General features: G+C 35.7%; 46 protein-coding genes, 7 pseudogenes and 1 CRISPR repeat array (2 of these 54 only partly in view). Of the genes and pseudogenes, 22 read left to right on the top strand and 31 right to left on the bottom strand.

Features of this window, described 5'->3' with window-relative positions; all coding sequences use genetic code 11:
* Positions 1-1,236, top strand: the end of a protein-coding gene (locus OTJ99_RS01090) for a transglycosylase domain-containing protein (RefSeq protein WP_045164483.1). The gene continues 1,281 nt to the left of window position 1, outside the view; 1,236 of the gene's 2,517 nt are visible here — the last part of the coding sequence; its start codon lies off the left edge, out of view; its stop codon occupies positions 1,234-1,236.
* A gap of 48 nt (positions 1,237-1,284) precedes the next feature.
* Here the strand turns inward: OTJ99_RS01090 and OTJ99_RS01085 are convergent, their stop codons facing one another.
* Positions 1,285-1,470, bottom strand: a complete 186-nt coding sequence (locus tag OTJ99_RS01085) for a TM1812 family CRISPR-associated protein (protein WP_045164484.1) — start codon at positions 1,468-1,470, stop codon at positions 1,285-1,287.
* Between the two features lie 217 nt (positions 1,471-1,687).
* Here OTJ99_RS01085 and OTJ99_RS01080 point away from each other — a divergent pair, with 217 nt between their 5' ends.
* Positions 1,688-3,391, top strand: a complete 1,704-nt coding sequence (locus OTJ99_RS01080; RefSeq protein WP_045164485.1) for an IS1634 family transposase — start codon at positions 1,688-1,690, stop codon at positions 3,389-3,391.
* Positions 3,392-3,452: 61 nt separating this feature from the next.
* Here OTJ99_RS01080 and csx1 read toward each other — a convergent pair whose 3' ends face one another.
* The gene (csx1, locus tag OTJ99_RS01075; protein WP_052671453.1) at positions 3,453-4,757 is read right to left on the bottom strand and encodes a CRISPR-associated CARF protein Csx1; all 1,305 of its coding nucleotides are present in this window, start codon (positions 4,755-4,757) and stop codon (positions 3,453-3,455) included.
* Positions 4,758-5,055: 298 nt separating this feature from the next.
* Here csx1 and OTJ99_RS01070 point away from each other — a divergent pair, with 298 nt between their 5' ends.
* Entirely contained in the window at positions 5,056-5,646 is a 591-nt protein-coding gene (locus OTJ99_RS01070; protein ID WP_045164486.1) for a type III-B CRISPR-associated protein Cas10/Cmr2, read from the top strand.
* A gap of 225 nt (positions 5,647-5,871) precedes the next feature.
* Here the strand turns inward: OTJ99_RS01070 and OTJ99_RS01065 are convergent.
* Positions 5,872-7,136: pseudogene (locus tag OTJ99_RS01065) on the bottom strand (hypothetical protein).
* A gap of 299 nt (positions 7,137-7,435) precedes the next feature.
* On the opposite strand from OTJ99_RS01065, the pseudogene OTJ99_RS01055 reads away from it, so the two are divergent.
* The 3 genes and pseudogenes from OTJ99_RS01055 (at position 7,436) to OTJ99_RS01045 (ending at position 11,433) form a co-directional block, all read left to right on the top strand.
* A pseudogene (locus tag OTJ99_RS01055) lies at positions 7,436-9,323 on the top strand (sialate O-acetylesterase).
* Positions 9,324-9,351: 28 nt separating this feature from the next.
* Complete coding sequence (locus tag OTJ99_RS01050; protein ID WP_045164487.1) at positions 9,352-10,149, top strand: polysaccharide deacetylase family protein; 798 nt, start codon at positions 9,352-9,354, stop codon at positions 10,147-10,149.
* A gap of 58 nt (positions 10,150-10,207) precedes the next feature.
* Positions 10,208-11,433, top strand: a pseudogene (locus tag OTJ99_RS01045) (endo-1,4-beta-xylanase).
* A gap of 85 nt (positions 11,434-11,518) precedes the next feature.
* On the opposite strand, the gene OTJ99_RS01040 reads toward OTJ99_RS01045, so the two are convergent.
* Positions 11,519-13,597: an alpha-amylase family glycosyl hydrolase gene (locus OTJ99_RS01040; RefSeq protein ID WP_045164488.1), complete on the bottom strand. Its 2,079-nt coding sequence runs from the start codon at positions 13,595-13,597 to the stop codon at positions 11,519-11,521.
* Between the two features lie 312 nt (positions 13,598-13,909).
* On the opposite strand from OTJ99_RS01040, the gene OTJ99_RS01035 reads away from it, so the two are divergent.
* On the top strand, positions 13,910-14,464 hold the full coding sequence (locus OTJ99_RS01035; protein WP_045164489.1) for a biotin transporter BioY: 555 nt from the start codon (positions 13,910-13,912) through the stop codon (positions 14,462-14,464).
* Here OTJ99_RS01035 and recD2 (OTJ99_RS01030) read toward each other — a convergent pair.
* On the bottom strand, positions 14,394-16,619 hold the full coding sequence (gene recD2 / locus OTJ99_RS01030; RefSeq protein WP_045164490.1) for an SF1B family DNA helicase RecD2: 2,226 nt from the start codon (positions 16,617-16,619) through the stop codon (positions 14,394-14,396). The two genes, OTJ99_RS01035 and recD2 (OTJ99_RS01030), sit on opposite strands and share 71 nt — an antisense overlap.
* A 375-nt stretch (positions 16,620-16,994) precedes the next feature.
* A CRISPR array of direct repeats spans positions 16,995-18,227; the repeat unit is 30 nt; unit sequence GTTTGTAGCCTGCCCTTTGGGGATTGAAAC.
* 153 nt (positions 18,228-18,380) lie between these two features.
* Between recD2 (OTJ99_RS01030) and queE the strand changes: the two genes are divergently transcribed.
* On the top strand, positions 18,381-19,037 hold the full coding sequence (queE, locus tag OTJ99_RS01025) for a putative 7-carboxy-7-deazaguanine synthase QueE (RefSeq protein WP_045164491.1): 657 nt from the start codon (positions 18,381-18,383) through the stop codon (positions 19,035-19,037).
* Between the two features lie 83 nt (positions 19,038-19,120).
* Here queE and OTJ99_RS01020 read toward each other — a convergent pair whose 3' ends face one another.
* Both OTJ99_RS01020 and OTJ99_RS01015 read right to left on the bottom strand, forming a co-directional pair.
* A complete protein-coding gene (locus OTJ99_RS01020; RefSeq protein ID WP_045164492.1) occupies positions 19,121-20,041 on the bottom strand; it encodes a TIGR00269 family protein in 921 nt (306 codons plus the stop codon).
* A 20-nt stretch (positions 20,042-20,061) separates the two neighbouring features.
* Positions 20,062-20,256 (bottom strand): MoaD/ThiS family protein, encoded by a 195-nt coding sequence (locus OTJ99_RS01015; RefSeq protein ID WP_045164493.1) that lies wholly within the window; start codon positions 20,254-20,256, stop codon positions 20,062-20,064.
* A gap of 156 nt (positions 20,257-20,412) precedes the next feature.
* Between OTJ99_RS01015 and OTJ99_RS01010 the strand changes: the two genes are divergently transcribed.
* From OTJ99_RS01010 to queC, 3 genes are read left to right on the top strand one after another with little or no spacing between them, the layout of a single operon-like run.
* Positions 20,413-20,811, top strand: a complete 399-nt coding sequence (locus OTJ99_RS01010) for a zinc ribbon domain-containing protein (RefSeq protein WP_045164535.1) — start codon at positions 20,413-20,415, stop codon at positions 20,809-20,811.
* A 31-nt stretch (positions 20,812-20,842) separates the two neighbouring features.
* Positions 20,843-21,217: a RidA family protein gene (locus OTJ99_RS01005; RefSeq protein WP_045164494.1), complete on the top strand. Its 375-nt coding sequence runs from the start codon at positions 20,843-20,845 to the stop codon at positions 21,215-21,217.
* Positions 21,218-21,252: 35 nt separating this feature from the next.
* Positions 21,253-21,921 (top strand): 7-cyano-7-deazaguanine synthase QueC, encoded by a 669-nt coding sequence (queC, locus tag OTJ99_RS01000; protein ID WP_045164495.1) that lies wholly within the window; start codon positions 21,253-21,255, stop codon positions 21,919-21,921.
* An 83-nt stretch (positions 21,922-22,004) separates the two neighbouring features.
* Here queC and OTJ99_RS00995 read toward each other — a convergent pair whose 3' ends face one another.
* The gene (locus OTJ99_RS00995; protein WP_045164496.1) at positions 22,005-23,750 is read right to left on the bottom strand and encodes a peptidoglycan DD-metalloendopeptidase family protein; all 1,746 of its coding nucleotides are present in this window, start codon (positions 23,748-23,750) and stop codon (positions 22,005-22,007) included.
* A gap of 526 nt (positions 23,751-24,276) precedes the next feature.
* Between OTJ99_RS00995 and OTJ99_RS00990 the strand changes: the two genes are divergently transcribed.
* Positions 24,277-24,519, top strand: coding sequence for an AbrB/MazE/SpoVT family DNA-binding domain-containing protein (locus OTJ99_RS00990; RefSeq protein WP_045164497.1), 243 nt, complete (start codon positions 24,277-24,279; stop codon positions 24,517-24,519).
* Positions 24,520-24,585: 66 nt separating this feature from the next.
* Here OTJ99_RS00990 and rsmI read toward each other — a convergent pair whose 3' ends face one another.
* A complete protein-coding gene (rsmI, locus tag OTJ99_RS00985; protein WP_045164536.1) occupies positions 24,586-25,446 on the bottom strand; it encodes a 16S rRNA (cytidine(1402)-2'-O)-methyltransferase in 861 nt (286 codons plus the stop codon).
* 7 nt (positions 25,447-25,453) lie between these two features.
* On the bottom strand, positions 25,454-26,167 hold the full coding sequence (locus tag OTJ99_RS00980) for a tRNA1(Val) (adenine(37)-N6)-methyltransferase (protein WP_045164498.1): 714 nt from the start codon (positions 26,165-26,167) through the stop codon (positions 25,454-25,456).
* A 157-nt stretch (positions 26,168-26,324) separates the two neighbouring features.
* Between OTJ99_RS00980 and OTJ99_RS00975 the strand changes: the two genes are divergently transcribed.
* Positions 26,325-26,711, top strand: coding sequence for a response regulator (locus tag OTJ99_RS00975; protein WP_045164499.1), 387 nt, complete (start codon positions 26,325-26,327; stop codon positions 26,709-26,711).
* Between the two features lie 45 nt (positions 26,712-26,756).
* Here the strand turns inward: OTJ99_RS00975 and hydG are convergent, their stop codons facing one another.
* Both hydG and OTJ99_RS00965 read right to left on the bottom strand, forming a co-directional pair.
* On the bottom strand, positions 26,757-28,190 hold the full coding sequence (gene hydG / locus OTJ99_RS00970) for a [FeFe] hydrogenase H-cluster radical SAM maturase HydG (RefSeq protein WP_045164500.1): 1,434 nt from the start codon (positions 28,188-28,190) through the stop codon (positions 26,757-26,759).
* Between the two features lie 21 nt (positions 28,191-28,211).
* Positions 28,212-28,457: a TM1266 family iron-only hydrogenase system putative regulator gene (locus tag OTJ99_RS00965; protein ID WP_045164537.1), complete on the bottom strand. Its 246-nt coding sequence runs from the start codon at positions 28,455-28,457 to the stop codon at positions 28,212-28,214.
* Positions 28,458-28,821: 364 nt separating this feature from the next.
* On the opposite strand from OTJ99_RS00965, the gene OTJ99_RS00960 reads away from it, so the two are divergent.
* The 5 genes from OTJ99_RS00960 to rbr all read left to right on the top strand — a co-directional run bounded on the left by OTJ99_RS00960 (position 28,822) and on the right by rbr (position 33,551).
* Entirely contained in the window at positions 28,822-29,919 is a 1,098-nt protein-coding gene (locus OTJ99_RS00960) for a glycosyltransferase (RefSeq protein ID WP_045164501.1), read from the top strand.
* A gap of 2 nt (positions 29,920-29,921) precedes the next feature.
* Positions 29,922-30,548, top strand: coding sequence for a glycerol-3-phosphate acyltransferase (locus OTJ99_RS00955; protein WP_045164502.1), 627 nt, complete (start codon positions 29,922-29,924; stop codon positions 30,546-30,548).
* Positions 30,549-30,736: 188 nt separating this feature from the next.
* Positions 30,737-32,404 (top strand): glycoside hydrolase family 13 protein, encoded by a 1,668-nt coding sequence (locus OTJ99_RS00950; protein WP_045164503.1) that lies wholly within the window; start codon positions 30,737-30,739, stop codon positions 32,402-32,404.
* A gap of 175 nt (positions 32,405-32,579) precedes the next feature.
* Positions 32,580-32,990, top strand: a complete 411-nt coding sequence (locus tag OTJ99_RS00945; RefSeq protein WP_045164504.1) for a Fur family transcriptional regulator — start codon at positions 32,580-32,582, stop codon at positions 32,988-32,990.
* 24 nt (positions 32,991-33,014) lie between these two features.
* The gene (gene rbr, locus OTJ99_RS00940; RefSeq protein WP_045164505.1) at positions 33,015-33,551 is read left to right on the top strand and encodes a rubrerythrin; all 537 of its coding nucleotides are present in this window, start codon (positions 33,015-33,017) and stop codon (positions 33,549-33,551) included.
* An 88-nt stretch (positions 33,552-33,639) separates the two neighbouring features.
* Here rbr and OTJ99_RS00935 read toward each other — a convergent pair whose 3' ends face one another.
* On the bottom strand, positions 33,640-33,915 hold the full coding sequence (locus tag OTJ99_RS00935; RefSeq protein ID WP_045164506.1) for an SHOCT domain-containing protein: 276 nt from the start codon (positions 33,913-33,915) through the stop codon (positions 33,640-33,642).
* A gap of 255 nt (positions 33,916-34,170) precedes the next feature.
* Here OTJ99_RS00935 and OTJ99_RS00930 point away from each other — a divergent pair, with 255 nt between their 5' ends.
* Positions 34,171-35,319: a hypothetical protein gene (locus OTJ99_RS00930; protein WP_045164507.1), complete on the top strand. Its 1,149-nt coding sequence runs from the start codon at positions 34,171-34,173 to the stop codon at positions 35,317-35,319.
* A 71-nt stretch (positions 35,320-35,390) separates the two neighbouring features.
* Here the strand turns inward: OTJ99_RS00930 and OTJ99_RS00925 are convergent, their stop codons facing one another.
* Positions 35,391-36,188, bottom strand: a complete 798-nt coding sequence (locus OTJ99_RS00925; RefSeq protein ID WP_045164508.1) for a CPBP family intramembrane glutamic endopeptidase — start codon at positions 36,186-36,188, stop codon at positions 35,391-35,393.
* A 67-nt stretch (positions 36,189-36,255) separates the two neighbouring features.
* Entirely contained in the window at positions 36,256-37,143 is an 888-nt protein-coding gene (locus OTJ99_RS00920) for a hypothetical protein (RefSeq protein ID WP_235374537.1), read from the bottom strand.
* Between the two features lie 273 nt (positions 37,144-37,416).
* On the opposite strand from OTJ99_RS00920, the gene OTJ99_RS00915 reads away from it, so the two are divergent.
* On the top strand, positions 37,417-37,764 hold the full coding sequence (locus tag OTJ99_RS00915; protein WP_269015405.1) for a hypothetical protein: 348 nt from the start codon (positions 37,417-37,419) through the stop codon (positions 37,762-37,764).
* A 174-nt stretch (positions 37,765-37,938) separates the two neighbouring features.
* Here OTJ99_RS00915 and OTJ99_RS00910 read toward each other — a convergent pair whose 3' ends face one another.
* From OTJ99_RS00910 to OTJ99_RS00875, 8 genes are all read right to left on the bottom strand, one after another.
* On the bottom strand, positions 37,939-38,730 hold the full coding sequence (locus OTJ99_RS00910; RefSeq protein WP_408612525.1) for an ABC transporter ATP-binding protein: 792 nt from the start codon (positions 38,728-38,730) through the stop codon (positions 37,939-37,941).
* 26 nt (positions 38,731-38,756) lie between these two features.
* Positions 38,757-39,686 carry a hypothetical protein gene (locus OTJ99_RS00905; RefSeq protein WP_045164510.1) on the bottom strand — a complete coding sequence of 310 codons (930 nt, stop codon included), beginning with the start codon at positions 39,684-39,686 and terminating at the stop codon, positions 38,757-38,759.
* 324 nt (positions 39,687-40,010) lie between these two features.
* The gene (ptsP, locus tag OTJ99_RS00900) at positions 40,011-41,675 is read right to left on the bottom strand and encodes a phosphoenolpyruvate--protein phosphotransferase (protein WP_045164511.1); all 1,665 of its coding nucleotides are present in this window, start codon (positions 41,673-41,675) and stop codon (positions 40,011-40,013) included.
* 24 nt (positions 41,676-41,699) lie between these two features.
* On the bottom strand, positions 41,700-41,960 hold the full coding sequence (locus OTJ99_RS00895; protein WP_045164512.1) for an HPr family phosphocarrier protein: 261 nt from the start codon (positions 41,958-41,960) through the stop codon (positions 41,700-41,702).
* Between the two features lie 61 nt (positions 41,961-42,021).
* Positions 42,022-43,386 (bottom strand): PTS fructose transporter subunit IIC, encoded by a 1,365-nt coding sequence (locus OTJ99_RS00890; protein WP_045164513.1) that lies wholly within the window; start codon positions 43,384-43,386, stop codon positions 42,022-42,024.
* 21 nt (positions 43,387-43,407) lie between these two features.
* Positions 43,408-43,857, bottom strand: coding sequence for a PTS sugar transporter subunit IIA (locus OTJ99_RS00885; RefSeq protein ID WP_045164514.1), 450 nt, complete (start codon positions 43,855-43,857; stop codon positions 43,408-43,410).
* Entirely contained in the window at positions 43,848-44,795 is a 948-nt protein-coding gene (gene pfkB / locus OTJ99_RS00880; protein WP_045164515.1) for a 1-phosphofructokinase, read from the bottom strand. Before pfkB ends, OTJ99_RS00885 begins: the two co-directional genes overlap by 10 nt.
* Before the next feature lie 27 nt (positions 44,796-44,822).
* Positions 44,823-45,575 carry a DeoR/GlpR family DNA-binding transcription regulator gene (locus tag OTJ99_RS00875; protein WP_045164516.1) on the bottom strand — a complete coding sequence of 251 codons (753 nt, stop codon included), beginning with the start codon at positions 45,573-45,575 and terminating at the stop codon, positions 44,823-44,825.
* A gap of 191 nt (positions 45,576-45,766) precedes the next feature.
* On the opposite strand from OTJ99_RS00875, the pseudogene OTJ99_RS00870 reads away from it, so the two are divergent.
* Positions 45,767-45,913 (top strand): annotated as a pseudogene (locus tag OTJ99_RS00870) (flavodoxin family protein); the annotation flags it as partial.
* 64 nt (positions 45,914-45,977) lie between these two features.
* Here the strand turns inward: OTJ99_RS00870 and OTJ99_RS00865 are convergent.
* The 5 genes from OTJ99_RS00865 to OTJ99_RS00845 form a co-directional block, all read right to left on the bottom strand.
* Entirely contained in the window at positions 45,978-46,778 is an 801-nt protein-coding gene (locus OTJ99_RS00865; RefSeq protein ID WP_045164538.1) for a polysaccharide deacetylase family protein, read from the bottom strand.
* Between the two features lie 82 nt (positions 46,779-46,860).
* Positions 46,861-48,939 carry an alpha-amylase family glycosyl hydrolase gene (locus OTJ99_RS00860; RefSeq protein WP_045164517.1) on the bottom strand — a complete coding sequence of 693 codons (2,079 nt, stop codon included), beginning with the start codon at positions 48,937-48,939 and terminating at the stop codon, positions 46,861-46,863.
* A 217-nt stretch (positions 48,940-49,156) separates the two neighbouring features.
* On the bottom strand, positions 49,157-51,088 hold the full coding sequence (locus tag OTJ99_RS00855) for an SPFH domain-containing protein (RefSeq protein ID WP_408612524.1): 1,932 nt from the start codon (positions 51,086-51,088) through the stop codon (positions 49,157-49,159).
* 421 nt (positions 51,089-51,509) lie between these two features.
* Positions 51,510-51,668 carry a toxin-antitoxin system HicB family antitoxin gene (locus tag OTJ99_RS00850; RefSeq protein WP_235374545.1) on the bottom strand — a complete coding sequence of 53 codons (159 nt, stop codon included), beginning with the start codon at positions 51,666-51,668 and terminating at the stop codon, positions 51,510-51,512.
* Positions 51,669-51,919: 251 nt separating this feature from the next.
* A complete protein-coding gene (locus tag OTJ99_RS00845) occupies positions 51,920-53,377 on the bottom strand; it encodes a WG repeat-containing protein (protein WP_052671454.1) in 1,458 nt (485 codons plus the stop codon).
* A 301-nt stretch (positions 53,378-53,678) separates the two neighbouring features.
* On the opposite strand from OTJ99_RS00845, the pseudogene OTJ99_RS00840 reads away from it, so the two are divergent.
* Positions 53,679-54,234 (top strand): annotated as a pseudogene (locus tag OTJ99_RS00840) (biotin transporter BioY).
* Here OTJ99_RS00840 and recD2 (OTJ99_RS12420) read toward each other — a convergent pair.
* From recD2 (OTJ99_RS12420) to OTJ99_RS00820, 3 genes and pseudogenes are all read right to left on the bottom strand, one after another.
* Positions 54,164-56,387 (bottom strand): annotated as a pseudogene (gene recD2, locus OTJ99_RS12420) (SF1B family DNA helicase RecD2). The pseudogenes OTJ99_RS00840 and recD2 (OTJ99_RS12420) sit on opposite strands and share 71 nt — an antisense overlap.
* Positions 56,388-56,518: 131 nt before the next feature.
* Positions 56,519-56,905, bottom strand: a pseudogene (locus OTJ99_RS00825) (UPF0236 family transposase-like protein); the annotation flags it as partial.
* Between the two features lie 285 nt (positions 56,906-57,190).
* Positions 57,191-57,671: the 3' portion of a class I SAM-dependent methyltransferase gene (locus tag OTJ99_RS00820; protein ID WP_045164518.1), read on the bottom strand. Its footprint extends 113 nt past the window's final position; the window shows 481 of its 594 coding nt (coding positions 114-594); its start codon lies beyond the right edge, outside the window — the gene reads right to left on this strand; the stop codon is at positions 57,191-57,193.

Below are 57,671 nucleotides of genomic sequence, written 5' to 3'. Positions count from 1 at the left end.
ATTGACGATGTCCCATTTTCAGTAGGAGGCTACACACCAAGAAACTGGTACAAGAGCAATGTAGTTGCTGGGAAGCGCGGCTATAAAGGGTTGATGACGCTAAGAGAAGCCCTGCAGTGGTCTGCAAACGTACCAGCTGTAAAAGTTGCCTACAACCTTGGTATTCAAAATGTGTACAGAAACCTAAAAAGATTCGGGTTTACCACTTTGGCTCCACAGGACATGAATAACCTTTCTATTGCAATTGGTGGGTTTACTTACGGTGTAAAGCCAATTGAACTGACAGCTGCATTTGCTGCAGTTGCAAATGGTGGGATATATATAAAACCTTATTTTATTACTAAGATTGAAGATAAAAATGGAGTTACTTTGTTTGAAAGAATACCCTACAAAAGAAAGGTAATGGATGAGAAAAATGCATACATTTTGACAAATATTTTACAAAGCGTTGTATCTGCAAGAATTACAGTAGGTGTGAAATTCTCTTACCCTGTTGCAGGAAAAACAGGTACAACTGATGATAGTAAAGACAGGTGGTTTGTAGGGTACACTCCAAACTATGCACTTGGTGTTTGGGTTGGTGAAGACAAGCCTGTTGCATTAAATTATCTTACAGGTACAAACCCGGCTTTAAAGATTTTCAAGGGCATAATGGACAAGGTTGTGAGCAAAAAAGGTGTAAGCTCTGGATTTTTAAGGCCACCTGGAATTGTTGAAAAGTACATTTGCAAAGAGTCTGGAAAACTTGCAACAGACCTATGTAGGCAAGATCCAAGAGGAAGTCAGGTAATAAAGGAGATATTTGTCGCTGGCACAGAGCCAACAGAGTACTGTGACAGGCATGTTAAGCTAAAAGTGTGCACAGAATCAAAAGCGTTGGCCACCCAGTATTGTCTTAATTTCATTGAGAAGGTATTTATTCGCAGAGACAACCCCATCTGGCCTGATACCTCAAAGTCAGTTGTACCACCGGATGATTATATGTACCAAGCACCAACAAAGTACTGTAACATTCACAAAGCACTAGAAAATCTGCCACAGGATCAGACAAATCTTCAGCCACAAGGAGAAAATCAGACTTTGCAAGGTGGTAATTTGGAAGGACAAGGAAGTAAGATGCAAAGCGGTTCTGGTAGCAGCACTCAGCAAGGCTTTTTTCAAACAAATCAAGCCGAAACCGGAAGTGGTCCCCAAGAGCAACAAACTACATCAGGTGAAGCTTATGGGCAGAGGTAAAGCGGGGAAAAATTTAATAAAAACGCGGAGCACAAGAGGCTCCGCTTTTTATATTCGTTGAAGAAGCATCTCTTTTATTGTATCTCTTAATTCAGGCAATTCCTCAATATACCTTACAAAAGTGCCTTCCTTTTCTTCCGCTACAAAAACAAAATGCTCTTCAAGTCCACAGTGAGCAAAAAAATTGCGTTGCATTCTGTCTTTTGAATCTTTTTCGTTTTTTATTTTTTCCAAATAATTATTACATCTTTCTCTTGACTTTGTCAGTTAAGAGGTGTTTTTGAGCTAACAAAAAATAACAAAGTCTTAATTTATGCGGGTTTCAAGAAGAGAAAAATAAAAAATTTTAAAAAATGTAGGGACAAATTTTAGCTTAATATATACTGAATTTGCTTGACTTTTTAAATATTTTGTGGTACAATATAACAAACTATCTTCAAGGAGTTGCCATATGTTTGTCAAAATTACTAATGCTGGCGGTTATCAGTATGTTAGGTTAGTCGAAAATTACCGTGAAAATGGTAAAGTAAAGCAAAGAGTACTATTTAACTTTGGTAGACTTGATATTCTCAAAGATGACCCCGCTTTTAAAAACATTGTAAAAAAACTATCTGATATTGTCGCTGAAACAACTACTGAGAATGCAAAAGCTGTTACTATTGAATCTGAAGAAGATATTTCGGATGCAGTTGTAAAAAACTGGGGATACATTGTATACAGAAAGTTATGGCAGGAGCTTGAAATTGATAAGTTTTTAAAAGGGAAAGCAGCAAAAGAGAGAAAGATAAAATTTGATGTAGACAAAGTAAGTTTTTTAATGACCATACAGAGATTGATAGAGCCAATGAGCAAACTAAGAACTTATCATCAGAGAAGCAAATATTTTGGATTTGAAGAGGATATAGATTTGAATCAATTGTACAGGTGTTTAGATTTTCTTGACAGTGTAAAAGAAGATTTAGAGACATACCTGTATCAGAGAAATAAAGACTTATTTAAGATGGTAGTTGATGTAGTGTTTTATGATGTGACGACAATATACTTTGAGAGTTGTAGAGCGGATGAACTTAAAAATTTTGGGTTTAGCAAAGACAACAAGGTAAATGAAGTGCAAGTTGTATTAGGGCTTTTGGTGGACAAAGAAGGCAGACCGATAGGGTATGAACTTTTTCCTGGTAATACGATAGATAGCAAGACGATGGTAAAGATACTGAGGAAGCTGAAGGAAAAATTTAGTATAGATAAGATAATAATAGTAGCAGACAAAGGGCTTAACAGCAGAATAAATTTAAAGATGATAAAAGAAGCTGGGTACGACTATATAGTAGCAAGCAGATTAAAGAATGCAAGTAAAGAAATTTTAGATGAAGTTTTTAATGAAGAAGGATATAAAAGACTTGATGGCAAAAGATGTTTGAATGCTGAAGAAATTTATGGTGATGAATTCAAATATAAGGTATTGGAAAGAACAAATATTGTCAAGGATGAAGAGGGTAAAGAGTTCAAAATAGAAGAGAATTTGATAATAACGTATTCAAGCAAGAGAGCCAAGAAAGACAAAGAAGACAGAGAGAGATTGGTAAGAAAAGCCAAAGAGCTTTTAGAGAACAAAGGAAGCATAACAGCCTTAGAAAAGAAAGGTGCAAGGAAATATTTGAAGAAGAAATCAAAATCAGAAGAATATGTATTGGATGAGGAAGCGATAAAACGAGATGAGAAATTTGACGGTTATTATGCAATTCAAACGAGCAAAAAGGATATGGATGTAGAAGAGGTTTTAGGAGCATATCACGATTTATGGAAGATAGAACAGTCATTCAGAGTAATGAAAAGCTGTTTAGAAGTGCGACCGATATATCACTTTACAGAAAGCAGAATAAAAGGACATTTTGTGATATGTTTTTTGGCATTTTTACTGCAAAGGACATTGGAATATATTTTGAGGAGAAAAGGTAAAGGAATAAGTAGTGAAAGGATAATGGAAGCAATATATTCAATGAACTTTTTTGAAATAGAGATAAAAGGGAAGAAATATTTGATAAAGCAAAAAATTGAGGGAGAAGCTGGAGATATACTGAATGTAATGAAGATAAAGGGTCCAAAAAACTTCATGACATATGAGGAAGGCTTAGAATTTATTGGTATTAGCAAATGATGTAGTGACAAAATTGAGGTCCATATTTTGTCAATCCCAGTCCTCCCAAGCTTTTTGAGCTTCAAACTGACAAAGTCAAGAAAAAATTGCGTTGCATTCTGTCTTTTGAATCTTTTTCGTTTTTTATTTTTTCCAAATAATTATTACATCTTTCTCTAATCCATTTTGGATCAATCTTTTTATATAGTCCCCTTAGTTTGTGCAGCTCAACTTCCAAAATATCAATATTATTGGTGAGACCAAATTTGTTGTACATTTCAATTACTTTATCTTTTACATCTTTTATTAAAATACCCTTTTTAGGCTCATACGGTGAAATTTTTGAATAATTCATTACATCAATTATTCCCAAATAAAACCCAAGTGCATTTATTATTCTAATACAAATACTTTTATCCAACTTAGGAGAATATCTGTAACTTTCTGTTATTTTATTATGTAAGTATTCAACTACGTTGCTGAGCATCTTACTAACTTCGTCTGATTTGTCAATGAAACTATAGGCATCAAACAGATAAAGAGGTACATTGTTTTTTATAGCGCTAAAAGTCAACAAAAACCTTTCTAAAACATCCTTTACATCTTTCTTAAATTCATCATTGTTAAAGAATATTTTTTCAATTTTCTTCAAATCATTTAACCTCAAAGGAGACTCAAAGAAAACAACAAATCGCTGCTCTTCCCTGTATACTTGATGAATATTTTGACTACCAGGCAAAATAGGATCACAAATTGTTATAAATAATTTGGGTCTTTTTCTTTTATCTACCCAGTGTCTTAAATTTGTAAATGTAGCAAAATGCCTGAGTGCTTCAAGCATAGCCGAAATATAAATATTGTGTCCGCTTGAAATATCAATATAAACTTCTGATATTAAATTATTTTCCTTGAGATATCTTTTTAGCATGTCAAGGAAAATTTCTAATACAATGTCTCCATAAACAGTATCAAACCTTATTTCTTTTGTACCTTCTTCACCTTTACCGTATGGATATTTACCTATTGAGTGAATAACTATGAAATCATCTTTTTCTTTACCATAAGGGAAATTATTTCCAAAAAATTCATATGGATTTTTAAAGTATTCATCCTCATTTCTCCAAATATTTACAATTTCTTCTTTGAGTTTTTCATCAAGTTTTGTACTTCTAAGCAAAGTAGTATTAAAAGGTAAACTTACAGGATAAAGTAGTATCACCTTTGTTTCACTTTCCATTTCATTTCCTTTTCTGTTTTCGAAATATTTCTTTAAAAAAAGAGAACTTAGTTCAGATTCAATGTAATTTTCATCAGCATCACCTGCAATCTTAAATTTTTGAGATTCCATATTAGCATCCAAACGTCCTAATTGATATATTAATCTCACTCTAAAAACCTCCTGTGGTAAAGTCGATTTAACTTTTATTATTGATTTTTTGTTCATATGTGATATAATTATACAAACTTTTTCATTGAATGTTCAAACATGTCGAAACTTATCTAAAGTTTGAAAGGTGAGTAAAATGAGCATATGGAAGCTAAAACTAAAAGCCTTCTTACATGACCCTCTTGACAAACAGTGAGTACTGAGTCTTGATAAGGGTGAGTCAGACCCCAGGCCAAAACTTAATATACAAAATTTTATGTGTCCAAAAAATAAAAACCACGAAGCAATCCATGAAATAGTGGCAGAAAGATTTCTAAACTATATTATTCCTAATGAATGTATAGAAGAATTCTCAGAGCTGACAAAAATTGCTGATAAAATTTCTTATCCACTGAACGAAATATTAGGCGAAGTACTTAAACGAAAAACCTCAACAGTTAGAAAACCAGAAGAAATCCATTTTCATGATATCTACTCAAGAAAAATCAGAAAAAAAGTCATTCACAAATACTTTGAAAAAAATCACCTTGCATTAGAACACTTTTTTCAACTGTTAGCAAAGGTATGTTCCTATTTGAAATGTGATGATGAAAAAGCAAAATTAGCTTTCTTACTTCTTTGGCAATATGTCCCTGAGTTTTTCAAATGGGTAAACATACATCCGGCAGATAGTAGAATACCTTCTCATTCAATTTACAACCATTTAGTTCAGACAAGTGCAATTGCAACTGCTATTACAGATGTTGACAAACTTTTCTGTGGCGAATTAAAAGGTGATATACCAGCATTTTTACTTTTCACTATCGGACCTGTTCAGAGTTTTATTGCAACAGCGCGTAAAGCCCAAGATTTATGGGCAGGAAGTTATATTCTTTCTTACCTTTTTTAACAAGTTCCTGGGTCAAACTGTATTAATTATTATATTTCGACATTAATTGTAAAAATCCTTCTTTTTTTAATAAAATTTTTAGGAAACTTGCAATTTATTTATGAGTTTATTAAAAAGTTTTATTAGTAGAAGTAAGAAATTTTTTGAGCAGTAAAGTTAAAGAGTCTGCAAGAAAATAAGGGCAGCAACCACTGTGAACTGCCCCTATTAAGTGTTCTTTTTAAATTATATTGTCGTTTTCCTTTGCTTTGTCCTTCCTACAAGATAATTGTCTTCCTTTCTATTTTGAAGTGCCTCAACAGGATTTGGTCGCATCTCAGCTCGGTAATCTTCTCCTTTTGTCTTTATATGCATGTCAATCACTACATGGCTTGCAACTGAATTGACATCGCCATTTATTTTGTTCTGGAAAGCGAAAAAGGTATGGTCCTGCGGCAAAAGATTTACATCTCTCAAATCTTCCTTGTCAGCTGTAAGTTCAACTTGCTCAGCTAAAATCTTTCGTACATACTCTTTTGTGTCATGGAATTTCAAAAGCTGCGGAAAACTTCCTTCACCAATTATCTGAGTGTAATCTTTGTTCTCATGCTGTGAAAGAAGTTCTGCTGCCTTGTGAAGATGGGCAATTTCCTGAGCAAGATGCATCTCCCAAACTGGCTTTACATTTGGATCTGCTCCGTCCTCATAGAATGAATAGTACAAGTAGCACTCTGTATATTCATGCAAAATCCAGCTCTCAAGCCATGTCAGTGTTGGGTCTATCAACGAGCCATATTGAGTTACATGTTCTTCTTCAACAAGAGCAATTTCAAGGTAAAGCTTTCTGCCAAGGTTATTGGAGTAGGTGTTTCCAATGTTGTTGTAAAAATTCATTGTCTGCTGCTCGCCTGCGGTTATCGTCAAGATGTTCATAATAGTGCGAATATCTGCTTTTTTGAAATCAACATATTTTCTCACTGTATCATAAGGATGCCTGTGATGCGCAATTGTTGGACGTCCGGGTGTGATTTCTACATAGCTTCGAACAAGATTTGCAGCTGGTGTATTCGCGTCCATGTCAAGCAAATTTGCATATCTGTATAAATGGTCAAAGTCTTCAAGGAGTATAAAATCAAGTGTTTGTTTGACATAAGGGTCGGGCTCATTTTGAGCAAGCCATGCAGTTAGGTCTACCGCAACATGTTCATAGCCTATTTTGTTGTCTCAAGAGGTGTTTCGTCAATAGGTTTTAACCAGTTAATGTGCTTTTGCTGCATCTGTTCAATTCTGCGGACTGCAGCAAGTTCGCGTCTTATGTTATTATCTTGGCAGTGTCTGTGAAATTGATGAAGAAAGATTGCTGCCTCTGTCTCTATTCCATTCATCAGGATTATTCTTGTTTTGGTATAAGGATCAACATCAGCTTTAGAGTATGATTTTGGATACATAGTATTCCAATCCATAAAACCATCTTCTAATTTGATTGTTTTTTCCTTGAAAGGATTTAGCAAATTAAATCACCTACCTTTGTTTGTGAGATTTCAATTAATATTTTGCCTCTTAATATTCAAAAATATTAATGTAACCATATCTTTGTTTTATTACTTTCTTTTTATGCGGTCTTAACAAACACATGATGGCTAATCAAGATGGTTTGAAAAAAAGCTTTTTAACTTTTCAGTTTTCTTTGCCTGTTCGGAGTGATATAATATTTTTTGCAAGCAGATTCAACCTTCTTAGGTTTATTGTTATACTTCATTTTGAAATCGCTTTCTCATTTTAAAATATTTAAAGGTCAAGGTGATTGAATATGTCATTGAGACTGCCCTACTTATTAAGTGACAAAATGGTACTTCAAAGGAACAAAAGTGTAAAAATTTGGGGCTGGGCTGATCCAGGTGAAACGGTAACAGTAAACTTCTTAGGCAAATCATACTCTACAAAAGCCACTGATGAAGGAAAATGGGAAGTTACTTTGCCGCCCTTGCAGGCAGGCGGCCCTTACTTGATGGAGATTAAATGCACACATCTTACTATTACCATAAAAGATATTCTTATTGGAGATGTGTGGATCTGCTCTGGTCAGTCCAACATGGTTTTGCCAATGGAAAGGGTTATTGATTCATATCCTGAAGAGCTTGAAGACTGCAACATTCCATCTATCAGGCAGTTTACAGTCCCCGACAGATACTATTTTAAAGGTCCGCTGGAAGAATTAGAAGGTGGCTGCTGGGAAGTTCTTAGCAAAGAGACTTTACTTAAATTTTCAGCTGTGGGGTATTTTTGCAAAAGCACTTTACAAAAAATACAATGTACCAATTGGACTGATTAAGGCATGTGTTGGTGGAACTCCAATAGAAGCATGGATGAGCAAAGACATAGTATACAAGTTTCTTGAAAATCCTGAAGAACTTGAAAAACTCAAGGACGACAGTTATATAGAATCTGTCAAAAAAGAACAAGAGGCAAAAATAAAGACATGGTTTGACTATTTAGATACTTTCGACATTGGACTTAAAAATCAACCTCTACCATTCTTTGAAGAAAACTATAGCCCATCTGATTGGAAAACAGTAACCATCCCGGGCTCATGGAAGGAAATGGGGCTTGACTCAACAATAGGTGTTGTGTGGTTCAGAAAAGAAATAGACATACCTTCGTGCATGGCAGGAAAACCAGCAAAACTTTATCTTGGAACAATAGTAGACAGCGACTTTACATATGTCAACGGAAAGCTGATTGGTTCAACTTCATATCGATATCCACCAAGAAAGTATAATATACCTGCAGGTCTTCTAAAAGAAGGAAAAAATACAATTGTTGTAAGAGTAATAAGCAACGATGGGAATGGAGAGTTTGTAAAAGGAAAAGAATACAAGATATTTACAGAAGACTGCAAGCTTGACCTCAAAGGCAAATGGCTGTGCAAGGTCGGAGTTCAAGCCAAAGAACTCTTGCCACCACAAACTTTTTGGCAGTACAAACCTACAGGTCTTTACAACGGAATGATTGCGCCGCTTCTAAACTACAGTATAAAAGGTATAATATGGTACCAGGGTGAGTCCAATACAGACAGGCCTGAGGGCTACTGCAAAAAGCTGTGTGCTCTTGTTGAAGACTGGAGAAAGAAATGGGGTGATAGTAATCTACCATTTTTATATGTGCAGCTTGCAAACTTTATGGAAGCAAAACCGCAGCCTTGTGAGAGCAACTGGGCAAGGCTGAGAGAAGAACAAAGAAGAGCTCTTCTTTTCCTTGACAATGTGGGAATGGCAGTTGCAATTGACCTTGGTGAGTGGAACGACCTTCACCCATCGAACAAAAAAGATGTAGCTCAAAGGCTTGCTCTTCTTGCTCAAAAAGTGGCGTACGGCGAAAAAGACTTGGTAGCATCAGGCCCTCTTTATAAATCTATGAAAATTGAGGGAAGTAAGATTGTCTTAGAGTTTTCAGAAGTGGGCAGTGGCCTTGTTGCAAAAGGAAGTGGCATGCTAAAACACTTTGCAATAGCTGGAAAAGACAAAAAATTTGTATGGGCAAATGCTGTCATAGAAGATGACAAAGTGGTTGTGTGGCACGAGAGTATTCAAAACCCTGTTTATGTAAGATATGCTTGGGCTGACAATCCAGAAGGTGCAAATCTTTACAACAAAGAGGGGTTGCCAGCATCTCCTTTTACAACTGAAGATGAGATTTAAAATATTTCGTTTAATGGAGGGATTATAAATGAATATATGCTATTTATTCCCAGGTGGCAGATCGAAGGCGCTTACAATGAGCTATGACGATGGACAGGTATATGACAGAAAACTTGTCAGCATATTTAACGAATACGGAATTAGAGGAACTTTCTTTTTAAACTCAGCAAATCTTGGCAAGGATATCTTTGTCCTTCTTGATGAAGTTTCTCAGCTTTATAAAGGGCATGAACTTGGAATACATGCAAAAACTCATCCTTTTTTAGACTCAATACCTCTTGAAAGCATAATTGAAGAGATTATTGAAGACAGGAGATACTTAGAGACCCTGGTTGGATATCCTGTCAAAGGAATGTCATATCCATATGGAGTTTACAATGAAGAAGTTGTGAAGATTTTGCCATCGCTTGGTATTGAATATTCAAGGACGGTAAGTTCCACTTATAGTTTTAACATACCAACAAATTTTCTTGTGTGGAATCCAACCTGCCATCATAAACAAGATCTGCTTGAAATTACAAAGAGGTTTTTGGAAACAGAAAATCAAAATCATCTGCAACTTATGTATGTATGGGGACACAGCTTCGAGTTTGAACGAGAAAACAACTGGAAGTTGATTGAAGATTTTTGCAAGATGGTTTCAAAAACAACTTCTGTTTGGTTTGCGACAAATATTGAAATTGTAAGATACATCAAAGCGTTGAGAATGCTTGAGTTTTCTGTAAAAAGAGATATTGTTTACAATCCCTCGGCCATTTCTGTATGGCTTTCTGTAAATGGCCATACTGTAGAGGTAAAAGGAGGTGAAATTGTTGAAATTAAGTAGCCGGTAATACAATTAAACTTGAGTTTTGTGAATATTTTGTTTTTAGGAGGTTTTAAAAATGGATAGATACGAACACCGAAAAAGCCAAGTTCTATTGAAAATTACTGCAGCTGATGGCAAACCTTTGAAAAATGTTGAAATCACAGTCCGGCAAACTAAACACAAGTTTTTATTTGGATGTGCAGAATTTTCAATTGTTCCTTTTGTAAACGGCGAGTTTTCAGGTGACCTGAGAGAAAAAGCTGAAATGGCCTTTGAAAAATTTGTTGACCTTTTCAACTTTGCCACGCTTCCTTTTTACTGTGGCAGGTTTGAACCTGTCAGGGGCAAACCAGATACGCAGCGGCTTAAAAAAGCAGCTGAGTGGTTAAAAATCGCGGTTTTGTTCTCAAAGGTCATCCACTTTGCTGGCACACAGTCACTGCTGATTGGCTTTTAGAACTTACCAATGACCAAATTTTAGAAGCTCAGCTTATAAGGATAAAGCGTGAGGTAAGCGATTTTGCCGGTCTTATCGATATGTGGGATGTAATAAATGAGGTTGTTATAATGCCAAACTTCAACAAATACGACAATGGAATCACCAGAATTTGCAGGCAATACGGCAGAATAGGTCTTGTCAAAATGGTCTTTGACGCAGCAAGAGAGGCAAATCCGAAAGCTATTTTGCTTATCAATGACTATGTTGTTTCAGATGCCTATGAAATACTGATTGAGGCGTTGCTTGACAAAGGTGTGAAGATTGATGCAATAGGAATACAGTCACATATGCACCAGGGTTTCTGGGGAGTGGAAAAGACTCAGGAAGTGCTTGAAAGGTTTTCACGTTTTGGCTTGCCTCTTCACTTTACAGAAGTTACATTAATCTCTGGAAAGCTTATGCCACCGCACATAAAAGACCTCAACGACTACAAGCCTGAAAGCTGGCCATCAACTCCTGAGGGCGAAGAAAGGCAGGCAATGGAAGCAAAACTTTTCTACAAAATGTTGTTTGCACACCCACTTGTTGAAGCAATTACATGGTGGAATTTCATTGACACTTTTGCGTGGCTTGGCGCACCAGCCGGATTTATTACAAAAGATGGCAGAATAAAACCCATTTACTCCACCCTTTACCAATTGATAAAGAAAGAATGGTGGACAGATACACAAAGTTTGATTACGGACGAAAATGGCACTGTAAAAGTATCAGGTTTCATGGGCGAATATGAAGTTGTTTGCAAAGACAAAAAAGCTAATTTTGTCCTTGACAGGGCAAATGAAGTTGTAGAAATAACTCTCTAAAAGAAGTTTTTCTATGTAAAATAGCTTCATATAAAAATAAAAGGGGCTTTTCACCCACCTTTTTTGGAAACAAAGCCCCCTCTTTTTATTTTGCTAAAACAATTTTTATATCCAAAGGCTCTAAAAAGATGCTGAGTTTTAGATCTTGAAACTTCACAGGGCTGGTACTTTTAAGAGCAAATAGCGTGTCAACTTCTTTTATTTCTCTTGCCAAGCCAAGCTGTGCCTTTTCTAAATTAATTTCTACTCTCTTTGCTCTTAGCAAATCAGCATTTGCAATGACAATCAAATACTTCTCTTCCTTCAGCTCAAGCTTGTAGCCAAAGGCAATGACAAATTTGCTGTTGTATGGAAACTTAATGAAATTTTCAGGTTTAATAAAATCAACATACCTTTTTCTTATTTTTGAGACGGTAGAAATCAGTTCTATCATCTCTTCTGCATCTTCATTTGTCCAGTGAAGAGCATACCTGTCAAAAAATGCAAGCTTGCCGTAAAGCGGGTCAGACTTAGAAAGTTTAAACCTTCCATCTGGCTGTGGGTCAAGTCCTAAGTTCATCGGCTGGACTTCAAAAACCTCTTGCCCTGATGTCAAGAAGAAAACTGCATTTGGTAAAAAGTTGTTTAGAACCACAGAGAACCTTGAAAAATCCTTGCCGCCTACCCTTGATGCCGCCCGCGGACTGTCTGGAATCTCAGATGCTGCAAAAACAGGAAGTTTTAATTTCAAAAGCTTGTCTATCATCTTTTTGAGATTTCCCTCATAATACCTCGGCTCTCTTGCCCAAACATCTCCAATTATCATATCATAGCCTGACTCTTTTGCTTTCTTGTCGCCGTTCAAACTTAGCTCTTCTGCAATAAAGCAAAAATCAGGATCCACTTCTTTTGCCTTGGTGATTATCATGTCTTCCAGCTCTTTTGGCAGTGCATGGCCCATATCTATTCGCGCACCATCAATCCCAAACTTCTGCTGGTAATGTACAATGATGTTTGAAATCCTTTCCCAAAGCTCAATGTTTGGCTTTTTACCTTTGAAAATATTTGCCCTTATAGTATCAAAAAGAATATAAGGTGGCTGGTCTTGATCTACGTATTTTGCAGACTGCACAGGATGGTCTAAATAAAGCCTGAGGTATGTAACATCTGTCCAGGGCGGCTGTGGGTCGTTCAGGCAGTCAGAAAACGCAGGCGCAGTTGTAAGACCTATTTCCTTTTCTATCAGCTCAAAAAAGTCTCTATCTGGATTTTGCTTGCAAACCTTTTTTATTTTTTCCCACTTTTCAGGTGCGAACTTATCAGGTGATTGTACAAAAAGCTTCAGATGCTCCTTTACAGCTGGGTCTTTGTAGATAAGTTCAATGTTAGACTCATCTGCCTTTGTGAACTCTTTTATCAGTGTTAGCTTTGGCGGACCGTATTTTTCTCTGTCTGAGACTTTTATCCAGTAAAACCAATCAGGATGTTCTAAGATAAAATCTGAATCCCTTGCAGATGTTCGCGGTATTATGTCTATAACAAATCTTATTCCAAGTATGTGACAAGCTTCAATAAGGGCTGCAAACTCTTCTTCTATTGAAAGCTCATCTGTCATAGGGTCTTTTAAAATAGGGTCAAGCTCAAAAAAGTTTTTAACCGCATAAGGCGAACCCATCTCGCCCTTTTTGTATCTTGTGCTGTTTTTGGTAATGGGAAGGGTATAAATGGTATCAAACCCCATCTTTTTGATAAGAGGCAAAAGCGCAATTGTTTTAACGAAAGTTCCAGTGTCTTTAAGTCCAAATTCATTTTCAAGTTTTAACTCTCCATCGCTGTCATGATCCCAGGCTGAGCTTGTCCTAATCTGCATTCCATAGATGCTACTTTTTTTAATCCAGCTGCCTTGAGTAGTTGAAGAAGATCCTTTTTTCCTTTCAATTTGTGCTAACGATTGCAGGTAATTAGTATTTGAATCTGCATAGGGCAAAATAGCTTTTGTTATGCATTCATATAGAAAGTTATAAGGATTTACCGAAATTGTGCCATCAGAATTTTCTCTTTTTTTCTCACCTGAATAGTTGAAACTATCCCATATCTTTGGAATTCTATAGTCATTTGTTTTGTCCCACTTCTCAGATTTTTCTTTGAGAATCTGAAGCAATTTTAGAAGACTGGAATTTTGCAAAAGAACTCTCTCCTTTCTGCTTTTTTAGTGCATGCAAAATCAATTTTTGTGTTAGCAAACGTTTGCATCTTGTTAGGAATATTATATCATATTGTCACACAATTGGATAGAAGAATTTTTATTAAAAAAGTGGTTCCTTCACATTGAGAAAATTTACATAACAGCTTTATACTGGATGGAGGGCTTTTGTATTTGTAAACGGGAAAAGGGAAATTGTGTTATGAAATATCCTTGACAAACCTCTTTTTTATTGCTATATTTTTAGTAAACCATTTTAAAATAATGAGTTTACATTAAGGAGGCAAAAAAAATATGGAAAATACAAAGAGCACATATACAACAAAAATGCTTGTTCTCTCTGCCCTTTTTGCAGCAGTAGTTGCTGCATGTAGCCAAATCTCTATTCCAATCGGTCCTGTGCCGTTTACTATGCAAGTTTTTGCAATTTTCTTGGCAAGCTTAATTTTGCCACCAAAGTATGCTTTTTTAAGCCTTCTTGTCTATGACCTTTTAGGTGCTGTTGGGGTCCCTGTTTTTGCAGGATTTTCTGGTGGGCTCTCTAAATTTGTTGGACCAACAGGTGGGTATTTAATAGCTTTTCCAATTGCTGCATTTGTAACAAGCTATATAAATACAAAAAAGCCAATAAAAAACGATATTATAAACGCAGCTTTTGCTCTCATTGTTGGTCTGTGCTTAATTTATACATTGGGATTTTTGTTTTTAGCAGCTGCTGCTCATCTTACTTTAAAAAAGGCTTTTTTGGTAGGTGTTGCACCATTTGTAATACCTGATATCATAAAGCTTGCAATTGCGTATCTTTTAGCTTCCTTTTTAAAAAGTCGTAAAGTGCTGAATATCGCATAGCCTCTTTTTGGTTTGCTATCATGTACTCCAAGGCACTTTTTTTACCCACCAGCACAACAAGCTCTTTTGCGCGCGTAACTGCTGTGTACAGAAGGTTTCTTGTCATTAAAATCGGGTAGGTCTCAACAACTGGCATTACAATGCACCTAAACTCAGACCCTTGGGATTTGTGAACTGTCATTGCATAAGAAAGTTCCAAGTCATCCAAGAGCGAAAAGTCGTAAAATACAAGCTTGTCATCGTCAAATACAATCTCCATTGCACCGCCTGCCCTGTCAATGTCCTTAATAACCCCAATATCGCCGTTGAATATCCCTGTTGAGACCTTACCTTTCTCCTCACCTTCAATAATTGTAAACTCAAGCGAGTAGTTGTTTTTAATCTGCATAACCTTGTCGCCAACTCTGAAGGTGTTCTCTTTGTACACAATCTCCTTTTTGGACCCATCTTTGGGATTTAAATACTGCTGAAGTACCCTGTTTATATTATACATTCCAACAATTCCTTTTTTAGAAGGACACAAAACCTGAATGTCTGTCAGCGGGTCGGCTGACAAGTAGCTTGGGAGTTTTCTTGTTACAAGCTCAACAATGGTCTTTAGTATTTCCTCTTGAGAATTTTTTTGAATGAAATAAAAATCGCTGTTTTTCTGAAGGTGCGGAAACTCTCCATTGTTTATCCTGTGTGCATTTAGAACTATAAAGCTGTCTTCACTTTGCCTGTACACTTCAGTAAGCCTTACATATGGAACAACATCGCTTCTTATCAGGTCTTTTAAGATATTTCCTGCACCAACAGAAGGAAGCTGGTCTTTATCGCCAACTAAAACAAGTCTTGTTGTATCTTTTGTTGCAGAAAGAAGATAGTACATGATGTAGCTGTCTACCATGCTCATCTCATCAACTATAATGACATCACATTTCAAAGGATTATTGGGCCCTTTTTGAAAAAATACTTGAGAGTCTGTTACAGTCATTTCCAAAAGTCTGTGAATAGTCTTTGCCTCTTTCTGGCAGGCTGCTTGCATCCTCTTTGCTGCCCTTCCAGTTGGTGCGCAAAGAAAAACCTTCTTGCCTTCCTGTTCAAATATGTCAATTATACATTTTATAATTGTAGTCTTTCCTGTGCCAGGTCCTCCTGTAATTATGCTCACACCCTCAGTTAAAGCCATCCTAATAGCTTTTTTCTGATTTTGTGAAAATACTATGTTGTTTTTCTTCTCAAATTCAGCAACTTTTTCGTCTATGTTAGAAATGTCCTCGTGTTGTCTTAGCATAGAAAAAATCTTGTCAGCAATAAACCTTTCACATTCGTAAAATCCAAACAGAAAAACCATCTCAATACCATCTATCGTGTCAATAACAACTCTTCTGGCTTTTACAAGGCTCTCAAGTGTTTCTTCTACTTTTTCAACATCTATTTCCAATGCCTTTGAAACAAGCAAAATGAGTTTTTCTTTCGGAAGGCATGTGTGTCCTTCATTATTGCTGCCTATGTTCAAAAGATTTATAATCTTTGCAGAGATTCTTCTTGCATCATCTATCTTAACTTCCATATCAAGTGCAAGCCTGTCTACCTTCTTAAAGTCAAGTTCTGGAAATACGTCAAGCAAAAAATAGGGGTTGTCATAAAGTAGCCCCAAAGCTGAAAAACCATAGAGTTTAAAAAGCCTCATTGCATGGTTCTGTGAAAGTCCGTACTGGGAGAATATTGTCATGATGTCTTTCAAAAACTTCTGGAATGAAAACATATTCTTTATCCTTTCAACTTTCTCAGGTGTCATCCCGCGGATTGAAAGAAGCTTTTCTGGCTCTTCCTGCAAAACTCTCATTGTATCATCGCCAAATGTATCAACAATCCTCTTTGCAGTCTTCTGCCCAATGCCTTTGATGACACCTGAAGAAAGGTAGAGGTAAATCTCATCCTTTGTCTCTGGCAAAAGCTTTTCAAGGTATGCAACTTTAAGCTGCTGACCATAGACAGGATGGACATAAAACTCTCCGTACACCTTTACCTTTTCACCAATCGCAATGTCTGGCACAACTCCCACTGCTGTGAAAACCTCATCATCACAGAGTATCTCAAACACTGTGTAGTTGTTCTCTAAGTTCTTGTATATTATATCGCTTACCATTCCTTTTATATCCTGAAGCATCTTTGATGTTTTATCCTCTCTTTGCAGCAGTTTATTTGCTAAATTATATATTACTCCAAACTAAGGACATTCTCAAGAAAACATTTTCTGCAGAATATATATGCACAACATATCGCATTATGTTTCATTTTGACTAAAAGTCATATCTGTCGACCTCCAGTTGCAAAATTTTGAGGCTTGATTTGTATTCGGTTTCAGGCTTGCAGTGCATGGATTAGATCAAATTGCTGGCAGCAGCTGGATAGACGGAAAAGGCTTATGTGCTTCTGTTGTTTGATTTTCCTCTGTTGAGATGACTTATCCACAGATGTTTTGATATAAAAACATTGACATGTGTGTATAATCTTGATATAATAAAATCAAGCTATTTAACGAGTTTGTAGCCTGCCCTTTGGGGATTGAAACTTCTCTGGTAGTAATAATATTCTACAAACTCTATTTGTTTGTAGCCTGCCCTTTGGGGATTGAAACTCAGCATACTCTCTCCTGTAGCTGTGTACGTCCATGGTTTGTAGCCTGCCCTTTGGGGATTGAAACAAAATAAATTGTATATGGCAATCCCAGAAGGTGATAGTTTGTAGCCTGCCCTTTGGGGATTGAAACGCTTTTGGATTAACACGTGTTAGATTTGCATATGTAGTTTGTAGCCTGCCCTTTGGGGATTGAAACGAATTACATCATACCCCAACTTCCTACTCTGCGAGAGTTTGTAGCCTGCCCTTTGGGGATTGAAACCCAAAATCTACCTCTCTTAATCTTTTCACTACTCCTCTGTTTGTAGCCTGCCCTTTGGGGATTGAAACAAGTAAAAACACAGTGTGTTAAAGAATAACTTCGCAAGTTTGTAGCCTGCCCTTTGGGGATTGAAACGCAGGATAATTTTCTGGTACATCATAAGGCACAGGTGTTTGTAGCCTGCCCTTTGGGGATTGAAACGTAGAGCTCCAGCTTCGCCTGTAAGCTTCGCGGTTGTTTGTAGCCTGCCCTTTGGGGATTGAAACCAACACTAATATCAATAAGCTTCTTAACAGTCAATTGTTTGTAGCCTGCCCTTTGGGGATTGAAACCCTCCTTTCAAATACAACCTACACACGACCTATATATTTGTTTGTAGCCTGCCCTTTGGGGATTGAAACAAGCAACCTTGTAATGTTGGTAGTAGTTTGTTTTCGTTTGTTTGTAGCCTGCCCTTTGGGGATTGAAACTCATTAGGCATTGTCTCACCTGCCTTTCATCACAGAGTTTGTAGCCTGCCCTTTGGGGATTGAAACAAGTCACTTCAAACCTTGTTATATCCCTATCCTTAATAGTTTGTAGCCTGCCCTTTGGGGATTGAAACTAACCAAGCAGGGTCTCCAGTTGCACCCTGATACGCGTTTGTAGCCTGCCCTTTGGGGATTGAAACTATTTTTTGCCGTTAATTGGATATGATATTATTTCGGTTTGTAGCCTGCCCTTTGGGGATTGAAACTGATGTAAGCATTTTTTGATACTCCCATTTCTCTTGGTTTGTAGCCTGCCTTTTGGGGATTGAAATAAAGTTCCTGCTGTTCCTGTATTAACCAAACTACCGCTTTGGTTTGTAGCCTGCCGTTGGGGGATAGAGTTGGTTTTGTGTCCTGCCTGGATGCTGATAAATAAGCTCATTTGAAATTTTGCCATCTCTTGGGTATATTCAAGAGGTGGCTTTTTTGTTGCATTTTTCTTATGTGTATATTAATCTTATAACTATCAAAAACCACAAAGTGCAGGGTGGAAAAGATGTTGGACAAAGCATCTTTTAAAGTTGTTGAAAAGTTTGTCAGCATTGAAGGTGAAGGAATAAGAAGTGGGTATCCGGCCATTTTTATCAGATTTGCAGGGTGCAATCTCTCTTGCTCTTTTTGTGATACAAAATATGCCACTCAAAACCCTGAATATGACCAGATGGCTGCCCAACAAATACTCGAATATGCAAAATCAACAGGTTTTAAAAAAGTTACGCTGACAGGCGGTGAGCCTTTGATACAGCCTCATATACATGAGCTCATTGACGCTTTTATCAAAGAAGGCTTTGAAGTTAATATTGAAACAAATGGGTCTGTTGATATAAGAGATGTGAACAGAAATGCCATTATCACAATGGACTACAAATGTCCATCCAGCGGCATGGAAGATAAGATGTTCCTTGAAAACATAAAGCATCTTGGAAAGCAGGACGTTTTAAAATTTGTTGTGGGGACAAGACAAGATTTGCAAAGGGCTGTTGAAATAATCCGCACATTTGAGCCAAGCTGTAACATCTATTTTAGCCCGGTGTATGGAAAAATCGAACCAAAAGAAATTGTGGATTTTATGATACAAAACAAGCTTCAAAACTGCCGGCTTCAGCTTCAGCTTCACAAAATAATCTGGCCAGATAGAGAAAGAGGAGTCTGAAAAAATCGATATGATCAAAAAAGCCAAAAGGGCTGGCAAGGAAATAGGTGAAAAGATCAATTAACTGCCAGCCCTTGTCTATTTCAAACATCCTGCTGCTTTTCCTGCTGATTGCAAATTCGCACAAACCTGCAAAACGAACATTCCTCTGTTGTTGTAACCTGACCGCAAGTTTTGCACTCTCTCAGTTCAAGTTTTTCAGCAACATCCTGAAAATGCTTTCTTCCTTTTTCAAGAAAACTATTTATAAACCTTTGCTTTGTACCCGGACTTTTCTCTTCAAGCCTGTTTAACACTTCTTTGTAAAGTATTGAACGTGCGCCAACAGAGTGAGGACACTCCTCATGCAAAAACTCAATCTTGTTTAAAAGCACATAGTAGAGGTTTTCTCTTTCTGTCAAAGTATAAAGAGGCTTTACTTTCTTTATAAGCTTTGGATGAGTTTGAGGTAGTACTGGGGCCTGCCTTGCAAGGTACCCTTCTTCCCAGCTGAGCACATTTCCCAAAAGTGTTGCTGCCTCATCATCTAAGTTGTGACCTGTTGCAACAGCCGAAAATCCTCCATCGTATGCCACTTTGTTAAATAGATACCTTTTAATTGACCCGCAGATTGAACAAGGGCTTCGTTTCAAAGTCTTTGAAAGCTTGTATATATCAAGTCCATACTCTTTTTTGATGTCCTTCACAATAAGTGGAAGATTATGAACGCTTGCAAACTTCTCAACAACCTCTTGTGACCTGTTGGAATACTCCCCTATCCCAAGATTTATATACATAGCAACAACATCATAGCCTTCTTTTATCAAAACATCCCACAGCGCCATACTGTCTTTGCCACCGGAGATGACCACCAAAATCCTGTCCTTTTTGTCAAACATCCTGTGTCTTTTGATGTTTTTGCTTACCTGATTTCTGTAATAATACAAAAAGCAGTTATCACAAAATGCTGCGTTGTGTCTTTTGAGCAAAATCTTTGCTTTTTGTTTACACCTTATACACTTCAACTAATCAATCCCCCTTTTTGTTAACCTCCAGAGATTGCCGAAATCACTTCTACTGTGTCTTCATCCTGCAGAATTTCATCTGGTGCAACAATTTCACCATCTTTAATAAAAACATGCGATTCCAGGCTTACTCCAAGCTCCTTTGCCACCTTTTCAGCCGACTTTGGCCCTTTTACAGTAACTTGTTTATTTGAACCAACAAATATTACTGTCACTTTGCCAACCCTCCTTTTAAATAAATGCATTGTCAGTAATTATAGCATACATAAATTATATCATAATAAATTTTTTGTTTCTTTCGGAAGTTGAAAAGAAGTGCTAAAATGATAAAATATAAAAAGAATATTTTTACGGAGTTGATTTTAAAAGCAATGTTCTTTATAGGAATCTTTGGCATAGAAGAAAAGGCAAAAGCTATCCGACAAATAGATGTGGAGATCTGCCCATTTTGCACTCGCAAGGGGACACATACACTCTTTAAAGTATACAACTATTTCCATTTCTTTTTCATACCAATTTTCCGATGGAACACACGGTATTTTATCCAAACAAGCTGCTGTTCAAAGATATATATTATCACAAACCCAGAACTTGCACACGACTTAGAACGTGGTGCAAACATATCTATTACCCTTGCTGATGTTGAACTGTTCAGAGATTTTCAAACAACAGACCACAGTGGCGTTGGCTCTGATTTTTGTCCAAACTGCGGAAATAGAGTTTCAAAAAACTTTTTGTACTGCCCATATTGCGGTCAAAAATTAGGATAAAAACCTCAAGAAAGGAGAACTAAGAATAGAAATGAAAAAGTGTATAGTGGCAAACGATGCTCCAAAACCAGTTGGTCCGTATTCACATGCCATTTTAATTAACAATACGCTATTTGTATCTGGTCAGCTTGCCATAAATCCACAAACAGGAAAAATAGAGGGTGATGATATAAAATCTCAAACTGAGCTTGTGTTTAAAAACATTGGGGCTATACTAAAAGAAGCTGGATTTTGCTTTGACGATGTTGTGAAAGTAACTGTATATCTTGCAAACTTGTCTGACTTTGCAAAGTTCAATGAGGTATATGCTACTATTTTTACACAAAACTATCCAGCAAGGACAACTGTAGAAGCAAAACTTTTGCCGGGTGCTTTGGTTGAAGTTGATGTTATTGCTGCAAAGTAAAAGTCTAAAAAGAAAGGAAGTGTTATTTTCAAAAAATGAGAGCTTTAGTTGTGCTATCTGGTGGCATGGATTCAACCACACTTTTGTATGATGTCAAAAACAAAGGGTATGAAACATACGCTATAAGCTTTAATTATGGTCAAAAACATGCCAAAGAGCTTGAGTTTGCAAAAAAAACCTGCGAGCTTTTGAAAGTTCCACACAAAATTGTTGACATATCCTTTTTTGCAGAATTAGCACCATCCGCCTTAACTGTGGCAAGCTGGCAGATACCTGAAGGATATTACACAGATGAGACTATGAAGCAGACAGTTGTGCCAAATCGCAACATGGTGCTATTAAGCCTTGCAACAGCTTATGCAATTTCAATTAAAGCACAAAAGCTCTTTTATGGTGCACATGCTGGCGACCATCCAATCTATCCTGATTGCAGAAAGGAATTTGTTGAGGCAATGAAAAAGGCAATTTATCTTTGTGATTATCATACTGTTGAGCTTGAAGCACCTTATATTGATTTGAAAAAAGAGGATATATTAAATATTGGACTAAAACTTGGCGTTGACTACTCCCTTACCTGGTCTTGTTACAAAGGTGGACAAAAAGCATGTGGAAGATGTGGAACATGTACAGAGCGAATAGAAGCCTTCAAAAAGGTAGGAGTAAAAGATCCAATCGAATATGAGGTTGAAATTGAGTGGGAATAAAGGTAAATATTGTACAGCAAACTAAAATGGGCTGACCACAAGTTTTTTGAGAAGTGGCCAGCCCATTTATTATTCTCTATACTTTATCTCAAATACCTCAAAGGATTTTGTGGCACTCCATTTTTCCTCACTTCAAAGTGAAGATGCGGCCCTGTGCTACGCCCAGTTGAACCACTTTTTGCAATCAGCTGCCCTTTTGCAACTTTCTGTCCCGGCGAGACCAAAATCTTACTAAGATGTCCATAGTATGTCTGATATCCATTTTGATGGTTTATAATAATAAGCTTTCCATATCCGCCTGACCAGCCTGTAAATTCAACAACGCCGCCGTCTGCTGCATATACATTTGAACCCCATGGCATAGCAATGTCAATTCCCTCGTGAAAACCTCTTCCCCTGTAGCCAAACCTTGATGTCAACGTCCCCCAAGCTGGGAATGAAAACCTTCCCGTCGCAAAGTATGCAGGTGGTTTTTTGGTACCAACTACAACAATCCTCTCAACAGGTTTTTGTATAACCTGCTGAGAAATAATCTGTCTGTCATATTCAAGCCCATTCATATACACGATCTTTGCTCGAATCTTTGCCTTGCCATCTTTACCTTCTTGTTTGACAATTGTCTGAGTAGTATAATACTTATCTGATTTTACAACATTTACTTTCTTCGGAATCACTTCTTCATATTCTACTTCTTTTTCAAGCATAACATTTATAAGAGGTGTTGCCTTTGTAAGTCTTATCTTTTGCCCAGGCATAATCTTCTCTGAAAGTCCCGGGTTTGACGCAAATATATCATCCACTGAAAGGTTATATTTTCTTGACAGATCCCAAAGAGTGTCTCCTTCTTTGACTATATATTCTATCACCTGGTCTTTCCCAAACATAATCTTGGTAAATGCACTTTCTTCATCGGCTACTTTCATATCAGGTGATACATAAACTGGTTTTACCTCTACCTTTTCTTTAAACCTTGCTTGGGATGCTTTGCTGCCATAATAGACACTTTTCAATCTCTCAAGAATTTTGCCTGGAAGCTTAGGGTTTTCAAAAACAAAATACGGATTTGAATCAACAAAGAGCGCATACCTTTTTACAAGCACCTTTCCTTTTTCTATGATTGTGCTTTTCAAATCATCAATTTTTGTCTCACGGTACTGGCCCGGTTCTATAGCCTTCAGCTGTATCTGGTTTTGCAAGATAAAGCTGTCGGTGTTGTGCTTCTGCTTTACTTCTTTTGCAATCTCGGTAAGAAGGTTTTGTGCTTCTGTCTTGTTCTTTACATACCCTACAACCTGATTGTTCAAAACAACTGCATACGCTTTTTTGTATGTAGAGGGCATTTTGATAATCAAAAATAGTGTGACTATCATCAAACTCAAGGTAGCAAAAATCTTTGTCTTAAGAACAATTTCAGTATAATTTGGTGCATTTTTTATGTACTTTAGTCCCAACAAAATTCTGTAAATTTCAGAAATTATACCTTCTAATAACTTTGAAAATTTATTCTGAAATTTTTTATATGTTTCTCCCGGATTTATTGTTTCAACTTTAATCTGTCTCAAAAATCTATCTAAATGAATTTTATTCCACTTCAAATTTCCACCACAGCTACTTTTAATTTTATTTACTTCTTTTGCAAATTGAGTTTTTAGCTGAACAAGTGCTTTATCTTTGCACCCAGCTTTCTTCTCTTTTTCTTCTGCTTTTCTATCAGCCTTATGAACCTCTCCTTTTACAGCAGCTTGAGGTTTTTTTGACACAAATCTTGCTTTTTCTTCTGCAACGGTGGCTGTGGCAGCTGATTTACCTTTTGACATATGCTTTGCCACAAAAACACCCCCCTTACAAAAATAAAAAGGGTATTAATAATCCCCTTATATAATTTATACTATGTTGAGTATGCAAAATACTATACTTTAATTTTAATTTAGATTGTTTGATGTGTCAAAGGCAAATATTGTTTGATTTTCGTATCCAGCACAACAAAGAGAGAAAATTTGTCTTTAACTTAGCTGTTATATCGGGTACCATTTTTAACATGTAATATGTCAACAACTGTCGAAAAATGTCGAATCATAAGAGATAGTTTGCCAATTCATATTTACAGTTTTTTCTTTCTTTTTGTTACAATTATTTTATTACACTAATTAGATAGACACACTTTTAAAAATTCTAAAATGTGCAAAAACTCTGGAGTAATCTAATATATTCACATAAAACCTATATAAGCTATAGTTTGATGTCTCACAATATATTGTAAAAAGACTTAAAAAATTCTTGACATAAAATTGAAACAATGGTATAATAGCATTGTAAAAAAAATGTCGAAATTTGTAGAAAGGAGGCAGATAAAAAATGAAATCAACAGGTATCGTAAGAAAGGTTGACGAGCTTGGTAGAATAGTTCTTCCAATTGAGCTCAGAAGAACACTTGACATTGCAGAAAAGGACGCTTTGGAGATCTTTGTTGAGGACGACAAGATAATCCTCAGAAAGTATGAACCAGCTTGTATCTTCTGTGGAAATGCAAAAGACGTTGTTTACTACAAAGGAAAAAATATTTGCAAAGACTGCTTAGAGGAACTCAAAAAGAGCTAATTTTGCAGGATGAATAATATTCCCTGGTAAAAAGGGTAGAGCTTTTAAATAAAAAGGCTCTACCCTTTATTCTTTATTGAAAAAATCTTGAAGTTCAAGTGAAGCTTTGTAAACAATATTTTTGGCAATCTTCAGCTCTTCTGCCACCAATTTTATAGCTTCTTTTTTGGTAAGTCCTCGAGATATTTTTTCATAAAGCTTACTTTTTATAACTCCCATGTCACAACTCTTACTGTCTTGCTGGCCACTCTCCTCAAATCCTCTTACAATAATCACATACTCACCTTTTGGGGGATTTTTCTTAAAAAACTCTATTGCCTCACCAATACTTGTTAGCATCACACTTTCGTGTATTTTCGTGATCTCTTTCACTATGCTAATCTCTCTATCCTTCCCAAAAACCTCTGCCATCTGTAAAAGTGTATCTAAAAGCTTGTGAGGCGCTTCGTAAAACACCATTGTCCTTTTTTCAAATTTTAAACTTTCAAGTTTTTCTCTTTTTGATCTCTTATTTTTAGGCAAAAACCCCTCAAAGACGAAATTACGAGTATTTTGTCCAGAAATTACCAATGCACAAACAAAAGCACAAGGGCCAGGAATTACTGTAACGTCAATTCCCTCTTTTATACACCTTCTTACAAGTTCATATCCTGGGTCTGAGATAAGAGGCATTCCAGCATCTGATACCAAGGCAATCTTCTTGCCACTCTTAAGTTCCTCTATTATCATATCTTCTCTTTCTTTGGAGCTAAACTCATGGTAAGACACAAGCTTTTTTTTAATTCCAAAATGGTTCAAAAGCTTAATTGTAACCCTTGTATCCTCACAGGCTATAAAATCCACCATGTTGAGGGTATCTAATGCCCTTTTTGATATATCATCAAGATTTCCAATTGGTGTTCCGACTATAAAAAGTTTTCCACTCAAGTTCTTCTCACTCCGAATCTTCTTTTTCAAGTTCACCATAATATTCCATTTCATCAATAAAAAGTGGCTTGTCAACTTTGAGTGTGCACTGCTTGCCTTTTTTGGCCTCAATCAAAACGAGCGAAGACTCTTTATCTTTATTCTGGTGTACAAATCTTATCAAACTTGGCTCTAACTTGTAAAGTCTGAGATAATAAAGTGCATCAGTAAGTCTGTCACTTCTGTAAACCATATAGAACCTTCCGCCAAACTTTAGAATCTGCATAGCGCTTTTTACAACATCTTCGATTGTGCACATAATCTCATGCCTTGCAATAGCTTTTTTAATGTTTGGATTTATTGTACCGCTGTTTACCTTTCTATAAGGCGGATTTGTAAAAACAACATTTGCAAATTCTGAACCAAAGATTTTTAGCGCATCCTTTAAATCCGCATTTATTACCTCAATTTTGTCTTGAAGGTTGTTTATATTCCTGTTGAGAATTGCAAGTTCACATACCTCTTTTTGAATCTCCAATGCGTATAGCTTTTTGAATCTCTTGTTTTTTGCCCACAGCAGAATAGGAATTATCAAGTTTCCTGTCCCAAATTCAACAACAATGTCATTTTTCTTAACTTGAATAAAATCGCTGAGCACAACCGCATCTGTTCCGTATAAGAAAAAATCTGTATCTTGATATATTGAATAGTTACCTATCTTAAGATTTTCCTTCCTAAGCATAGTCTTACCTCTTTACACTTAAACTTTTTTAAATTACAGTCTTGATTTTTTTTTCTTAAAATTTTATATAAACAGCGTTGTTTTTTTTCTGAAAAAGCATTATAATATATTATAGTGCTATTGAAAATATTTGACAATGTCAAAGAGGAGATATAACATGAAAATCTGTATTGTTGATGATGCCCAATTTATAAGACAGATCCTAAAAGACATATTCACTTCATTAGGACATCAAGTTATTGCAGAATTTTCATCAGCATCAGAGCTCATCGAACATATTGAAGACCTAAAGCCTGATATTGTCACACTTGATATTACAATGCCTGATATGGACGGCCTCACAGCAACTTGTATCTTAAAAAACATTGTCCCCGAGGTAAAGGTCATTATAATCTCCGCAATATCTCAGCCAGATATTGAAAAAGAAGCCAAGAAATGTGGAGCATATGAGTTTGTGCGAAAGCCATTTTCAAAACTTGCAATTGAGCATATAATAAAACAAATAGAAGATGAACAAAACAGCAAAAACGGGGCTATAATTTAAATAGCCCCGTTAATGTTTTATATTGTTTTTTAGTTTTTTTAGCTGTTAGAAGTATAAATCTCTCTCACCCTGTCGTATCATCTCAAGCCTTTTTTCTGTCTCTTTCCTCATCTTTTCATCTTTGATTTCAAGAAGACTCTTGTAAATAAGCTCTCTTCCTATTTGCTTTGTTTTCTCAGAGCCATAGTCTTCTAAGTATTCCATAAAAGTCAAAAGCGCATTTGGAGTGCAAAAGTCTTGAATATCACCTGTCTTTGCATATTGCATAAACAAATCCCCAGTTCTTCCTCTTCTGTAGCAAGCTGTACAGTAGCTTGGAATATAACCTGCCTCACAAAGAGTTCTTATGACCTCATCAGGACTTCTTTTATCTTCTACTTCAAACTGTGCAAGATCTTCATCTAAATCACCCGTGGATTTTCCTTGGTACTCAAGTGTATATCCACCAACACCTGTACAAGACCCAGCGCTAATTTGAGAAATTCCAAGGTCAATTACCTCTTCCCTAAACCCTGGTCTTTCTCTTGTTGATAAAATCATGCCTGTGTATGGCACGGCAAGTCGAATTATTGCAACAACTTTTTTGAACTCGTCATCAGATACTAAGTATGGATATTTCTCTTTTGTCACCTCAACACCTTCGGCAGGGCGAATTCGTGGCACAGAAATTGTATGCGGTCCAACACCAAACCTCTCCTCTAAATGCTTTGCATGTAAAATCAATCCTACAACCTCAAACTTGTAGTCATAAAGCCCAAATAAAACCCCTAAGCCAACATCGTCAATTCCGCCTTGCATTGCTCTGTCCATTGCCATTGTATGCCAATCGTAATCTGATTTTGGTCCTTCGGGGTGCATGTATTCATATGTTGGCCTGTGGTATGTTTCCTGGAAAAGCACATATGTGCCTATTTTTGCTTCTTTTAGCATTCTATATTCTTCAATTGTGGTTGCAGCAATGTTGACATTTACTCTTCTGATATTGCCTTTTTCCTTGTAAACAGAGTATATAGTGTTTATGGCATCTATAACATATTCAATTGGAGCTTCTTTTGGGTCTTCTCCAAGCTCAAGAGCAATTCTTTTGTGCCCAAGAGATTCAATTATCTCAACCTCTTTTCGTATCTCATCCATAGTAAGTTTTCTTCTTTTCATTTTAGTGTTTGATCTGTGATAGCCACAATAGCGGCAATTATTTACGCAAAAGTTACTGATGTAAAGCGGGGCAAAAAGAACAATTCTCTTTCCATAGATTCTCTCTTTTACCTGCTTTGCAGCTTTGAAAAGTTTTTCTAAAAGGTCTTTATCATCTATATAAAGAAGTGCTGCAACTTCTTCTGGCTCAAGCCCATGCAGATTCAATGCTTTTTGAATTATATCTTCTGCCCTATCTTGGTTTTGTTTTCCCTTTTCAAGAATCTCAAAAACCATCTCATCATTTATAAATTCAGCTCTTTCCCACTGGTCTTTTTTGAACATTTTCAAACCACACTCCAATCTTTATTTTGTAAGAGCACTTTTTACCTTAACACCGCTCAGAGCCCCAAGCTTTCCTGTGAGCGCACCAATCTCATCAGTTGTTCCATCAACTATTAGCGCGATTACACAAAGCCCTCTTTCTCTATACGGGATACCCATTCTGCCAACAATAATATCACCATGTTCACTTAGGATTTTGTTGAGCTTATCTGACACCTCTTTTCTGTTTTCAACAACAATTCCAATAACACCAATTCTCCTTTCCATAAAAGCACCATTCCCCTTTAATGTAAAAATAAAAAATCCACCTCTCCTGACCTTTTGGGTATCCAAAGCATCATCTTTAGCCAAAAGAGGTGGATATCTTTCTCTTCATCTTTTACATCCCCTCCTTATCAGGCCATTTTGCCCTCTAAGTCAGGAGCAAATATTTTGTTTGTTAATATTATAACATACTTTTTAGAATATTAAAAGTCTACTTATTGAGAATTTTTTCTTTTTTGTGAACTCAAGATGTTAGAAAGGAGGTTATTGATATTATTTCATTTAAACAATAATTCAAATTGATATATAATATAATAAACATGCTCAGCAATATTTTTTCCCTCTTAAAAAAGGAGCTGGTTTTTTTATGATATTTTTTATTATTTTCATCCTGGGCATAGCTTCGGGATTTTTCCTTTTCTCAAAAATATTTCTGGCAGACACTAAGGACGATTCTCTTGAACTAAATCAGAAGATTTCAGTAATAATACCTGCTCGGAATGAAGAGAAAAATCTGCCCTACCTGCTCAAAAGTCTTTTTAGCCAAACTACTGTCCCCGATGAAATAATCGTTGTAGATGATTTTTCTGAAGATAATACTTCTAAGATTGCCAGAAAATTCGGCGTTAAATTAATTAAGAACCCTCCTTTGCCTCCAGGCTGGACAGGTAAAAATTGGGCTCTTTGGAATGGGTATTTAAACTCAACAGGTGATATACTGATATTCTTAGATGCTGATGTGAGATTATCCAAAGATGGTATAGAAAGAATTGTAAAAACGCTTTTTTCAACAAATGGTGCAATTTCGGTTATACCATATCACAAGACAGAGCAGTTTTATGAAAGATTGTGTTTAATTGTTAATATTCTCAGTGTGTTTGCTTTTATGTCACCTTATGAAAGAAAGACCAGAAGCAAAGGAATGTATGGTTCATGTATAGCAGTTTTTAGAAAAGATTACGAAAAGGTTGGCGGACATAAATGTATACGCGACAGAGTAACGGATGATTTAAGTCTTGGGAAACTATTTTGCGAAAATGGAATAAAAGTCGAAAATTTTTTAGGACTCGGTGCTGTAACATTTAGAATGTATCCAAATGGAATGAAAAGCCAACTTGAAGGAATTGCAAAGAGTGCAGCTTTAAGCATGCAGCTTTTAAACACAAAGACAGTCTTTTTAATTGCCCTGTGGGCTTTTGGACTTGTCTTAACAGGCTTCTTAACACCCATTTTGCTGTATATTCATCATCCTTTAGCAACTAAATTTTTAATAGGTTATATTCTCTATGTTATTCAGATATTATACCTTCAAATATATATAGGTAATTTTGGCATTGTACTTCCCATACTGCACTTTATTCCTACTGCGTATTTTTTATTAATGCTTTTGTACTCTTTTTATCAAGTAAAGTTTATTAGAAGTGTCTACTGGAAAGGAAGACAAATTAAAGTAGGGGGTAAATAAAAATGCTTGCTGCAATCACTCTTTTGGAATTTTTCTGTGGGTCGCTGATGTTCTCTTACTGGCTTGGAAAGCTTGTTAAAAAGGATATAACAGCGGTTGGCGACGGAAATCCAGGAGCTTTTAACTTAATTCAAGCAGCTGGAGTCAAAATTGGACTTTTAGGAGTATTCCTCGATTTTGCAAAAGGTTATTTTCCCCTTGTTTATTTTGTTGAAAAGGGATACCTGCCAAAGTCATATATTATCCCTGCTGCAATCGCACCAATCTTGGGACATGCATTTTCGCCTTTTCTAAGATTCAGAGGTGGAAAAACAATTGCAACTACATTTGGAGTGTGGAGTGCTACAACTTGTTTTAGGGTTTCTCTCTTCTATGCGGTAGTACTTGCCCTGCTCTTTTTAATAGCGAAAAAGCTAAAGCATGGTGGCCGTACAACAACACAAGAGGATGCTTTTATGGTAGTACTTGGTTTTACAATTGTGGGAGCATATTTATATTTAAACAATTTTTCTGTTTATCTTCTTACTTTGTGGTTTTTAAATCTGATCGTTATGATATACAAGAACAAGGAAAAACTTGCTACCTTTTATATTTCTCTTACTGATAAAGAACATGAAATAAAAAAGTAATTCATCTCCATTTTACAGAAGATGGAGCTTTCTTGCTTAATTTTTGATAAATTTTTTTCCTCAAAAGAATAGTTTAGTATTTTTTGTCTCGAAAATGTTTTGTATAGCAAGTAATGTCTACTGTTTTTGTAAAATTTATGTTATACTATTGATATACCACACTTTATTGAAAGGAGCAGGAATTTACATTGCTAAAAAAGTGGTGGAAGGAAGCTGTTGTATATCAAATCTATCCTCGAAGCTTTTATGACTCAAATGGTGATGGAATTGGAGATTTGTCAGGAATAATAGAAAAACTTGATTATCTTCAAGAGCTTGGAGTAGACGTCATTTGGCTAAATCCTATTTACAAATCTCCAAACGCTGACAATGGTTATGACATCAGTGATTACTATGACATCATGGATGAGTTTGGTACAATGGAAGATTTTGATAGGCTCTTGATTCAAGCTCACAAAAGAGGAATTAAAATTTTAATGGACTTAGTTGTAAACCACACATCTGATGAACATAAATGGTTTTTGGAGTCCAGAAAATCAAAAGACAATCCTTACAGAGATTTTTATTTCTGGCGACCTGGCAAAAATGGGGGACCACCTAACAACTGGACATCATTCTTCAGTGGTTCTGCTTGGGAATACGATGAGCTGACAGGAGAATATTATCTTCACCTTTTTGCTGTAAAGCAGCCAGACCTCAATTTGGACAATCCAAAAGTCAGACAAGAAATTTACAAAATGATGAAATGGTGGCTTGATAAAGGCATAGATGGTTTTAGAATGGATGTAATTAATCTTATTTCGAAAGTTGAAGGACTGCCAGATGACCCGGATGAAAATCAAGGAGGTTTGATTGGTTTTAAATACTATGCCAACGGTCCAAGAGTGCATGAATATCTTCAGGAAATGAACAGAGAAGTTCTTAGCAAATATGATATCATGACAGTTGGCGAAACCCCATTTGTCACACCCGAAATTGCAAAGCTATATTTGGAGTATGACAGAAATGAGCTTAATATGCTCTTTCATTTTGAACATATGGATATGGACTGTAGCGGCAGCAAGTGGAATATAAAACCTTGGAAACTCACTGATTTGAAAAAGATAATGTACAAGTGGTACTTAGCTTTAAAAGACAAGGGCTGGAATTCACTTTATCTTAACAACCATGACCAGCCAAGAATGGTCTCACGCTTTGGAAACGACAAAAAGTATAGGGTTGAGTCTGCAAAGCTTTTGGCAACCCTGCTTCACACATGGCAGGGAACTCCTTATATTTACCAAGGCGAAGAGATTGGTATGACAAACTGCAAGTTCGAAAGTATTGATGAGTTCAGAGACATTGAAACACTCAACTGGTACAAAGAGATGAAAAAGCTTGGAAAATCAGACGAAGAGCTTTTAGAAATCTTAAACAAAAGAAGCAGAGACCACGCACGAACACCAATGCAGTGGGATGATTCTGAAAACGCAGGATTTACAAAAGGCACCCCATGGATAAAGGTAAATCCAAATTATAAGGAAATAAATGTTAAAAAAGCTTTAGAAGATAAAAATTCGGTGTTTTATTACTATAAGAAATTGATTGAACTTAGAAAAAAACATCTTGTCATTGTATATGGTGATGTACAGATGCTTTATGAAGACGACGAAAAAATTTTTGCATATACAAGAAATTATGAAGGTGAAAGGCTTCTTGTTGTCATGAACTTTTCTGAAGAAGAAAGTGAGTTTTTAGCACCAAAAGAAATATTCACTCAAAAACCTGAACTTTTAATAAGTAACTATGAAGTAGATGATAACATTCAAGAAAAAATTGTTTTAAAACCATATGAAGCAAGGGTATATAAAATATAAAAGGGCGACTTTAAAAGGAGGGCTGCTTGAAAAGGTAAAAGAAGCTTGAAATCACAGCCCTCTTTACTTTTTGTAAAAAATTTTTCTTGACAAATTTCAATATTGAAAATATAATAAAAATGTAATAAGTACAATCTAAAATTAAATCTACAAGGGGGAAGTAAAAATTTCTGATTTGGCTTTTTTAAAAAGCAAGCTATTACAAAAGGGAATAAAACCATCGCTGATAAGGCTTAAAGTTTACGAATATTTAGTAAACCACAAAACTCATCCAACAGTAGATGAGATTTACAGCAGCTTAGTCCTTGAGATTCCTACACTTTCAAAAACGTCTGTGTACAACACTTTAAGTTTATTTGTAGAAAAAGGACTTGCGCAGGTAATTACAATTGAAGAAAATATTGCACGCTTTGACGCAGATACATCAGTGCATGGTCATTTTCGGTGCAAAAGCTGTGGCAAAATTTATGACTTTTCAGTAAAACCAGATTTTATTCAATCTTCTCTTTCTTCTGAATTTATTGTTGATGAGATTTATGTCTACTATAAGGGCATCTGCCCTTATTGTAAAAATAAAAATAACTAAGTTGTTGGGAGGTTGAGTTTTGAAATGAAAGATTTGAAAGGAACACAGACAGAAAAGAACTTATGGGCAGCATTTGCTGGTGAGTCTCAGGCAAGAAACAAATATACTTACTTTGCATCACAGGCAAGAAAAGAAGGATATGAGCAGATTGCAGCAATCTTTGAAGAGACAGCTGAAAATGAAAAGGAACATGCAAAGCTATTTTTCAAGTTCTTAAACGGAATTGGTAACACGGCAGAAAACCTCAAAGCTGCTGCAGAAGGCGAACATTACGAATGGGCAGAGATGTACAAAGAGTTTGCTAAAGTTGCAAGGGAAGAAGGTTTTGATGAGATTGCAACTGCATTTGAGTTTGTTGCAAAGGTTGAAGAAAAGCATGAGGAAAGATACAGAAAGCTTCTTGAAAATGTTGAAAACGGCAAGGTATTCGTAAAAGATGATGTTGTTGTTTGGAAGTGCAGAAATTGCGGCTATGTACATGTTGGCAAAGAAGCTCCAAAGGTATGCCCAGCTTGCAAACATCCACAGTCTTTCTTTGAGATTAGAGCTGAGAATTATTAATGATAAGTAGTTGACCAAATTAATAAATAGGCTGTCGCAGTAAAAATGTGCGACAGCCTAAAATTTTGTAGATTTTTGTCATTGTTTACTATCTGTTTAAAATTATCTTTTTCTTTCTTTCATACTCTTCCTCGGATATCTCGCCGTTTGCAAATCTGGTATTTAAAATTCGCAATGCTTCATCATCTGCCTCTGATTTTGACAAAGTATCTCTTTTAGTCTGCAAATATATATGGCTTAATTTGTTGACAACATAAATTACCAAAGCAACAAAGACAATTAGAAAAAGTATACCCATTATCCACCCTCCAATCATGTGAAATCCCCAAAGACCGTCAAAATCTCTATAAAAATGCCCCATCATGTGATTTTCATCTCCTTTCATAATTTTAATTTGCCGACTACAATATTTATAATACCCATTTACTATGAACAAACTATGATTAAATCGTAAAGAAAGTGTAAAGAGGCTTCTTGAAATCTAATAAATCAAATAACTTAGAGAAGTATTCCAAGGTTTTATTTGTTATTTCAAAAATTTCTTGACAGTTTAACTTCTATTGTATATACTTGACATATACACAGTTTTTTAATCAAAATCTGCGAGGGGGTAAATGTTTTGAAAAGGAAAACCTTATTAAACGTAAGTATTGTATTTGTCTTGCTTTTGAGTTTACTTCTAAGCTCTGTTGCATATTCTCAAACGATCTCTACTCCTCTTTTAAAAGCGGGCTTAGCTTATGCTCAGGCTCAGGGTAGCAAAACTATTGATGAAGAGTTCAGAATTGATTTGAGGTATTCTGCAGGAAACAATGCAACAGAGAATAGCAAAAAGTTAGAAGAGTTTTTCAAAAAAATGTACATCAAGGGCAGGGTTATTTCAGACGTTTCAAAATACGAAAGCAGTATGCAAATTGCCCTTTATTACAATAATAAAGAACTCTTGAAAGGTTCAATGTATGTTAACAAAGAATATGTTGCATACAACTTCCCACAAATTTATTCAAAGCCACTTTATGTGAAGCTAAGCGACGCATATGCCAATATGCCTGTACAGATTGATGTAAACAAGTATATAAAACTTTTTGATATTCAAAACAATCCTCAGCTTCAAGCTCTTATTGCAAGCTATGCAGACATTGTTTTACCAAAACTTGCATCTTGTGCAAAGCTATCTAGCCAAAAAGTTGAACTTACATTTAGCAATGGTAAAAAGGAAAGCTGTGATGAGATTATTTTCGAATTCAATAAGAACTCTTCCCTTGACCTTTTAAAAGCCATTTTGACAAAAGCTGCGGATGACAAGGCAACAAAAGAGTTTGTTCTCAGCATTACAAAGATGATTCTTGAAGATGCACAATCCATTTTGAATGCTCAGCAGCTTGATAAAAGTACCACTTTAAACATTGACGAAATCATGAAGCAAGCCGAATCAAATTATCCACAAATGGTAAAAGAAGCAGTTTACCAGATAGACAGCGTAGCTCCTCAAATTCCTCCATTTACCTTCCAGTATAGAATGAGAATTGATAGCAAAAATACCCTCAAAGGTGAAAGGCTATATTTTTATTTAAAAGATTCTAATAACCTCAAAATCATGTTCAATTTAGATGGCGTCATTAATTCCTTAAATCAACCGGTTAAGATAACAAAGATTGACATATCAAAGGGGGCAAATATAAGCAAGCTTTCAGACAAAGATATTGAAACAATGATGAAAAACGTTGAAAATATACTCAAAATGGCTGGAATTTCTATTACCAAATAACATCTTTTAAGACTTTAAAACTAAAAGAGGAGTTATTCTAAGATGCAATAACTCCTCTTTATTTTTATTTTTTAATTTTTTATTTCTGATTTTCTCCTGAAAAAATATCTCATTGGCGCGTACATTAAGATAATTCCAATTACTAACATAAATATATAATACATTATTGGTAAGTAACTTTCTGTACTTTCATTTATGTTATAAATCAAACTAATAAGCCCAAAAGAGTTACTAACAGCATGAAATATAATAGAGTTCCATATTGAATTTGTACAGTACAAAACAAACGCTGAAAATATTCCAGCAAAAAAAGCATCCATTCCCTGATATAAATCAAAGTGAAACAATCCAAAAAGTAGTGCTTGAACAGTTACTGCTAAAAATATATTTATCTGATTTCTAAGCATCGTACCAAAAATTAAACCTCTGAACATTAACTCCTCAAAAAATGGTGCTGCTATCACAATTGTAAATATTACCAGCTCTGTTTTAGTGTTGTCAATAAATCTTTGCATCGAATTTTCATATTCTTCTCTGAAAGGAGTTATTATACCTTTTGAGTCTAAAATAGTATAAATAGCACTAATAACAAATGAATAAGCTGTTGCCAACACTATTGTGAAAACAGCATCTTTAAAAGTTATTTTTCGAAAATTACATATCTCTAAAATATTTATTTTTCTTCTCTTCAGGGAAATTGTTGTAAATACTAAAAATAACAGGAAAATCCCAATGTAATATATAATAGGAGAAATTATATTTTCAGATTTATCGTTGTTAAATATAAAAGTTATAACCTCCATTGCAATAGTACTTAGCACAAACAATCCAATGTATTTAACCACTTCCTTTAACGTGCTTGAAATCATTCTTCAGCCCCTTCCTTTCTACAGTATTGATTCAACTACCACATGACAAAAATTAATTTAAATATCTCTACCACCTTTTGTAAGGAATAATGGTTTTTTCATTGTTCTTTGTAGTCTCTTCCCTCTCAGAATCATCTGCTATTTCAAATCTAACAAGCCACAAAATAACATCAACTATTATTAATCCTATTAAAAAATAGAGTTTATATTTTTTGATCCAAAAATAGTGGACAAATCCTAAAGCAGCACCCAAAGCCATATACACCAAATACCAAAGCCCTGTACTTTTTTTGCCCTGTGGCGGCTCTTGCACTGCCCTTGAAAAAGGCATTTGCTGGGTTGCAAGTGGAAATACTAAAAGAGAAAAGAACATCAATATAAAGAACATTGTCAAATAGTCAATTATTGAATTGTGGATTAAAATAAAAAGTATTATTGAAAGTATGAGGAATAGTCTTACACCTATTGTAAAGACAAAAGCTAAATATGCCCCTTTTTTAATATCAAAAGGTCTTTCTATTGGTAAAACCTGATATATCCATGCAGCGTTTTTGTTGCTTGTTATCTGTACCATCTGAAATCTCAAAATCATACCTGTTTTAAAAACATACATTGAATAATAAAAAAAAAATTCTTTTGAAAAAACATCAAGGACCGATTTTTTCTGAAAAGCCTCTCTTATTACCGGTGCTATGGCAATTACCAAAAATGAGGCAAGGCTTGGATATATACTGCTCTTTAATCCCCTGTCTCTTTTTAGCTGAGCTTTTGCAAATATATATGAAGCTCTTTGAACTCCATTTCTCAACAAGACATTGCTTATAAATCCTATTTTGTAAATTTTGGGTTTTACTTCAATTTCACCTGCGTTTAGTTTTACAAGATTTTTTTCTAAAATTTTGCCTGTATAAGAAATATGAAGATATACCAAAAACAGTGTAATTACTATTGCCATAACTCCTAAGAATAGATTCAATAAACTTCTATTGCTTCCATACAAATACTCAAATAAGCTTGCAAACCATGATGTTGGTAAAATATACAGCCACCAAGAACGTACTTTTGAAAAATTGGCTTTCGCAAGTGCTTCAAATATTTGCCCCGATAACTGGTAAAAAATAGTAAAAAACAACCATCAAAGTAATCTGAAAACCCACTATGACATCCCTTAGTTTTTCACCATCAAAATACACTAAAATACCTGCATATAAAAGGTTACATAAGCAGTATGAAAATAAAAGAACAAGTAGGTAGATTAACAGCAATAAAAAAAAAAAAAAATGACAGTTTATACTTTATAGCACCCACTATTAGAGAAATTATAAATACCAAAAATGTACGTGAAAAAAGCATAACAACAATAAAATATGTTTTCGCAAAAGCATATGTCTTATCATCAACCGGTTTTGTCAAAATAATATTCTTCTCTGTAATGTCTAATATAAACCACGAAAAGTCTGATATTATAGTTGAGACAACTAAAAAAAGCAAAATCACAATGTTTAGTGAAATTCTCACAAACATTGTACTGTTGATTAAAAGAAACACCGCAGGAATAAAACCTATGAAAAATTGAAGAATGATATAGAAAATCTTCGACAATTTATCTGCAACAGAAGACTTCTGCAGGGTGGGCACACTTCTTTTTGCCACTAAAAATTTTTATCGCAAAAGAATTTTTAAAGTGGCATAATCAATACCTGCTTTTTTTATCAAAGGAGAAAACAAATCTAATAATCTTACCGCAATACTATCCCTCACCTTTTTCACCCTTTATCACTTTTACAACTTCTTTTGCAATTTCCTGATGATTAGTAAATCCTGTTAGCTCATTGAAAAGCTGCTCTAAATTACTTTGTTTAAGTTTTTGTGCAAGTTCTTCAAAAGAACCGTCTGCAACAATTGTACCTTTGTTTAAGAGAATAATCCGGTCACTCACCTTTTCAACAACTTCCATAATGTGCGAGGAATAAAAGATGGTTTTGCCTTCTTTTTTGAGTTCTCTCAATAATTCTTTAAAGATTGTTGCTGAATTTGCATCAAGACCTGTCAAGGGTTCATCAAAGAACAAAAGGTCAGGATTGTGAATTAAGCTTGAAATAATTGCAAGTTTTTGTTTCATACCTTTTGAATATGTAGAAAGTCTTGAATTTATGGCATCTTTCAAATCAAAAATTTCAATAAGATCTAAAGCTCTTTTTTTAACAGTCCTCTCATCAAGACCATAAAGCTGACCCACAAAATTTAAGTACTCCATTGCAGTAAGGCTTTCATAAAGCTCAATTACCTCTGGAACATATCCTATTCTTTTTTTGTAAAGATACTTCCCTCTGATATCCTCGCCAAAAATCTCAACCTTGCCTTTATAATTTGTAATAATTCCCAAAAAGATTTTAATTGTGGTGCTCTTGCCTGCTCCATTTGGTCCGATGTACCCTATAATCTGCCCAGCCTCAACTTCAAAGCTGATTCCATTGAGAACATTCCCCTGCCCATAGTCCATAAATAAATCACTGACTGAAATGACCCTGGCCATTGTCATTCTCCTCACTAAAATGTTTTGCAGCGTTAACCAATCACATAATCATCAGTCTGGTCAATTTGTTTGTCTTGATGATTCTCACCCTTATTGTAGCTATTTAGAATATTGTACGGAAGATACTGTATAATTACAAAGTAAGGCACTGCTATAAGGTAAAGAACAAATCCTGCCAGGCTTAAAATAATAAAGAGTGCACTTTCTTGGAATGAACCTGTTTTAAACAGTATATCCACTATATAAAGTGGTATTTGGAAAATTATTGATACAATAGTGCTATATACAAAAGCTGCTATCACAAAGCCCATTTTTCCTTTTGTAAGCTTTAAGCTTTCTCTTATACTTTCTAAAATTCCCAAATCCTTATCTACCAATGCTGCATTTGCATACATTAGCCTTAAGAAAAAGTAAACTCCAAATATTACACCTACAATTCCAACTATAATTACCACAAGCCGCGCTAAAATATTAATTATAGTTTCTGCCTCAGCTATACAAACAATGCCTATACCAAATATTGGTCCTATTATAAACATCAATAACAATCCTAAGCCAATTATTTTCAAACCCATTAAGAGATTTTTTTCTTTTATCTTTTCAAAGTAAATACTAAAAGGTCTTTTATATATTTCCTTTTCTCTTGTGATTTCAATAAAGGTTTTTACAAGTGGATATTGGACAAAAGCTACTGCCAAAAATAACCATATCACCAAAAGAAGCACCATTAAAATTAAATAGAAAATAAATCTGCTACTTAAAAAAGGAAAAATATCTTTATCATTCAATAGCAACGCCGTGGAGATATCCACGCCCATCAACATAGCCAACAAAATGCCAAGTATTAGTAAAATGACAACCGACAGAAGAACAAAAATAAATGATATAACCACAAGACCAAATATGTAGCCATAGTATCTTTTAGTGTAGAAAAATGAATCTTGCAAGAAATTTTTAAACACCCTAAAACTCCTCCTTTTTCTTGTGAAATAAATTTATATATTTTAAAATACCACATTTTGAGTATTTTGAAAACAAAAAGGCTAAAGCTTTGCTTTTTTCTGCATCGCCTTAGCCTTTTTACTGCAAAATTTTATATTTCAAATTTGTTGTCTTTTTTCATTTTACAGCTATGATTGTGAGGAATACCATCACTATTTTTTAAGTGTTTGTCTCAAAATTTTGAAAAACTAAAAATTAAGTTGATAAAAATCAAAAGCCAAAAGGCTGCTATAGGCAATAGCAAAGCTGCCTTTAAACCCAAGCCTATAACAGCCTTTATTATTTTAGCTTATTTGCAAATATCCATTTACTTTGTTTTTTTCTATATTAAAATCAGTTTCTATTATCTTCTTTTTAACACTTAAAACCTTTGCAGGATTTACACTAAGTTCATCAACACCAAGGCCAATCAAGATTGGTACAATATTCTCATCAGAAGCTATCTCTCCACAAACTCCAACTTCTTTTCCTTTTTTGTGCGCATTTTCAACTATCATTTTAATTAACCTCAAAACTGCGGTATTCAATGGGTCATACAAGTACGAGACCTTTTCATTTGTCCTGTCAATTGCAAGTGTATATTGGATAAGGTCATTCGTACCTATGCTGAAAAAGTCTACCTCATCGGCAAGAATGTCCGAAACAAGTGCTGCAGCAGGTGTCTCAATCATTATGCCAATTTCTATTTTTTCTGAAAACTCTATTCCCTGTTTTTTCAATTCTTCTTTAGCTTCTTGCAAAATGCTTTTTGCCTCTTTTAGTTCGCCAGCAGTGGTTATCATAGGAAACATTATTTTTAGATTTCCATAAATTGATGCCCTCAAAAGCGCTCTTAGTTGTGTTTTAAACAGTTCTTTGTAACCTAAACAAAGCCTTATTGCCCTGTAACCTAAAAATGGGTTGAGCTCATTTTCTATGTTCAAATACGGAATATTTTTGTCTCCTCCAACATCCAATGTTCTTATAATAACAGGCTTCCCTTCCATCTTCTCAAGCACAGCTTTGTATGCAGCAAACTGCTCATCTTCTGAAGGTGGTGAACTGCGGTTCATAAACAAAAACTCTGTTCTGAAAAGTCCAATTCCCTCTGCGCCATTTTTTATCGCAATCTCAGCCTCGTCAGGAAGAGCGATGTTGGCATACACCTTAATTTTTTTGCCGTCCTTGGTTTTAACTTCTGTTGCAACAAATCTTTTCAGTTCTTCCTTTTTCTGTTTTTCCTCTTTTATTCTCTTTTCATATTCTTCAAGTGTCTGCTTGTCAGGGTTGATTAAAACCATACCTTGATATCCATCTACAATTACAACATCACCATCTTTTATTTTCTCAAGAGCACCTTTTACACCTACTATTGCAGGAATCTCATATGTTCGGGCAATTATAGCTGTGTGAGATGTCTTTCCGCCCTGTTGTGTAACAAAACCAGTTACTTTTGTTTTGTCCATCTGAGCAGTTTCAGAAGGTGTCAAATCCTCAGCCACAATAATACTGCCCTCAGCAAGATTTTTTAAACCTGCCTCTGAATCACTTTCACCACTAAGAATCCTGATAAGTCTTTTAGATACATCCTTAATATCGTTTGCCCTCTCTCTCATATACTCATCATCCAAGCTCAAGAGCAAGCTTTCATAAAACTTTGCTGACTCATCAACTGCCCATTCTGCATTTGTTCCTTGCTGTATCTTTTCTTTCACCATTTTAACAAACTCAGGGTCGTCAAGAATTAAAAGGTGTGCATCAAATATCATGGCTTTATCTGGACCAAGGTTTTGCTCTGCATGTTTTTTAATCTCTAAAATCTCTTTTTTAGCTTTATCAATAGCATCCAAAAATCTTTCTATCTCTTTGTCAATATTATCTACGCTACAGCGCTTTATGCTATATTCTTTTTTGACAATTACAGCTTTCCCAATTCCAATTCCTTCTGATACAGGTATTCCTGTGATCATATACACTTATACCTCCATCTTTTTCTACTTATTCAACCCTTCAAGAAGTTTTACCAAAGTATCTAAAGCCTCTTTTTCATCCTCACCAGTGACTTTTAAAGTAATCTCATCACCTTTTTTAGCCCCTATTGCCAAAATATTCAATATGCTTTTTGCGTTCACTTCCTTGCCGTCTTTGACGATAAATATATCACTCTTAAATTTAGCCGCCTGTGTGACAAATATACTAGCAGGTCTTGCATGAAGGCCTGTTGGATTTTGCAAAATCACTTTTGCTTCAACCATTTTCTTCCCTCCAAGTAAATTATTTTTACAAGAAGAAAAGGCAGGATGCCCTGCCCTACCTTTATACCTTTTTAGGTTTCAAGGCCGAAACCATAAGTGCTGTCACAATGGTACCTATCAAAATTGCAAGTGCATACAATGGCAAATTACCAACTGCATTCGGAATTGGCAAAACAAATATTCCACCATGAGGCACTGCTAATGTGGCTTTAAACAATATGCTCAAGGCAGAAGTCACAGCTGAACCTACCATAATAGATGGAATAACTCTAAGTGGATCAGCTGCAGCAAACGGGATTGCACCTTCGGTTATAAATGAAATTCCAAGGAAGAATGCCGCCTTTCCTGCTTCTCTTTCTTCTGTTGTAAATTTATCCTTTGCTATCAAGGTTGCAAGTGCAAGTCCAAGTGGTGGTGTCATGCCAGCTGCCATGACAGCTGCCATTATCGTTGATGGCTGACCTGCCGCCAAAGTTGATACAGCAAATGTATATGCAGCTTTGTTGACAGGTCCACCCATATCAAACGCCATCATCAAACCCAAAATTATTCCAAGTAACGCAGCACTACCACTGCTCATGCTCTTGAGCCATTCAGTCATTGCCTTATTTAAAGCTGCAACAGGTTCGCCTACAACATATATCATACCCAAACCAATAATCAATGTTGACAAAACAGGAAGTATCAATACTGGCATCAAACCTTCCATTGTCTTTGGCAGCTTTATGATTTTCTTAAGCCATGCAACTAAATACCCAGCTGCAAACCCTGCAACAATGCCGCCCAAAAAACCTGCTCCAAGCTTATTTGCCAAAAGCCCACCTATCATTCCTGGTACAAGCCCAGGCCTGTCTGCAATCGAAAATGCAATAAAGCCAGCCAGAATTGGAACCATGAGATAAAATGCACTGCCACCGCCTATGTCCATGAGCGCTGCTGCAAGTGTTCCTTTTTTCTCAAAAGCTTTAATTCCAAATGCAAAAGATATTGCAATTAAAATACCACCTGCAACAACAAATGGAATCATATAAGAAACACCTGTCATTAGGTGCTTGTACACACCTGTTGCCTTTTCTTTTGCTTCTTTTTTTGCCTCAAAGACCTTGTCAACATAATCTTTCTTTTCCATGTTCATTGCTTTTGTGATAAGTCCTTTGGGGTCTTTGATAGCATCCTTCACACTTGCTCGAACAATTGGAAGCCCTTGGAACCTGTCTTCATCAATCTTTGTGTCGCATGCAAGTATAACTGCATGTGCCTCTTTTAAATCTTCGGGTGTTATCTCGTTTTCTGCACCGACAGAACCTCTTGTCTCAACCTTAATTTCAACCCCAAGTTCTTTTGCCGCCATCTGAAGTGCCTCTGCCGCCATGTACGTGTGGGCAATTCCAGTGGGGCAAGATGTGACAGCCACTATTTTTTTCATCTTCCTATTCCTCCTCATTTTTTATTTTTCTTCAAAAGCAGTTATGACATCTTCAAAAGACTTAGCATTATATAATTTTTTTCTCACATCTTCATGCATAAGTTTTCGTGATATAAAACTCAATACATGAAGATGTGTATCATCCGCATTTTCGGGAACTGCAATTAGAAAGAATATATATGCAGGCTCTCCATCCATAGAATCAAAATCTACCCCTTTTTTAGAAACACCAAAGGTAATACAAGGCTCTAAAACTGAACTATCTTTCCCATGAGGAATTGCAATGCCCATACCTATACCTGTTGAAAATTCTTCTTCACGTTTTATAACTGCTTTTTTAAACTTTTCTTTGTCAGATAGTTTTCCATCTTTATAGAGAAGATCTATAAGCTCGTCAATAACCTCTTCCTTTGTTTCTGCCTGCAAGTCAAAACTCATTCTTGATGGTGAAAACAAAGCTTTTATATCCATCTTACTTCCCCCAGCCTTTCTAATTTTATTTTTTTCAAAAACTCCTCAATCTCATCTCTCTCAGGCGCCTTTACACCTTCCTTTGAAACCTTTGCCGCTGCACAGGCTAAAGCAAGCTTGAAAATAGATACATCATCCATATTTTGTGAAAGCCCATAAGAAATAGCTGCAACCATTGAGTCGCCAGCGCCTGTTGTGCTTTTTACTTTAGCCTCAGCTGCATTTGCAAACAACTCCATGTTTTCTGTCACAAAAACTGCACCCTTTGGTCCCATCGAAATCAAAATCTTTTTTATCCCATTTTCTATAAGTTTTCTTGCTGAACTTACAATAGAATTTAAATCATTTTCATCGACATCAAAAAGACACTTAAATTCATGGATATTAGGTTTTATAACATCTGGTTTTTCTAAAACACCGCTCTCAAGCGCTTTTCCGTCGGCATCATATATAATTTTTGCGCCTTTTCGTTTTAGCATTCTTATAAGCTCTACATACACATCTTCATCTGCACCAGGTGGAAGGCTTCCTGAGAGCACAAAGATGTCATCACTTTTTGCAATTCTATCTATCTTATCAAACAAAAGGTTTATGTCTTTCTTCCTCACTTCAAAACCGTTTTGATTGAGGTCAGTATAAACTTTTTGTGCTGTCTCAACAATTTTGATATTTGTTCGTGTAAGACCATCTACAAAAATAAAGTCATAATCAATCTGCATGTTTTTTAAGTATTTCAAAAACCAGTCTTTATTGTCATTTCCTAAAAAACCAAGTGCAATTGATTCTCCGCCCAAGGATTTTATAACCTTTGAAACATTTATGCCTTTTCCACCTGCATCTACTATACAAAGGCTACTTCTGTTTACTTGTCCTTTTTTAAGCTCATCGATATACACTGTCATATCTATTGCTGGATTTAGTGTGACTGTATAGATCAATTCAATCCCACCTTGAAACTTAAAATTTTATGTTATCACCTTCACACCAAGTTTTTCATACTCAGCTTTCTGTCTGTCATCCATCTTATCAGTTATAATATAATCAAGCCTTTCCACAGGACATATGAGTGAAAAAGTAACCTGGCCAAATTTTGAACTGTCTGCAACCAAAAAAACCTCTTTTGCATTTTCTATCATTGCTCTTTTTATAGCAGCCTCAACATGGCTTGGCGTTGTCACTCCAAACTCTATCGACACTCCGTTTGCTGCCACAAAAGCTTTGTCAACCCTAAACTGTCTGAGTATGCTTTGCGTTATATCTCCAACAAGAGCTTTTGTCTTTGTTCTTATAACCCCACCCGTAACAATAACTTCAATATTGTCATTGTTTGATAGTTCATAAGCTATATTTACTGAATTAGTTATAACAGTAACATTTCTTGCTGTTAAATTTCTTGCAATATACTGGGTTGTTGTACCTGAATCTAAAATAACTGTGTCTCCTTCACAAATCATGTTTGCTGCAAGCTTTCCTATATATTCTTTTTCTTTTGCAAATTTATCTTCTTTTTCTGCAAAAGAAGGCTCGAAAGAGGCAATGAAATTGTTGACCGCCCCACCATGGGTTCTTTTTATTATCCCCAGAGCTTCAAGCTCTGCCAAATCTCTTCTGATGGTTGACTCTGACACTCCAAACAGCTTTGCAAGCTCTGAAACCTTAACACTTTGCCCACTTTTTATTATCTGCGCAATTTTACTTTTTCTTTCCTCAGCAAACATTTTATTTACCTTTCGTTTATGCTCATTTTGATGAATGAATTTAATCATTTATGCTCATTTGTGATTAATTTCATTATAGAACATGAAAGCTACCCTGTCAAGCACCTTTTACAAAAAATATATGCCTTCTTGTCTAAATTTGTTTAATTTGCACATGTATAATAAGACGATATTGTGAAAAGTGAAAAAATAAAGTTTTGCAGGATGAAGAAGGCGTCCTGATTATGAAAGTGCTTGGCAAAAACATGGCTTGGCTTTTGAAGCTTGTTGAAAATGGAAAAGGCAGCATTTTGGAGCCTCCTAAAGAGGCAAAGGTATTTACTAACTTTATAAGGTAATAAAAAAAGAGGGGTTTTGGAAAAATTACTTTCTACCAAGCCCCTCTAATGTTCTTTTTATCTATTATAAAAGCTTTGTTATCTTCCCACCTTCAACCTTAACAATCTTATCATCTACAGAAATCCAGACGTCAATTGAAGATGGGTTGTATACAAAGTCGCCGTTTGCTGAAAACTTGAGATTTTGCAAGGCTTTTATGTAGTCAACAATCTCGATGTTTGTTGCATACCAGATATCCGGTTGGTCACCTACCATTTTGCAAAACTCTTCAATTAAATCCCAGTTGTTGTCATTGTCAAACTCATAGCTGTGTCCCCAGACATAAAAAAGATACAGATATTGCTTTTTATAAAAGCTTAAAAACTGCTCTGCAAGTTTTAAAAGATTATGGTTATGGTGGCAGGTTGCCTTCCATTCATAAAAATCAAACGGAAGAGAAAAATCAAAACTATCCCCAACTATTCTTGCATAATCAATTCCACAGTATGGCAAAAGCTTTTTTATCTCAGGTGTATAAGATCCATTTGGATAGGCAAGCCCTCTTACTGGATATCCAACGATGTCTTCTAAAATCTTTCTGTCCTCAATTATCTGCTGAACTACTTGGTCATGAGGACACCTTGCAATTGTTGGATGATTGTAAGTATGCGATGCAACCTCATGACCTTCATAAAGCTTTTTTACATCTTCTTTTGAAATTCTATCACTTTGGCCCAAAAGTCCAGCGTTTAAATTAAATGTCCCTTTAATTCTATACTTGTTTAAAATTTCAACAAGTTTTATATCCTGCTTTTTGCCATCGTCATAGCTCATTGTCAGTGCTTTGAACCTGCCACCAGGAAAACAATAATAAATCTTTTTCATCTTTTGAAAATTCATCTCCTTGCACATCAAATTTATATTTTTTATTTTACCTCTTTGCCTGTGTAAGGAAAGTGTCAACTTTTTATTTTACCTTCAAAATTTTTATATCAAGAGTTTCCATATCAACTGTAACATGTGGAAAATCGTAAGCATTATTTTTATCTCCTTTTAGAGAGTAGATACACTCAATTTGTCTTCCTTTCCCCACATCAAATAAACCTGCTTTCATCAAATCCAACCTTATTTTTCTTTTTCGTAAAATATCAGCATTTGCAACCACAATCAGGTACTGCTTCTCATGTTCAGTAAAAAGTTTGTATCCAAATGCCAAGACAAATTTGCTGTTGTGAGGAATCTTGAAAAAGTTTTCTTCACTCATAAAGTCCAAATATTCTTTTCTTATCTTAGCTACTTCTTCAATTAAAGCTATCATTTCATCTGCACCTTCGTTTGTCCAGTGAAGGGCGTATTTATCAAAAAACGCAAGCTTACCATAAAGAGGGTCTGATTTAGAAAGCATAAACTTGCCTTCTGGTTGCGGGTCAAGACCTAAATTCATTGGCTGAACTTCATAAACTTCCTGCCCGCACGTGACAAAAAGCACACTGTTTGGTAAAAAGAAATTTAAAACTGTCGCAAACCGTGAAAATTCTCTTTTTCCAAGCCTTGAAGCTGCGCGCGGACTGTCTGGAATCTCACATGCCGCAAAAACAGGAACTTCAAGCTGCAAAAGTATATCCAAAACCTTTTTCAGCGTTCCTTGATAGTATCGTGGTTCTCTTGCCCAAAGATCACCTATTATCATGTCATACCCTGACTCTTTTGCTTTTCTGTGTGCATTCATCGAAAGTTCTTCTGCAATAAAGCAAAATTCGGGGTCTACTTTTCTGGCATTTGAAATTATCATGTCTTCCAGTTCTTTTGGAAGAGCATGACCCATGTCAATCCTTGCACCATCTATACCAAAGTTCTTCTGGTAATGTACAATGATGCTTGCAATTTTTTCCCAAAGCTCTTTGTTTGGCTTTTTGCCTTTGAAGATATTTCCTCTTATAATATCAAAAAGAATATACGGCGGCTGGCTTTCATCTACATACTTTGCAGACTGCACAGGATTGTCAAGATACAGCCTCAAATACGTCACATCTGACCATGGCGGCTGCGGGTCATTAAGACAGTCTGAAAAAGCTGGTGCAGTAGTTATCCCAATCTCTTTTTCAATTAGCTCGAAAAAGTCAAGGTTTTTGTCTTTTTCGCACCTTTCTTTTATACTTTGCCACTTTTGAGGGTCAAACCTGTCAGGTGATGGTACAAACTTTTTAATATGCTTTTGCACAGCCGGATCCTTGTATATAAGCTCAATATTTTCTTCATTTGCCTTTGTAAACTCTTTTATCAAAGTCAGCTTTGGTGGACCGTAGTCTTCTAAATCCTCTATTTTAATCCAGTAAAACCAGTCAGGATGTTCCAGTATAAAATCAGAGTCCCTTGCAGATGTGCGTGGAATAATATCAATTATAAATCTTATGTCAAGAATATGGCACGCTTCAATCAAAGCTTTAAATTGTTCATCTATTGAAAGCTTATCTGCCATAGGGTCAAAAAGCACTGGGTCAAGTTCAAAAAAGTTCTTGACTGCATAAGGCGAGCCCATCTCACCTTTTTTATACCTTGTGCTGTTTTTGGTAATTGGAAGAGCGTAAATGGCATCAAAACCCATTCTTTTTATATGAGGCAGCAGTGCAATTGTTTTAACAAATGTACCTGTATCTTTTAGACCGAAGCTATTTTCAAGTTCAAGTTCTTTTGATAAGTCATGATCCCAGGCTGAAAATGTACGAATTTGCATACCATATACACTGCTCTTTTCGATCCAGCTGCTATAAGTTTTTTCTGAAGGTCTATTGTGTTTAGAAAGTATTTTAGAAAGTGGCTGAAGATAATCAGTGTTATCTTTCATATAAGGCAAAATTGCTTTTTCTATCGCCTGTGCAACAAACTTATAAGGGTTTACTGAGATTGTACCATCATTGTTTTCTTTTTTCTCAAACCCATCATAGCCGAAACTATCCCAAAGTTTTGGTACTCTGAAATCGTTTTTTGCATCCCACTCTTTTGCTTTATTATTCAGAATCTCAACAAGTTTTTCTAAAACTGACATCTTTCTTGTTTCTCCCCTTTTTCAATTTGTTCTAATTAATTTATACCCATAGCTTATTTTGGGCAAACGTTTGCAATCTATATGAAATTATTTTAGCATACAAAACTCAAATTTTGTAGTGTCTTTTTCTGAAAAGCAAAGCGGCTCTGGCATATTTTGAAACATTCCTTCCCCAGAGCCGCACTTTTTAGGAATAGAATATTTAAAATCTTACACCTTAAGATACATTATTTTCCTGTTGTAGATTCTGTGAATTCTCTTTGATTTCTTCCTTCTTATCACTTTCCTTTGCAAGAAGTATTGAATTTAGTATCTCCTGCTTTATCTTTTTGACATTCTCATCCTCTGTCTCTTTTACCTTGAATTCAATACCAAGTTCTTTTGTCAAAAGCAAAGTCAGTAGCATTTCAAACGCATTGAAAGATGCAGAAGAAGCCTTCTCACCCATTGCAACAACTGTTTCAGGAACAATATCGATGCCAGTTTTCTCCAAAGCCTGAGTAAACTTGCCCATGACATCCTGCAGAACTTGATATTGCGGTCCGCCGTATGCCTTTACCTGCTCCTCGATTGCAATTGCCCGGCCAATACCAATTCGCGCTTCTTTCTCTGCTTCTGCCTCAGCCAATGCTTTTATCTTCTGAGCTTCTTGAAGTGACCTCTGATATTCTGCCTTTCCTTGGTTTGTCTGAATCTGAATGTTTATCTCAGACTCTGTCAAAAGTTTTTGCTGGGCAGCCCGAGCTTCTGCCTCTCTGAGCTCTCTTTCTTTTTCTGCTGCTTTTTGCTGGCGCGAATATGTTTCTATCTGCTCAAGGGCAATTTGCCTGTCGCGAAGCTGCTCTAAAATTGCGTCTATCTTGTTATCGTTTGGAGATGACATTGGCGTTCCAATTAAAACCTCTTCAAGTTCCAAGTTGTAATGAGCAAATCTCTCTTTCATCTCTTCAGATGCCATTTTCTGAATCTCATCTCTTTGCTGAATAAGCTCAATGAGAGTCTTTTTCTGCCCTATATTTTTAAAGTATGCAGATACCATCGGGTCAAGAGTCTGCTCAACAAGCATCTTCAAATCTCCAAATCTTTGGACAACCAAAGGAGCTTTCCTGTAGTCTATGTGAAGAACAACTGCCAATGGTAGCGACGGTTCAAACGCATCTTTTGTGATTAAACTTACTTCTTTGAGGTTTTCGTCATAGCGGTGCGTGCCTGTCTGGTTGCTTATCCATTTTAATATTATATTTGTCGTTGGTACTTTGACAATTTTTCCAGCATATGTGTTAAAAGCGTATTTGCCCGGCATTAGAGGATCTTTCCAAACGCCTCTGAAGCCTTTCTCAACAAGCTCACCATGTTTGTAATCTTCACCTGATGTGTTCTGCTCTTTTGGTCCAACATATGATACAACAACTCCAACATAACCAACCTCGACGACTGTCTTGTCAATAAGCTCAACTGTTGCAAAAAGGCGGTTTATAAAATAGGTGCCCTCAACAAGAACCTGAAGCTGCCTTCCTCTAAAACCACCTGCTTTTAAGAATTTTTCGGGGTCCTGGAAGTTGTTGTGATAAGTCTCAGGGTCAGATGGGTCATCGCCAACAGTTGGTGCAACAATATCACCACTTGGCAAAGACGGTCCATCATGTACTGTAACAATTCCCTCTTTGTCCTCTGTGATTATAATCGGTCGGAAGGCATTTCGCTGTCTTAAAATCTGTGCCATGTTATCTATCATTTCTTTTTCTTCTTTGTTGCCCATTGGAAGATAATAAATCTTGTCTTCTGTGAAGACAATGAACTGCGCAAGGTTAAAAGCATAAGTACCTTCACGCAAAATACCTCTTTGCGGACCTTTTGGACCACCGTTTTCCAAAAAAGCTCTCACATCCTGAAAGTTGTTGCACTCAGGGACGGCTTTACCCAGAGTTTGTGTCGGCTCAAGAGGCTTCCCATCACGTGCAAAGACGTAGCCTATCTGCCCTTGGGGAATTGTCACAAGCGGGACTACGTGGACCTTGTACATAAGAGGAGTTCTGAAGTGAATACCACCTCTTAACACCTCTGGCTGAAAACCTGCCTCACCTTTTAAGGCTATAATCTGTTCATTCAAAGAACCTCGGAATGACCACCACTTTTCAACAATTCCCACTTTGTCGTTTGGTATTATCCTAAGTCCTACGAGTTTTTAAGAAAAAATAAAGAATTGCTATACCAACAGCAAGCTCAATCAAAAAAGCCAACTTAAAACCCATCTCATTTCTTTAATTTTTTACCTTTTTTTCAAAGTCAGAATAAGCTAAAAAATTCTACAGCTTAGCCTTGCTAAAGCCTCAAAAATGCAAATCACATGCAGTTTAAAAACAACTTTTTTCCAACAGCTTTCGACAAAATTCGACCTAAAATTGAGATTCTGAGAATTGATTTTCATTGTTGTATAACATATTATCACAATGAGAAAATTTACACAACGGCTTTATGCTGGATGGAAAGATTTTTATAATTATAAACGGGGATAGGAGAATTGTGTTACGAAAAAAAAGCATGGAACCTTGCACCCTGCTTTTTCTCATTTATCTGATTTTCCCTTTATATAGAACATCAAGATCAATAGCCATTCCATGTGATTTATTGTCACTAAATCCTAAAGCATTTGAAACTATATGTTGAATAAAAGAATTTAAGCTAACTCCTTCATTTTTGGCTTCCTCTGACAGGCGCTTATTGAGCAACTTTGGAGTGCGCAAAACAAGTTTTCACTCTACTTTTCTTCTTTATATTCATCTGGCGGTGGAATTTGCATTCCTTTTTCTCCTGCTGTTTCAATCCAGCATTTGATTACATTTTAAGTTTCCCCAATGCTTTAATAGGTACCACAAAAGCATATTTTTTTAAAGTCTGCAGGATGTAAATAGTAGCAAAAATAAATTGAGGGGATTTTAGCATAATTTGCTAAAACCCCCTTTTGTTGTTCTGATACGAATTATTTGCTTTTTACCGGCAGGTTTTTGGTCTTAAGAGGATTTGCAATAATCCCCCACTTGCCGTTCTTTTTAACCCACGCAAGACCTTCTGAAAATTCTCTTACGCTTTCATATATTAAAGGCACAACTTCTTTACCAGTTTTGTCTACAAAACCCCACTTGCCTCCTCTATTTGCTATTGCCAACCCATCCTTAAAGCAACTTGCTAACCAATCATATATGAGAGGTACAACTACTTTTCCCTCTTTATTTATATAGCCTTTCTTTCCATCTTTATTTGCCAGTGCAAGTCCTTCATAAAAATCCCCTATCCAATCATATAAAAAAGGTACAACAACCTTACCTGTCTTGTCTACAACACCATATCTGCCATCTTTTTTTACTACTGCCAATTTATTGGAAAATCCTGCTACAGCCTCATATATTATGGGCACAACTATTTTGCCGGTCTTGTCTACAAACCCCCATTTTCTTCCCTTCTTCACATCTGCAAGCCCTTCGCAAAAAGACCCTACCAAATCATATGTTAAAGGTACAACTACTTTGCCCGTCTTGTCAACAAACCCCCACTTTCCTTCTTTAGCTACTGCCGCAAGCCCTTCGGAAATAAAACCAATCTCATCGTATATTAAAGGCACAACTTCTTTACCAGTTTTGTCTACTAAACCCCACTTGCCTCCTTTCTTAACCTTTGCAATCCCCTCAAGAAAATTATATTCTATCTCGTCATATATTATAGGCACCACAACTTTGCCTGTTTTGTCTATAAATCCCCACTTACCTTTTTTCTTTACCTTTGCAATCCCTTCAAGAAAATAGTCTATCTCATCATATACTATAGGTACAATCACTTTGCCTGTTTTGTCTACAAATCCCCACTTGCCTCCTTTATTTACTGCTAAAAGATCTTCTGAAAAAAATCTAATCTCATCATATACTATAGGTACAACCTCTTTACCTGCCTTGTCTATAACTCCACACTTACCACTTTTTTTTACTGCTACAAGTCCTTCATAAAAATCCGATACATCGTCATATATCAAAGGAACAATTTCGTTGCCTGTCTTGTCTATAATCCCCCACTTGTTTCCTTTTTTCACTCTCGCAAGTCCTTCAAAAAAACTAAATACATCATCAAATGTCAAAGGCACAACTACTTTTCCTGTCTTGTCTATAAAACCCCACTTGTTTTCTTTCTTTACCTTTGCAAGCCCTTCATGAAAATCCCATACTTCATCATATATAAAAGGCACAATAACTTTACCTCTCTTATCTACAAAACCCCACTTACCTCCTTTTTCCACTGCAGCAAACCCTTCGTGAAAATCTCTTACATCACCAAAATCAAACGACGGTTTTATCACATAAGTAACACTAACTTCATTCTTTGCACCAGCTGTAGGCAAAACACTCAAGCTTAAAAGTATAATAAGTATAACTGACAAAAGTCTTTTCATAATTTATTTCCCTCCAAATTTTTACTAAACTTTTTATGTTTCTTTAAAACCAGAGTTTGGAACCAAAGAAAATTAAAAATGTGCCTTTTTATATCTATAATAATACAACCATACAAAGTTGTCAATACCTACATTAATTTAAAAAAGCAGTACCGAAATCTTTTTCTTTTCATCTCATTTATTTAAATTCTTTTGATTTTTCAAAACCACCCATCATCCTTCTTGACAATTGTCTACTTCCTTGCTATATTTTTAGTAAACCATTTTTAAATAGAAAGTTTACTTTAAGGGGGCAAAAAATATGAAATATACAAAGAGCACATATACAACAAAAATGCTCGTTCTCTCTGCCCTTTTTGCAGCAGTAGTTGCTGCATGTAGCCAAATCTCTATTCCAAATCGGTCCTGTGCCGTTTACTATGCAAGTTTTTGCAATTTTCTTGGCAAGCTTAATTTTGCCACCAAAGTATGCTTTTTTAAGCCTTCTTGTCTATGACCTTTTAGGTGCTGTTGGGGTCCCTGTTTTTGCAGGATTTTCTGGTGGGCTCTCTAAGTTTGTTGGACCAACAGGTGGGTATTTAATAGCTTTTCCAATTGCTGCATTTGTAACAAGCTATATAAATACAAAAAAGCCAATAAAAAATGATATTATAAACGCAGCTTTTGCTCTCATTGTCGGTCTGTGCTTAATTTATACATTGGGATTTTTGTTTTTAGCAGCTGCTGCTCATCTTACTTTAAAAAAGGCTTTTTTGGTAGGTGTTGCACCATTTGTAATACCTGATATCATAAAGCTTGCAATTGCGTATCTTTTAGCTTCCTTTTTAAAAAGTCGTAAAGTGCTGAATATCGCATAGCCTCTTTTTGGTTTGCTATCATGTACTCCAAGGCACTTTTTTTACCCACCAGCACAACAAGCTCTTTTGCGCGCGTAACTGCTGTGTACAGAAGGTTTCTTGTCATTAAAATCGGGTAGGTCTCAACAACTGGCATTACAATGCACCTAAACTCAGACCCTTGGGATTTGTGAACTGTCATTGCATAAGAAAGTTCCAAGTCATCCAAGAGCGAAAAGTCGTAAAATACAAGCTTGTCATCGTCAAATACAATCTCCATTGCACCGCCTGCCCTGTCAATGTCCTTAATAACCCCAATATCGCCGTTGAATATCCCTGTTGAGACCTTACCTTTCTCCTCACCTTCAATAATTGTAAACTCAAGCGAGTAGTTGTTTTTAATCTGCATAACCTTGTCGCCAACTCTGAAGGTGTTCTCTTTGTACACAACCTCTTTTTTGGACCCATCTTTGGGATTTAAATATTGCTGAAGCACTTTGTTTATATTGTACATTCCAACAATTCCCTTTTTAGACGGGCATAAAACTTGAATATCTGTCAGTGGGTCGGCTGATAAGTAGTTTGGTAGCTTTTTTGTTACAAGTTCAACAATTGTTTTTAGTATTTCCTCCTGAGAATTTTTCTGAATAAAATAAAAATCGCTGTTTTTCTGAAGGTGCGGAAACTCTCCATTGTTTATCCTGTGTGCATTTAGAACTATAAAGCTATCTTCACTTTGCCTGTATACTTCAGTAAGCTTTACATATGGAACAACATCGCTTCTTATCAGGTCTTTTAAGATATTTCCTGCACCAACAGAAGGAAGCTGGTCTTTATCGCCAACTAAAACAAGTCCTGTTGTATCTTTTGTTGCAGAAAGAAGATAGTACATGATGTAGCTGTCTACCATGCTCATCTCATCAACTATAATGACATCACATCTCAAAGGATTATTGGGCCCTTTTTGAAAAAATACTTGAGAGTCTGTTACAGTCATTTCCAAAAGTCTGTGAATAGTCTTTGCCTCTTTCTGGCAGGCTGCTTGCATCCTCTTTGCTGCCCTTCCAGTTGGTGCGCAAAGAAAAACCTTCTTGCCTTCCTGTTCAAATATCTCTATTATACATTTTATAATCGTAGTCTTGCCTGTACCGGGCCCTCCTGTAATCAGACTTACACCTTGAGTTAGGGCCATCTTGATAGCTTTTTTTTGATTCTGAGAAAAAACTATATTGTTTTTCTTTTCAAACTCAAAAATCCTTTCATCTATGTCTAAAATGTCATCGTATTCTTTCACCATTGAGACAATTTTTTCTGCGATATACCTTTCGCACTCAAAAAATCCATATAAAAAACCATCTCAAGGCCGTCAATAGTATCAATAACAACTCTCTTTGCTTTTACAAGACTGTCAAGTGCTTCTTCTACCTTTTCTGTATCTTGTTCAAGCGCCTTTGAAACATGCAAAATAAGTTTTTCTTTTGGCAGGCATGTATGTCCTTCATTGTTGCTACCTATGTTTAAAAGATTTACAATCTTTGCTGAAATCCTTCTCATATCGTCAGGTGAAACTCCCAAGTCAAATGCAAGCCTGTCAACCTTTTTAAAGTCAAGCTCTGGAAATACATCAAGCAAAAATAGGGGTTGTCATAAAGTAGCCCCAAAGCTGAAAAACCATACAATTTAAAAAGTTTCATTGCATGGTTTTGTGAAAGTCCATACTGGGAAAATATTGTCATGATGTCTTTCAAAAACTTCTGGAATGAAAACATATTCTTTATCCTCTCAACTTTTTCAGGGATCATGCCCCGGATTGATAAAAGTTTTTCCGGCTCTTCCTGCAAAATTCTCATTGTATCATCGCCAAATGTATCAACAATCCTCTTTGCAGTCTTCTGCCCAATGCCTTTGATGACACCTGAAGAAAGGTAGAGGTAAATTTCATCCTTCGTCTCTGGCAAAAGCTTTTCAAGGTACGACACTTTAAGCTGCTGACCATAGATCGGGTGGACATAAAACTCTCCGTACACCTTTACCTTTTCACCAATTACAATGTCTGGTACAACTCCAACTGCTGTGAAAACCTCATCATCGCAGAGTATCTCAAACACTGTGTAGTTGCTTTCTAAGTTTCTATATATAATATCGCTTACCATACCTTTTATGTGTTGAAGCATCTTATATAAATCCTCTCTTACTGCAAGAATTTTTCTTTATTTTGCTACATTATATCTTACTCCAAACCAAAAACATTCTCAAGTTCACACTCTTCTTTGATAGTGTCAAGAGTTTGTAGGGAAATTTTTTATTAAAACACGACTGCATTTAAGAAATCTCCAGTACTTAGCCCTTTCAGTACTCTAAACGTCAAATCAACTTTTCCTCTTGCTAAAATTGGTACATTATTCCTCGTCTCCTCAATCTGTTTCTTTATCTTCTTAACATTTTTTCTTACAATTTCTTTTAATATTTTTTCTTCATTCTCTTCATTGCTACAAATTTCTTTTAAATATGCTTCTTTCAAGTTTACACCATTATACTTAAAACTCAATATCTTTACCATCACTTCTGCTCCTTGTTTGCTCCATCCTCTTGGGTTTGAACTCATCCTATCTGATAATAGATGGCTCACATGTTCTTTTGCACTGTATTCCTTTGTATTAACATTTGCTGCTTTTAATACTATATTATCCCAAAAACGCAAGGGGTTAAAATAAAATTGTGCATGACATATACCTGATATATTATAGTGTTATAAGGGAGGTTGGCTCAAAGGATAAAAATACCTGTGAAACTGTTAAAAATATAGCCATAGAAAAAGTATTAGACCAACATTGTCATTAGCAAGATTTTTCTTGTTCAGCTTTAAAAAAATTGTTGGAAGAACTACTTGAGAGGTAATCAGAAGTAAAATACTCAAAATCAATAAAAAATTTACTGCCGTTTTTCTTATCAAGTTAAAAGATTCACTTTCATCAATTTAAAGATTTTTCTTTTTCAAGACAATCGCAAAAATTTCACCATTATCAATAGTCTTTATATTAAAAAAATACTTCTTAGCAATCATTTTGATGAAATAAGTATTAGGAAGAAAATGATTATTCACGGGAGCAGGCAAACTTTTGTGAAGTTGATTAATAGCCTTTCTTGACTGTGAATGAGCAATTAAAAGAATTCCACCATTTTTGAGCATTTTATGTAGCTGTTTTAAAACCTTTTTCTTATCTTCAAAATGTGGAAATACCGAATAACAGATTATGTAATCAAAATAGTTTTTGAAAGTCAATAAATTGACATCTTCAACTATAAACTCAACATTTGGAAAATCCTTAAATTTACTCTTAGCTATGTCTATCATCTTTTCTGAAAAATCCACACCAAAAACTTTACCTTCACTTCCAACCCTTTTTAACAAATGCTCTGTCAAAACACCTGTACCACAACCCACATCTAAAATATAT

This window comes from Caldicellulosiruptor naganoensis, assembly GCF_026914285.1.
Classification (GTDB): Bacteria; Bacillota; Thermoanaerobacteria; order Caldicellulosiruptorales; family Caldicellulosiruptoraceae; genus Caldicellulosiruptor; species Caldicellulosiruptor naganoensis.
Note: the sequence above shows the minus strand (reverse complement) of the source record. Positions and strands in the feature narration are given on the sequence as shown.

Coding starts and splice junctions, on each gene's coding strand:
- OTJ99_RS01080 (WP_045164485.1), top strand. CDS start 1,688: ATGTTTGTCAAAATTACTAATGCTGGCGGTTATCAGTATGTTAGGTTA.
- OTJ99_RS01050 (WP_045164487.1), top strand. CDS start 9,352: ATGAATATATGCTATTTATTCCCAGGTGGCAGATCGAAGGCGCTTACA.
- OTJ99_RS01035 (WP_045164489.1), top strand. CDS start 13,910: ATGGAAAATACAAAGAGCACATATACAACAAAAATGCTTGTTCTCTCT.
- recD2 (WP_045164490.1), bottom strand. CDS start 16,619: ATGCTTCAGGATATAAAAGGAATGGTAAGCGATATAATATACAAGAAC.
- queE (WP_045164491.1), top strand. CDS start 18,381: ATGTTGGACAAAGCATCTTTTAAAGTTGTTGAAAAGTTTGTCAGCATT.
- OTJ99_RS01010 (WP_045164535.1), top strand. CDS start 20,413: ATGTTCTTTATAGGAATCTTTGGCATAGAAGAAAAGGCAAAAGCTATC.
- OTJ99_RS01005 (WP_045164494.1), top strand. CDS start 20,843: ATGAAAAAGTGTATAGTGGCAAACGATGCTCCAAAACCAGTTGGTCCG.
- queC (WP_045164495.1), top strand. CDS start 21,253: ATGAGAGCTTTAGTTGTGCTATCTGGTGGCATGGATTCAACCACACTT.
- OTJ99_RS00990 (WP_045164497.1), top strand. CDS start 24,277: ATGAAATCAACAGGTATCGTAAGAAAGGTTGACGAGCTTGGTAGAATA.
- OTJ99_RS00980 (WP_045164498.1), bottom strand. CDS start 26,167: ATGCTTAGGAAGGAAAATCTTAAGATAGGTAACTATTCAATATATCAA.
- OTJ99_RS00975 (WP_045164499.1), top strand. CDS start 26,325: ATGAAAATCTGTATTGTTGATGATGCCCAATTTATAAGACAGATCCTA.
- hydG (WP_045164500.1), bottom strand. CDS start 28,190: ATGTTCAAAAAAGACCAGTGGGAAAGAGCTGAATTTATAAATGATGAG.
- OTJ99_RS00965 (WP_045164537.1), bottom strand. CDS start 28,457: ATGGAAAGGAGAATTGGTGTTATTGGAATTGTTGTTGAAAACAGAAAA.
- OTJ99_RS00960 (WP_045164501.1), top strand. CDS start 28,822: ATGATATTTTTTATTATTTTCATCCTGGGCATAGCTTCGGGATTTTTC.
- OTJ99_RS00955 (WP_045164502.1), top strand. CDS start 29,922: ATGCTTGCTGCAATCACTCTTTTGGAATTTTTCTGTGGGTCGCTGATG.
- rbr (WP_045164505.1), top strand. CDS start 33,015: ATGAAAGATTTGAAAGGAACACAGACAGAAAAGAACTTATGGGCAGCA.
- OTJ99_RS00935 (WP_045164506.1), bottom strand. CDS start 33,915: ATGATGGGGCATTTTTATAGAGATTTTGACGGTCTTTGGGGATTTCAC.
- OTJ99_RS00925 (WP_045164508.1), bottom strand. CDS start 36,188: ATGATTTCAAGCACGTTAAAGGAAGTGGTTAAATACATTGGATTGTTT.
- OTJ99_RS00920 (WP_235374537.1), bottom strand. CDS start 37,143: ATGGCAATAGTAATTACACTGTTTTTGGTATATCTTCATATTTCTTAT.
- OTJ99_RS00915 (WP_269015405.1), top strand. CDS start 37,417: ATGAAAATAAAAGAACAAGTAGGTAGATTAACAGCAATAAAAAAAAAA.
- OTJ99_RS00910 (WP_408612525.1), bottom strand. CDS start 38,730: ATGACAATGGCCAGGGTCATTTCAGTCAGTGATTTATTTATGGACTAT.
- ptsP (WP_045164511.1), bottom strand. CDS start 41,675: ATGATCACAGGAATACCTGTATCAGAAGGAATTGGAATTGGGAAAGCT.
- OTJ99_RS00895 (WP_045164512.1), bottom strand. CDS start 41,960: ATGGTTGAAGCAAAAGTGATTTTGCAAAATCCAACAGGCCTTCATGCA.
- OTJ99_RS00890 (WP_045164513.1), bottom strand. CDS start 43,386: ATGAAAAAAATAGTGGCTGTCACATCTTGCCCCACTGGAATTGCCCAC.
- OTJ99_RS00885 (WP_045164514.1), bottom strand. CDS start 43,857: ATGGATATAAAAGCTTTGTTTTCACCATCAAGAATGAGTTTTGACTTG.
- OTJ99_RS00875 (WP_045164516.1), bottom strand. CDS start 45,575: ATGTTTGCTGAGGAAAGAAAAAGTAAAATTGCGCAGATAATAAAAAGT.
- OTJ99_RS00865 (WP_045164538.1), bottom strand. CDS start 46,778: ATGAAAAAGATTTATTATTGTTTTCCTGGTGGCAGGTTCAAAGCACTG.
- OTJ99_RS00860 (WP_045164517.1), bottom strand. CDS start 48,939: ATGTCAGTTTTAGAAAAACTTGTTGAGATTCTGAATAATAAAGCAAAA.
- OTJ99_RS00845 (WP_052671454.1), bottom strand. CDS start 53,377: ATGAAAAGACTTTTGTCAGTTATACTTATTATACTTTTAAGCTTGAGT.